The sequence below is a fragment of the Haematospirillum sp. 15-248 genome (assembly GCF_012102665.1).
In the GTDB taxonomy this organism is placed as follows: Bacteria; Pseudomonadota; Alphaproteobacteria; order Rhodospirillales; family Rhodospirillaceae; genus Haematospirillum.
This window is the reverse complement of the sequence record NZ_JAAVTF010000005.1, coordinates 57,672-115,342: the sequence shown is the minus strand read 5'-3', so window position 1 is coordinate 115,342 and position 57,671 is coordinate 57,672. Positions and strand designations below refer to the sequence as shown.

Below are 57,671 nucleotides of genomic sequence, written 5' to 3'. Positions count from 1 at the left end.
GGGCTTGGCGTTAAAACCAATGCCGTATACCGGATTGCCGAACAGGGCAGCATGACATCCACAAACAATTCGTATGACATTGCCATTCAGGGCAAGGGATACTTCCAGATCACCTTACCTGATGGCACCACGGCCTATACCCGGGACGGGGCATTCCAGCCAGACCCCAATGGTCAGCTGGTGTCACACGATGGTTACACACTCCAGCCGGGGATCGTAATTCCCCAGAATGCCACCGGCGTCACAATCAATGCTTCGGGCGAGGTGATCGTCAAGATCGATGGACAGGTTGCCCCCCAGAACGTAGGTCAGATTCAGCTGGCAACCTTCGCCAACGACGCCGGCCTTGCCGCGATCGGGAAGAATCTTCTGGTTGAAACACAGGCATCCGGGGCTGCGACTGTCGGAAACCCGGGCGCACCCGGTTTTGGCGGCCTGCTACAGGGTTTTCTTGAAACCTCGAATGTCAACGTTGTGTCAGAGATCACCGAGCTGATCTCTGCCCAGCGCGCTTATGAAATGAACTCCAAAGTCATTACCGCATCGGATGAAATGATGCGGACGATCAGCCAGCTCCGCTAAGAACCATGACTGACTGGACCTTGAAACCATGACCACCACCCTGCGTATACTTGCCGTGTTTCTGGCTGCCGGCCTTGCCGGTGAAGCCATGGCCCGGACGGGTTCAGGACCCATTCTGGTCAGCGTACCGGAAGCCTTGATGGCTGCGGCGCAAAGAAACGGGACCACCGCAGTTCCGGTATCCCTGAATCGCAACATCGTTGTCACGGGGCATTCGGTTCGTTTGGGGGACTTGTTCAGTCCCGTAACAGGAATCCTGGAAAGCGGGGATATCGAGGTCATACATGCACCCGCAGCCGGAGAGCAGCTGGTTCTGGGTGCTGATCGCCTGACCGCCATTTCTGCAGCATGGAACTTGGGATGGCTTCCCGCCAGCCCCATGGACCAAGTCACCATCACACGTGACAGCACCACCTTCGGGCAAGACGACATTATGAATGTCCTGCGTCAGGCACTGGAACAACGCGGCATCGAACCAGGGACGGACATCGAGCTGACCACCATGCCAGCGCCCGTCGATATTCTTGCCGGTGATCTCAATAACATCCACGTCGTGGATATTGCCACAGATCGGTTCGGACGTTTCAGCGCCACACTGACCCTGCCGGTTGGTGGTTCTGAACCCAAAAAACTGCGTTTGTCAGGGCGACTCCACGAGACAGTGGAACTACCGGTTCTGACCCGTCCGATGACCCGTCGTGAAATTATCCGTGCCAAAGACATCACCTGGAAGCGCGTCCGCCACAAGGAATTACGTGACTCCGCCCTTGTGGATGCAGACAGGATCATCGGTATGGAGTTACGTCGCTCCCTGCGCCCGGGCGAACCTGTCAGCGCGGGAGACGTGGAACGTCCTGTCTTGGTCGCGCGGGGCCAAATGGTCGTCATCGAGCTGCACACGGCAAACATGTCACTGACAGCACGAGGACAAGCTCTTGAGAACGGAAGCCTCGGCGATAACATCCGGGTCGAGAACCTTCAGGGCAAAAGAACTGTAGTCGGTACCGTAACGGGCCAACGCACAATCCGGGTATCCGGTCCTGTGCAATCGGCATCACTCCGTTAGACCCGGCGGCGCAAGGAGACATGGTATGAAACCATTACACAAAGCAGCCAAAGCCGGAATTCTTGCCAGCGCCCTGCTCACGGCCAGCGGATGCGACACAATGCAAAGGCTGTCCGAAATTGGAGGGGGACCAAAAGTCTCCACGATTGAAAATCCGGTCAACAAGCGGGATTACCGTCCCGTATCCATGCCTATGCCCGCAGCAAATGTGGCCACATCCAGCCCCAATAGTCTGTGGCGTCCCGGTGCCCGCGCGTTTTTCAAGGACCAGAGAGCTGGGCAGGTTGGTGACATTCTGACTGTTGTCGTCAACATAAAGGGCGAAAAAGCGTCCTTGAGCAATTCTACAAACCGTGACCGTGCAAAACCCACAGAAGAATTCGGCTTTACCAACTTGATGGGGCTAGAAAATTCCGTCAGCAAGATTCTCCCTAACACGGTCAATCCTGCAACAATGATCGGTGGGATCAACTCCAGAAGCACACATGGTGGCAGCGGTACCATCAAACGCGAGGAAACCATATCCGTCCAGCTCGCCGCCGTTGTGATCCAAGCTCTTCCCAACGGGAATCTTGTGATTGCGGGACGTCAGGAAATCAAGGTCAACGGTGAGCTGCGCGAGCTGGCGGTTACAGGCGTAATCAGGCCCGAAGACATTGGATCAGACAACAAGGTGTCGTCGGAGAAAATGGCTGAGGCCCGGATTATCTATGGCGGACGCGGCACACTGTCTGATGTCCAGAAGCCACGTTATGGGCAGGAAGTCCTTGATATTATTCTTCCTTTCTGATCCATCCGGATCAGAAGGAGAGTGAACCCGCAGACCGGCAGCGGTGACACCGGAAAATCCAGCCGGCAAAGAAACAGGAGAATATCATGAGTGCACGTACGCTTAGTGAGACCTGCGAGGGAGAAGCTCTTGCCCTGTTCCTCGTCTCTGACGCCATCAGTCTGGCAGAAGAAAAAGGCGACCAAGCCTTGATGGACGCAGCCATAGAGAAGAATCTGGATATATGGCTGACTGTCAAAGCTCATTGCATAACCGGAAGTACGATTTTCCCTCAGCACATCCGAAATAACCTGATGGCACTGGCAGACTACGTGTCGCGTGAAACGGCCTTGATCATGCAGGGAAACGGCGGTAACCGCAGCCGGTCTCTTGCTGCCATCAACCTACAGATTGCCGAGGGCCTTCTGGAGTCGGTACGCAACAGCGAGGCATCAAATGACAATGCCTTGGAAAACAGCGAAACAGAAATGCACGGCACGCTTGAAGACAGCGCCGTGCACTAATGGAAAAGGAACAACACCTAACGTGAAAGACCACCATTGATCGGATCAGAACGATAACACTGAATCAGTCCGTACGGTGTGTACGCTCCATCCTCTCGTGACGCTCTTGCGCCTCAATAGAGAGGGTGGCGATGGGTCGTGCCTCCAGCCGGCGTAAACTGATCGGCTCACCGGTTTCCTCACAATACCCATAAGTGCCGTGCTCCAACCGCTCCAGCGCGGCATCAATCTTGGAAATCAGCTTACGCGCACGGTCACGGGTACGCAGCTCCAAAGCCCTCTCCATTTCGGCCGAAGCACGATCAGCAAGGTCTGGTTCCTGCAATCCTCCTTCCTGGAGATGCTCAAGCGTCTCCTCGGACTCACGTAAAAGCTCGGAACGCCACTTCAACAGCTTCTGTCGGAAATACTCCCTCTGGAGCTCATTCATGAACGGCTCATCATCCGAAGGACGATAGTCCGGCGGCAAGATACTCACTGTTGTCATGACGTGACGGACCTCCCAAATCCGGTCGGGACTATAGGGTGCAGCGCAGGATAGCGCAAGAAAAGTTGCACTACCCTAACAAGATAAAGCGCTAATAAATAACGCAAGAAGGGTATTGACGCCGCCATTACGAAGAGGGCTCCCGGGCTTTGGCAGCATCCCTGGATCCGGAACGTGTTGCGAGTTTTGCCAGCTCCACCTCGGCCCTCAGTTCTATTTCATCGAGAATAGCGACCAAGTGGGGATCACCACCCGCATCCCGACGGGCACGGACCATACGAGCCAGATCAGCCAGCATATCCCTCGGAATGGCACCAACCAAAAGGCCGTGACGTACATCCTCCAACTTGTCCAATAAATCCTCGGCACGCTGCATCAGGCGACGGTTGGCTTTCCCCCCACCTGCATCAGGATCGACCGTCTGCACAGATAAAATACCGCTGATCGCCGCTAAAGACGCTGGCGCATCAGGCCCGGAAGAGACATCAACGGCTCCGGCTGTATCATCAAGATGACTGGCAAAGCTCCGCGACGGGCTTCTGGATTTCCCGGCACGTTTGGCTGAAGACGTGGAACCACGGCCAACACCTGAAACTTTCATTGATATCCAGCCTACCCATTTATTGCACGAAGACAGACCCCGAATACAGGGTACCCCTCTTTCCGGAGAGATTCTAAGGTGTTGCTGACAGTGATAAAAGGGGAAATCAACACGGGGAACCCGGCAATTATTGCCGGGCCGATCCAGATGAAGAGCAAGAAGAGCATGACGTCGTACAATATTATGCATCCATAACAAGAGACTGTTACACGGCATATACACACCGGCATCATGGCATAATTCTGGCATATGAGAGGAGCGCAGACTGATTGTTTTGTCCCCGAGAGACAGACATGACCCTGCCCTGGATTGGAGGACTGCTGGAAATGCCCTGTTTCCGCGCTTGTTGTGCGAAAAAGTTGCGCGCTGTCACCACGGCAATAACTGCCGCTCTGGTTTTTCTGGCTGCAACGAACACGGCATATACAGCACCATCCCGGATCAAGGACATTGCCGAGTTTGAAGGCGTACGGGAAAATATGCTGATTGGGTATGGCTTGGTTGTTGGCCTGAAAGGAACGGGCGACAAAATAGAAGATATGCCCTTCACCCGGGAAAGCCTGATCGGGATGCTGGAGCGTCTGGGTGTCAACACGCGGGATGCATCAAGCCTGAAACCCAAGAATATAGCGGCTGTCATGGTTACGGCAAGTTTGCCGCCTTTCGGCCGTCAGGGATCCCGCATTGATGTTACCGTTTCGGCTCTGGGGGATGCCAAGAGCCTTCTGGGTGGTACCCTGCTGGTAACTCCGCTGGTCGGCGCCGATGGTGAGGTGTATTCCGTTGCCCAAGGGCAAGTGCAGGTTGGCGGCTTTGAAGCCCAAGGACAAGGGGCCAGCATCAGCAAGGGGGTTCCCACATCTGGCCGTATACCCAACGGTGCCACGATTGAACGTGAAGTTCCCTTCACACTGGCCGGGATGCAAACGGTGAATATCTCTTTGCGCAACCCCGACCTGACGACCGCACGGCGGGTAGCGGCAGCAGTCAATTCCTATCTGGGAAGCCAGCAAGCTGTCCCCGATGATCCGGGAACCGTCAAGGTAACCGTCCCACCGGGACGTAATGTGGTCTCGCTCCTGACCGATATCGAGCAACTGCGCGTGGAACCAGATCAGCTGGCACGAGTCGTCATTGACGAGCAAACCGGCATTATTGTGATTGGTGAGAATGTCCGGGTTTCACGGGTGGCTGTCGCACAGGGAAGCCTGACAATCCGCGTTACCGAAACGCCCCAGGTCAGCCAGCCCAATCCTTTCTCGGCCGTTGGGCAGACCGTGGTCGTTCCACGCACAGATATCCAGGTGGATGAAGGCGCTGATCGCAAGCTGGGCATCGTGGATGCTGGAGTCAGCCTGCAGGAGGTTGTCAATGGACTCAATGCATTGGGCATTGGCCCACGGGACATGATCAGCATATTGCAGGCCATCAAGGCCGCCGGGGCCCTGCAAGCAGAGATTGAGGTGATGTAATGGTGCCTCTGGCTGATACATCGCTGGTTTACAGCAGCGCCCGTCATCAAAATGAACTGGCCGCCCTAAGCAACCACGCAGCGGGAAGAAACTTGGACAAGGTGCAGGCTGCGGCCGAAAGCTTCGAATCCTTCTTTCTCTCGCAGGCCCTGCAAGCCATGTTCGCCGGCATCAAGACCAACGAAACATTTGGCGGGGGGATTGGGGAAGACAAATGGCGCAGCCTTCTGATTGATGAATACGGAAAATCCATTGCCAAGGCCGGCGGAATCGGTCTGGCCGATCACGTTGTAAAAGCCATGTTGCAGGCACAGGAGACAACCCCATGATGACCTTTGGTTCATCCAAACGCCCCGGTCGTCTGACACGAACGGCAACACAGGACGCACCCCCCCGTGCAGGACGGCAGTCTGTTGCCAGCCTTGGTGCCCCAAGGCAAGCTAGGGCTGTTGCTGCCACCGGTAAACCGCGCAATACGCCAAGAAACACGCATCAGGAAACAGCAAGCCGGGCCACCCGTGAATCCGGACAGGACAGAACATCTCCGATCACACCCCCCGATCGTCCGGAAGATCTGTTAATGGTCGTGACCGAACTGACCCGCATCCTGGATCTGGAAAATGATGCCCTGCGCAAACATCGTTATGGGGATGTCAAGGAACACAGCGAGCGCAAGAAGGCCCTGACCCGGGCATACCTGGAACAGATTGTTGTTCTACGCCGGGAGCCGGACATCGCCAAAGGCATGCCGCAAGCACAGGTCGAAAAGCTCAAGATTGCCGGAGAACTTCTGGAGCAATCTTCACGCCTGAATGAAAGCTTGCTGCGAGCCGGTATTGTGGCAGGCAATACTTTTATGGGGGCCGTTGCCGATGCCGTTCGCGAAATCCAGGAGAAAGGTCAGGCCGCTTATGGCGAAAGTGGACGCCTGGATGGAAATCAGGTGGAAAACAAGCGCCTTGCGATCGCCCTGAACAAGGAATTCTGAAAGCATCTTTATGAAAACAAGCTGTTTTAGGACGGTAACCAAAGGATAATCCCATGTCACTGACACTTGGACTTTCTGCTGCTCTCAGCGGGCTACAGGCCTCCAAACAAGGCTTGGACCTGGTGTCAAACAATATTGCCAACCTGAACACGCCAGGCTTTTCCCGCAAGCTGTTCAACCCGACAAGCCGCGTTCTGGCGGGCTATGGGGTTGGGGTAGAGGTTGCGGAAACAACACGCCGGGTTGACGAGAAGTTAAGAGCCAATTCTTGGCAAGCTGCGGGCTTGTACCAGCAGTACGCCGCTACACAAAAGTACTTTGATCGCCTGCAGGATCTTTTTGGCAAACCCGGTGACAACACAACAATTGCCCACACCATCAACAATCTCTCGACCCAATTCGAACAGGCTGCCATCAACACGGGACAAAGCGACCGTACTATCCGTAAAATGCAGGACATTGCGTATCAAATGAATACCCTGTCCAATTCCATACAGGATCTGCGGGCCGCAGCCGACCAAGACATTTACGCCAACCTTGAGATCATGAATGCAGCCGTCAAGGATATTGCCGTCCTGAATGAACGGATCGTTCTGGCCAGGGCAACCAAGCGCGGCACCGCCGACCTGGAAGACAAGCGCGATACACTTCTGGGTAAAATCAATGAAATCATGGATGTGCAACACTTTGTCAGGGAAAACGGGGCGGTTGTCATGTACACGGCATCTGGCGTGACCTTGATTGACAGCGTTGCCAAACAAATTGTCTTTAACCCGGCAACGCAGGTTTCGCCCACCGACACATTTGCCTCGGGGCAGTTCTCAAAGATGTCCGTCGGAGTCCTGGATATCACTGGCGATATCCGTCAGGGAAAACTGAAATCCCTGATCGAGGTTCGTGACCGGGAACTTCCCGACCTGCAGGCCCAGATGGACGAGCTGGCTACAAAACTGCGGACATCTGTGAATGAAGCTCACAACCGGGGAACCAGCTTCCCGGCCGTGGCCAATGCTATGATCGGATCACGCTCGTTCATACCGGATGCGGCAATCACAAACTATAACCAGACAATCTCTCTACAAAAAAGCGACGTGACCTTGACTGTTTTCAATACAGATGGGTCACAGAAGTCAACCACAACATTGAATACAATCATGACCGATGGATCTTTTGCTGGTGGAGCTTATCCAGCCAACGGCCCGTGGACCATTGATCAAGTAGCCAGCCGTATGCAATCATGGCTGCGGCTTCCGGCTGGTCCCAACTTGGCTGATGCAACAGTCAAGGTCAACACAGGTGGAACCTTTGAGATCCAGCTGAACACCGCCCAAGCATCACTGGGTTTCCGCGACCAGGTTGACTCCAGCCTTGGGGCTGAAGCCACAGATGCCACAATCCTGTTTGATGCCAATAATGACGGAAATGCGGATGAGACCGTCAAGGGTTTTGCCAACTTCTTTGGACTGAATGACCTGTTCCACAAAGGTGTCAAGAACAGGACCTGGGACAGCACAGTTATATCGAAAGACTACTATACCGTTGGCAGTGCAACCCTGCAGTTTTCAACAGACACCGTCGGCATCAACTTTGCCACGGTTTCCGTTCTGCCGGGTGATAGCCTGAGAACACTTGCTGATCGTATCAATGGAACCCCGGCTCTTGCAGACCGCATTATTGCCAATGTCATCCCGGATGGCACCGGAGAACGGCTGCGCCTGAGCAATCTGGATGGTGGAGAACTGGTTGTAACCAGTGCCACAGGCCCCACAACAGCGTTTGGCCCGCTGCAACTGGCCCCATCCGATACCGGAAACGCACGTAGCATTGTTGTCAACCCCAGCCTGACGCTCAGCCCCAGTCGGCTGCACCGGGGCAAGGTACAGTTCAATCCCATTACGGCGCAATACTATGTATCGGTCGGGGACAACAGCAACATCAACGAAGTGGCAAAGGTCTTCACAACACCACGGAGCTATAATCTGTCTGGCGGACTGGCCACCGGAAGCCTGAAACTGACCGACTATGGTGCCGCTATCGTCTCCAACGCTGCGGGCCGAGCCGCCACAGCCAAGGAATCCGTTACTTATCAACAGGGGTTGAGCGAAGCACTGGTCATGAAAGATGCCCAGGTCAGCCAGGTAAATTTGGACGAAGAGCTGTCCCAGTTGATGATCTTTGAACAATCGTACTCCGCTGCCGCCAAGGTCATTTCAACGACCAAGCAGATGCTCGACATTCTCAATGATATAATTCGCTAAGGACAACGGCCATGACACGTGTTCCAAGCTATGTCAGCAGTCAGGTTCTGTTGAATCGCATGGTAGACCTGCAGGGCATGCTCTATGATTCAACCCTGCAAGTAAACAGCAAGAAGAAGAGCCAGACCTACGCAGGGCTTTCCATCGAAAGCTTCCGGCTGGTCAACATGGAAACCATCCGTGATCGAGCCGAACGATTCAAGGCGGGAAATGTTGTCGCTGAAGTACGGGCCAACCAGACCCAGAATTGCGCCAATGACATTGAACGCAACGCACAGAAAGTCATTGCAGATATCCGCGAAGTCGCCAAGCTGCGCACAGACAGGCCTGCATCGGAATACATAGCGTCCCTGAACCAGATGCGTAAAAATGCCGTGGGATCCTTGGCCCAGATCCGCGATACCCTGAACACAGATCTTGAGGGACGCTATCTCTTTTCGGGGGGGCGGGAACAAACACCACCGGTCAAGATGCCTGTATCCAGTCTGGAAGCATTCGAGGCTGTTTATAATGGCAACACCGTAACCTTCCCTGAAACACGCGCTGCCAACCTGTTTGACATCGATTTCCGTGCTGTGGATGTTGTATTCAACAACCCCGCTGCTATTTCCGGAACAAGCTATGGCACTATCGCAGCGGATACTGGGGCGGGTGAAACCAAACGCTTCATCACTGGTTCGATATCGGCTGCAACAGCCGGAACCATGACATTCGCGACCTCTGTTCCGGATCCCAGACCAGCACCTGCACCCGCCGAAGGTTCCATCACTTCGCCCAATGCCAATGCCTTCAGTCGACTGGAACGGGGGATGGCACTTCTGATTGACAGTGGCACGGCAGCTAATGATGGTGTTTACACCATTACAGAAATCTCGGAAGACGGGCGTTACATGAAGGTAACACCTCCATTTCCCAGCGCGGCAACAGAAAGCATTAATCTCAACGTCGGGGTTCCGAACGGGGCCGCCATACGACTGGAAAATAGCACCGGCAACAACACGATCTTCACAGTACGCTACCCGTCGAACACTGACATCACCGGCGCGGGTACCATGACCCAGATTCTGGCTGGGGAAATGATTTACACAACGCCGGTGATCCCGACCATCGGCAATCAGACAGACGTCAATATTGTCAGCACAGGCTATTATCAGGGCGACAATCTGCGCAGCGAACACAGGGTTGATGAAAACCGGATTATTACCATTGGTGTCAACGCACAGGATGCCGCATTCGAAAAACTGATCCGCGGACTGGGTATTATTGGTCAGGGTTTCCCGGTAACAGGTACGGGAGATATTGACCTGCCTGAGTTCTATCGGCGTCTGGAAACAGGAATCGCGTTGATCAACGACGCAATCCTGCACGATGAAGGCATGAATGAAAGCCGCAATGACCTGTCTGCACTCCAGCAAACGATCGGCTTCAACCGCGTCGAGCTAAAAGGTGCCGAAGACAGGGCGCGGAATTTCATTGCCTTTCTCGAAACCGGGATTGCCGATATCGAAGAAGTTGACATGGCCGAAGCCATCACCCGGCTTAATGAAACCCAAAGGGCTTTGGAAGCATCATACCAGGTAACTGGACGATTGGCGAAGTTGAGCCTGAAAGATTACATCTGAACAATGAACTCTGAAGAATAAAAGGCTACATCCAGCCTATGTACTGTCCGAACAGGGTCACGAGAACCTGCCTGCCAGAACCTCAGGTACGAATTCCTTTTGCCTTCTTCGCAGCACTGATCTTCTCGTCCATATCCTCCAGAAATTCCTTGATTTCGGCCGTAATGACCTTGCTGCGCTCTTCATAACATTTTGTGAAGAAATCAAAAAACTTCTTCCTGTTATCCGAATCCTTGACCCTCGTCCCAACAAAGGCACCATACCGAATCATGGACTCAAACGTCGCACTGGCCATACGGGCGATAGGCATAAATGTTGTACTGGATGATAAAAGCTCTCGGACCTGCTTTAAAAGCGATCGATAGCTGGGTGATTCACATCGCAAATCCTCCAAGATGCACGAAAGCGCATCATCATAAGACTCTATACCCTGAAGCCAACTGGATACAGTAATGTCACGCAAAATATCCGGAGGCTGGAAAAGTGGGAGTTGACGCTCAACCCTCTCAAGTATTTTTGACTTTGATACAGTGGATACATCCAGACGAATAGCCCCGGCAGCCAAAGGAGAAAATCCTTCTATCTTGGCTCCGTCAGAGCAATTCCACACGTCAACAGACAGCAGACGAACCGTCTCCACAAAAACACGACGGGACATATCCAGATGCCAAGCACTGCTGACAGTGCCACCGAAATTTCCAGGCACAGTCCGAACCAGCTTATTCTCCCAGTCCGTGTCAACTTCAGCTTTCCCATTGTAGTCAATATTATAGAAAACCTGCTCGGCATGATGTTTTTTAGGGTCACGTGCACCACAGTCACAGCCAAAAAAATAGAATGTACGAAATCCAAGACGGACCATGCCTGAAAAGGCCGCATTTGCTACCAAAGGAAATGCGCCAAGCAGAGGCACTTCACGACCACCAAACAGGTAAGTACTAGACAAGCCACCTCGGAAGTAGAACCAGATCGAACCAAAGAGCTCACCAATCTCCGGCGTTGCCGTTGTTGACGCCATCAACCTGATTGTACTCAAGTCATATTTTTCTGCAGCGCTGGAGAGAATCTCCGCCACCAAGTCAACATTCTCATTCTCAACATGTATATCAGGCGTTATACTGGACTTTAGAAGGATTCCCAATGCCGTACCACAACTAACAATAACAGATCGATCGATCCATTTACGAATATATGGCATGTCTTTATCAAGAGAAGGGCCAGATCCAATAATGAAAACCGGCATTCTCTGCTCAAGCATTTCTTGGGCACGAACAAGCCTGAATGGATACCGCGTGAAGTTTGAAACTGTATTCTCAACCATTTTCACTTCATCTTCATAGAATCCACTAGTTATATAGTGATACTTTATCATATCGCTGAATATATTGTACGATTCCTTCAGGGCCCAAGAATAGTAATGTACATAAATATATGATCCGTCCAAAAATGCGTTACCTCTGTTTGTAACGACATCTTCTATGGACCTGACAGCACGCTCCGGCATATCTGCTGTGATGAAATATAAAGAGGCACCCCGTTCATATATTTTCTCGATAATAGGAACCCAATCAATGACATTCATTGAGTGAATGATAAAGTCTGCAACAGGCTCTATGATAATAAATGTATTAACATCTTCAGAAGAGAGAAGTTCACTCAGGTGGTAACCAAGACCTACCCCAAAAATAAAGCTATACTCAATCTCATTAAGAGGATATGCATCACATTCAATGCTTTGATCAGATAAAAAATTAGCGCAGTCTTTAGCAAGCGGAAATCCGATCGCGGAAATATTACAGTGTTCAGGGCTACCGAAAACCAAGCGGTCCATGGTATCAGAACGACCGCGCAACTGACCAGCTGTCCAAGAAGGAGCATCACCCGGATAAAGGTTGGTCCCTCCTATGTCAATGTTGACCGCTTGGTCACCACTCCAAACAATGCGGGATGATGGCGTACCAATAGTGCGTAAATCGGCAGCCAGCTTGGGAAAACGTTCTTCAAAAATCTTATAGTTACGAGCAAGACGTTCCTCGACTTGCTGATCAACATCATTCATGTCTATTGCTGACCCCCACCACTTTTCTCAACAATCAACGGGATCCCCGAATTTAGCGAGAAGATTATCGTAAATACCTTCCAGAGAACGACAACGTGCCTTGAAATCAAAGGGTGGCGCCTGACGCATGCGGTCACGGATCGTATCACGAAAAGACACCAAGCGTCCCCTGTCAGAAGCCCAATCCGCAGCCAGCTCTGCGACATTATCCGGCGTGGATCCCACGCACTCCTCACCCAATCCGGCCATAGTCAGGAAAGAGGAGACACCCCGCATGTGCCGTCCCTCCCCGGCTAAAGCCAGAACAGGCACACCAGCCCACAACACACTGACAGCATGCACCGCCGACCGAGGAGCAGGAGGACTGAGAACAAGATCACATTCGCAAGCCAGAGCCGCTTCATCATCAACCTGGATCAGATCGATACGATGAGCAACGCCGAAAGTTCCAAACATTGTCAACAAACGACCAACTGTCTCACCAAATGAGAAATCACGGTCAATCAATATGATCTTTGATTCAGGAATTTTCAGAAGACACGCCGCCGCCAAGGCAACCGAATAATAGTTCAGCTCCCGGAAATAGATAGGGAAGCCTATCAGAAATTCGCCATCACATGCACGATCCGATAGAGGAGCATCATCCGGTGGCAAACCGGTACACAAGGCTCCCCCATGCAGAGATACAAGCTTCTGTTCATCAAGAGCAGGAGCAGCACGTATGTGGTCATCAAGAACCACAGCGTCAAAGACGTCCGATCCAGGATTCCAGGGAAGCCCTCCCCACGATACCTGAAGCGGTGCCATCCTCGGAATGAAAGCCTCAAATTGACGAGGAAGAGCAAGGCCAGACGTATCAACAAGGACGTCGATCTCTTCGCCCTGAACCAATCTGGACACTGTAAAACGATCCATGTCACTGATATTGTGCCATACAGAGAAGCAGTGCTGGAAAAGCCCGTTCCTGATTTCTGACAAAGCACCCTCACCGAAACCAATAACACGCCAGCGCACAGGATTATGAGCCGCAATAACCGCAGCCAGCCCCAAATCATCCAGTGTCACGGTTCGCCGCGACACGACGTAGCCAATGGTTATCCGGCCAGAGCCACGCGAATACAGGGAAATCGTATCATCCCGCCCAACATCAGCAAGGGCGGTTGAAACCAGACCTTGGTAACTCTTTTCCAGAACGCCAGCATCCTCCAACGGATTGGAAAGGCGATCAATGAAAGCATGCGCACGAGAGGAGAATGAGGAGTCTACCCTGACAGCCCAGTCATGCACAACACGACCGGCTTCGTAATCACCTGTACTATACAGCGCCTGAGCAAGCGTCATTGCCAATGCGCCACTATCGGGCAGAACATGCATGGCCGCTCTCAAACCGCTTTGAGCAGATAGATACTGCTCCATGGACATCATGCAAACCGCAATGGCCAAGTGCCCGTCCACACTGGTGGGATGGAACGCAACATGCCCTCGGAAACACTCCTCAGCTGCTACATAGTCTCCCGTTGCCAACAACGCAGTGCCCCGCTTCATCAGGGAGTCGTCCTCCATCATGGAGAACGCCTTCCCGGCATCAGGAATATGTGCAGACGCAAAATCACAAAACCACTCAACAGGAGAAGGATCAAGCGTGCCCGCGATCTTGAGATAATACGCTGCATCAGCCATAGATGATGCCTTGGCTGCAAGCGCAGAGAATAACTCGGCAGCTTCCTGACTGGATGGGTCTAGCTCCAGTGCTCGCTTGTTATGGCTATGCGCCTTACGCCACAAACCAAGGTTCAGACACGAGAGTGCAGCCACAACAGATGCAATCGCAAGATCCTGCGTATCTCCATCTTGATCCAGCACAGCTTCCGCACATTCCAGAACAGAACGCCAGTCCGGTTCTGCGCCAGAAAGCAAGTCGCGGAGAGAGTTGATGGACAGGGAAGCAGTCTCGCTCATTGCACACACTCACGAACAGCCGACCAGAACGGGTGCAGAATCACAATACACCACCAGAAACTGTCGTAAATCTGTAAATCGCACGGCGGACCCCAAAACCAGGAACAAACAAGCTAGGTCTGCACATTATGACCACTTGGCACAGCGGCTTCAGGCGTATCTCCCGAAGCAGAGCCGCTTTCATCCGTCGTAGATAAACCGGCGCTAATTTCCCTGTTGATGGAAATCAAGGTATCAAGAAGACGTGCATCCGGATTGGCCATGAACGCAACAGCCTGACGATCGACAAAGTTTGAGAGGGAAAGCATATTGGCGCGCAGCTCTGGCGGAACAGGACAATCCGGCTCCAAAAGATCTGACTGCAGGATAGTCCAAAGCCGCCAGTTCAGACGCAAGGCCGTACGCATCTGATCAAAGTCATCGCTGTCCTGCGCCAGCTTCATACGCACAGCTGCCTGCATCAGAGCCCAAGCCTCGGTTTTCCGGGGATCACCCGGCTGGATCACTGTGTTGTAACTCTTCAGCAAGCCTTTGTTCGACATGGCGGAGGATATCTCCCTCGTGGGTAATCAAGCGTCGGGCAACTTTCAGTGCCTTGAAGTAGTCCTCATCTCCAACAAGCGCAAAAATCTCCTCGGTGATCTCCATCGAACTGGGCACAGCATCAGTAAACGATGTCAGGAAATCCTTAAAAAGGACTAAATGACGCGAACGATCTTCTGGAAACAAATAGACACACTGCAGCGCATAATAAACACGGGTGGCTGGCGTGATTGCTTCGTCTTGGGTCAGGATATCCTGCTGTCGCAGAATGGAGACTTGGTTGTGTACCAACAAAGAGACAACACGGGCCGATGCATTTTCCAGAACAGCACCATTAATCACCAGTTTCTGGCCAGGTTTGATTTGGACCTTCAACGCCATGACAATTCGCCCCTCTCCGTCAAGCACGATGAACAACCGGCATAAAAAAAGACCGGGAAGAGAATGTCTCTTCCCGGTCACTCTAACGCAGGGATGCTTAACGGAACAGCCCCAGAACAGCCTGTTCAGACTGACCGGCGAACGACAGCGCCTGAATACCCAGCTGCTGCCGGGTCTGCAGGGCCAGAAGGTTTGCACCTTCCTCGTTCAGGTCAGCAAGCGTCAGCTTGTCCGAACCTTCCGTCAGGATGTTGGTATAATTCTTGGTGAAATCCAGGCGAACCTGGAGAATAGCAACAGAGCTACCAAAAGCAGCCGACTTTGCACGAACGTTGCTGATCGTCTTTTCAAGACGGGTTACAACCAAGTCAGCCTTCTTGTTAAATGACGCAAGATCAGCAGCTTTTGAAAGATTATATACCTGCAGACCCGCGGTAAATCCAAGCCTGACCACAACAGAAAGAGCCGAAGTGTTGGCATTGCTAATCTTAACACTGAGTGCAACACCAGCAGAATTCAAGAAGAACTTGGAAGCATTGAAATTGATGCCGTTCACATCCAGCTTGGAGTCGGACTTCTCAGAAAAGTAGACTGTCAGCTTGGACGCTGAGGAGTTCAGCAGATTTTGACCTTGATACGATGCATCATCAACCAATTTCTGGACCTGAAAAGCCAAGGAACCGAGCTGAGATGTAAACTCCGTACGCTGATCCTTTGTCGCTGAGCGGGCGCTGTTAACGATACCACGCATCTGGTTGACAAATTGCTCCAGACGGGTAGTGGTCTCAACAACGACCTTCAGGGCATTAATCCCTTGGTCAATCGAGTCCTTACGAGCTGACAAGTCGCCCGCACGGTCAGTCAGGGACTTTGCGCTGAAGAACTTCAACGCATCATCAATAACCGAGGACACCGCCTTCCCGGTGGAAAGACGATTCTGGGTCCGGTTAACAAAGGATTGGGTGGTCTGCAAAGAAAGCAGGTTCGACCTGCTTGCAGCAGAAAGTGCAATATCCGTCATAACGGTACTCTCCATTTCTAGAGAACATGTCGTCCATTCTGGACGCAGGCACCCCTATCAAGAGATGCAGAGAGAACTATACAGATATAAATATCAGAGACCCAGATATTATTTTTTAATATAGCATAGTCCTTAATAACCATACGAAGAAAGGCTGCCAATCAGCAGCCTTTTTATTGAAAAAATATTGCAACAATAATGACATTATTGAACAGACTGATAGACATCAGCCCTGACTTTTTGACGAAAGACATCTAAGGGAACCAAATTCCCGCCATATCGGGTATGCCAGAATGTCCAGCCATTACAAGCTGGAGCCCCCTGCACAGCAGCCCCGACCTGATGTATAGATCCGCGCACCTCTGCCGAAATAATGGTCCCGTCAGCCCGAACCTTGGCCGTAAACCGCCCCGATACATCCGTGAGGAGGGCGCCCGGGGCCAGCAGGCCACGTTCCACAACAGTCCCAAAGGGCACACGAGGTTCGCTGCGACGTGAAGGCGTCAACAGAAGATCTGGCTCCGAAACAGGTTCAACAGCCGCAATTCTTGCCTTTGCAGCCATACGGTACCCGGAATCGCGCTCGATACCTATAAACCGGCGCCCCAACCTTCGGGCGGCTGCACCCGTCGTACCTGTCCCGAAGAAAGGATCCAAGACAATATCACCGGGATTAGTGGTCGCCATTAGAATACGGTATAATAATGCCTCAGGCTTCTGGGTTGGATGAAGCTTGCCGCCACCATCATCCTTCAGGCGTTCGCTACCGGTGCAGAGGGGGAGCGTCCAGTCACTACGCATCTGAGTGCCATCATTCAACGATTTCATGGCATCATAATTAAACGTGTACTTTGATCCCGCACTTCGGGCACACCAGATCAAGGTCTCGTGAGCATTCGTAAAGCGCGTACCCCGAAAGTTTGGCATTGGGTTGGTCTTGTTCCAGACCACATCATTGAGAATCCAGAATCCAATGTCCTGAAGCGCTGTACCGACACGAAAGATATTGTGATAGGAGCCGATAACCCACAGCGCCCCATCGTCTTTCAGCACACGCCGCGCTGCCGCCAACCAGTCTCGGGTAAAACGGTCATACTCAGCGAAACTGTCAAATTTGTCCCAATCACTGTCAACGCCATCAACCCGGCTGTTATCAGGACGCGTCAGCTCTCCACCCAATTGAAGATTATAGGGTGGATCCGCAAAAACCAAGTCAACCGACTTTTCCGGCAAGCTGTTCATCACAGCGATACAATCACCTGAGTGGACAACATCTGTTTTCAACGGACTATGCGGCACAGGGGGGGCAGAAACCATTTTTTTGCGTGACATGCTCGGGTCCTGGACAATCGGGTCAAAAGAAGGAAAGAAGGCAGGAATCGTTTTCAGCCACGTCGAGTCGCAGGTCAAGAGTCACTGCACACCGAACCATCAGCCATCATTCTTCTGAACATTGGCTCGGACAGACCACAGACACAGCATCATGTGTTACCTGGGGTAAAGCATCCACAATCCCTTGATGGTGTTGCGGCAAAGCAACACAGAAAGAAAATCACACTATCCACAAGCTGTGGATAGTGTGATGCGACTCGTTGTATTGCCTGTGAATCATAACAATCTTGCAGGAAAGAATTCACACACTCTCAAACAGGCTGCCCTGACCGGCAAAGCTGCGCCGATGATGCGGGGTTAGCCCATGCCTGGTAATTGCTTCGCGATGAGCAGCCGTTCCATAGCCCATGTTTCTATCCCAGCCATAAGCCGGGAAATCTGCCGACAATACCTCCATCATGCGGTCACGAGTTACCTTTGCCATGATAGATGCTGCGGCAATAGACAAGCTCAAGCCGTCACCTTTCACAACACACATCACCGGACACGGAAAACTCTTCGGAGCCTGGTTTCCATCAATTAAGGCCACATCAAGGCACACGCCCAATCCATTCACAGCTCGTGCCATGGCCAGATGCGTTGCTCGCAGAATATTGATGCCGTCTATCTCTTCCACGCTGGCGATACCAACCGACACGACCACACCAGGACTGCTGGTCAGCATCGAGAACAAGGCATCCCGCCGTGAGGCCGACAGCTTCTTGCTGTCATTCAGACCATGGAGCAAAACATCCGGCAACAGGTCTGGATCAAGCAAGGCAGCCCCCGCGACAACAGGTCCTGCCAAGGGGCCACGGCCAGCCTCATCAACACCGGCAACATTTGAACCAAAGCGGGACCGTGCGTCATTTTCCAGATAAAAATCAGGCATCTCTACTCCTGGAGACAATACGGGAAACAAGAGCCCAATAACGACGGGCTTTATGGATCTCGGGCGCGCAGGCCACACGCAAAACATCGGCAGGGCCAGAGAAAGATTCCGTGCAGGTATTCAGGCGACGCACCGGTATTTGCCACAGAGGACTGATCGTCAGGGACAAAACTGTCACAGCAACCACCAACTGCCCCTCCCCGCTCTCCAGGAGCCTGCGGGAAACCCCGGCTCCCGCCAGCATAAAGGAGAACTCCCCGATCTGTGCCAGCGTTACCCCCACACAGAATGAACGGCGCCAACTGATCTTCTGCAAACGCAGGGCAAGCACGTTGATCGTCGCCTTGATCACGGTAACAGCAACCAACATCAGCAAGACGATACCGATATTGTCACGGAGGAATGTCAGATCAAGCAGCAGACCAACAGACAGGAAAAACACCATCAGCAATAAAGCCTGTATCGGGTGGGCATGATGCCTCAGGCTTTGTCCATCCGCACTGTTCCCGATGACCAGACCGGCCACAAAGGCCCCATACCCAGGTGAAAGTTCAGCAAAACCAGCCAAGGCAGCCGCCCCGAAGCAGGCTCCAAACGCGGCCAGCGGCCCAAGATCAGGGTGCCCCGAGACTGTTCCGACAAAGGGTAGACGAATGTCCCGACGCAACAAAACCCAGACCAGAGCAACCAGAATAAGGATCGACACGGCAACCCGCAGCATGACCTTGGGATCGATACCATCACCCGTCAATGCCGACAGCGTCAGCATCATTGGAACAACAGCCATATCCTGGGCGATCAGGATACCAACCGTCAGCCGTCCGGACGGACTGTCCAGCTCTCCTCTTTGCTCAAGGACCTTGATCACCACAGCTGTCGAGGACAATGCCAGACAGAAGCCCAGCAGAACGGCGGTTCCTGCACTCCAGTCAAGCAGCCGGTGAAACAGGAGCATGACCCCGACACTCCCCCCCGTCTGCAAAAGCGTGGTCAGAACCGCCACACGCCACACTTCAGCAAAGCGATGGACCGACAATTCAAGCCCGATCACAAACAGCAACATAACAATGCCCAGCTCGGCCAACAGGGCAACACCACCACGATCCGTGACCATTCCCAAGGCCGAGGGGCCAAGGATAACACCAGCAAGGATGTAACCAATAATCGCTGGCTGACGCAAACGCGTGAAAACAACACCACAAGCCATCGCAGCCAAGGCTGTTATGGCCATCCCTGTGAAATCATGATGCTCCATCGGACACTACCCTGAACGACAAGACACGACGACCCGGCCAACATGCCTGCCGTGACCGAGCCAGAAGAAAAACAATAACCGTCAGGACATAAAGGCCAAAAGCAGAACAAGGGCAAGCGCAACCATGGCAATCCAGGCCACACATCCCAACAACAACGGGGCCATCCCGAGACGATGCAACTGGCGGAAATCTGTACGCAAGCCCAGCGCGGCCATACCCGAGGTCAACAGCATGGTTGCAAGCAGGCCCGCGTGCTCTTCTACAGAACCAGGCAATACTCCAGCGCTACGCATGACAAAAAGAGCTGTAAAACCGACCACAAACCATGGAAGACCCATGGGAACATGCACGTCGTCACAGTTCTGTCGCCTCTGGAAGAAAACAACAATAAACAAGGCAGGAACAAGCAGAACAACCCGCAGAAGCTTTGCCAGCGTACCAATAACTCCGGCATCAGGACCAACCTGCCAGGAAGCGGCAACGGCCTGGGCCACTTCATGCAAGGTTGCCCCACACCACAGTCCGCCCCTGAATTCATCCAGATCAAACCAGTGTACAAGGTATGGCAGGATGAACATGCCACAGGTACCAAGCAGGGTAACCAAGGCAATGGCGCAGGCGACGTGCTCGGGAGAAGCCCGCGCCACATCACGACCCGCCGCAATCGCCGAAGCCCCGCACACGGATGTTCCCAAGGCAATCAGGGAAGTCAGGCGGGGATCAAGACCCATTCCCCGCCCCAGCCATAATGTCAGCAGCAACACAAAGAGAAGGCACACGACAACAAGGCCCATGCCTCCAAGCCCGATGGCCTGCATCTCTGCCAATGAAACAGTTGCTCCCAGGCACACAAGGCCAGAGCGCAGGAGAATGCCGGCCATGGCAATCTCACCCGGTTCACGGCAAACAGCACATGGAAGAGCAGACCGCGCGACGATACCAAGAACAATGGCCAGACTCAACGTCCCGAAGCCAAAGGCAAGGTTCAGATGGTGCAGCAAGAAAGCCACCAAGGTAACAAACGACACGGACAATACGCCGGGGACGCAAGACAGATAGAAGGTTACGCTACGCATCAGATATGTCTTCTTCTCCGTATCCCTACATAACCCTGACAATCATAGCAGGCGGAAAGACATAACCTGAACGGAAAGACAGCGACTGATCCTGAGAAGTGGCCGGGGCCGTGCGGGCATCCTGCGGAACATAAAGAGGCCAACGCCCGGAAGCCACCATGTCCAGTCCGGGATTGTCCTGCCCCAGGCGATCACGATAAATCCACAAATCTGCCAAAACACGCTCGATATAGGCACGCGTTTCACGAGACGGGATAGCCTCTATGAACAGCAAGGGATCATCGTCGTACCGGACCGTCTTTCTCCAGCGCGCCAGCGTGCCCGGTCCTGCGTTATAGGCAGCAGCAACAAAAAACATGTTTCCCTTTATGTCCGGCAAACCCAAAAGATGCTCAAGGTACGACTGCCCCAAGGACAAACTGACTTCGGGATCCATAACGGCCCGAGACCCACCCAGCCAACCATTATTCTCCATACGTGCAACCGCACGGGCCGTAGCAGGCATGATCTGCATCAACCCGACCGCACCAGCCGGAGAACGCGCTGCCGGATTAAAAGCTGACTCCTGGCGGGCAAACGCATACAGCATGGCACGGTCCAACGCCCATCCATTGCGAGGCTGCCAGGCAGGCACCGGATACCGGGCCGATTCAAAGGAGTTATCCATACTCTGGGTACGAACAGATGACAGGTGCAGGGCCAGACTGGCCATCCCTTCCCGCTCTGCGAAATGGAGGATCGCCTGCCTTTGTTCATGACTGGCTGCGGGGTACAAGCGGCGCAACTCATCTTCTGCACGATCATGCTTGCCGACCAGAACCAATGCCAAGGCACGCCGCCCAGCCGGTGAGTCAGTGATCGCTACCGCTTCCTGCTCCGTGATTGTATCCGTACGCCACGAAAAGTCCAAAGGCAGGCCAAGTGCCCGCCGTGCAATCAACCCATAAAATGTATGCGGATAGGATGCTGCGATATGAAGTGACTGGCTGACTTCCTGCGGCCGCCGATTTTTCAGGGCAGAGCGGGCGGACCAATAAGCCGCAGCAGAACGAACCCAAGGCGAGGCATTATCTGCATCACGCAATGCAGAGAACCATACAGCCGCCTCCTCGTAATCATGGCGCCGCCAGCTTGCCAAGCCACCGGCCCAGTGGGCCAGCGACAGAGCACGCGAGTCCCGGCCACGTACCTGACGGGCAAAACGCAGGGCTGTTTCATCTTTTCCCTTGATAAAAGCAGCATAGGCGAGAGAGGCCCACAGACGATCACGATCAACTGAAGACAAAGGACTTGTCCTGAGAAGATTGCTTGCTGCATCAAAGCGACCGGCAACCAGGTGCCCCCGGAAGATACGTCCTGTCTTCAGAACAGACGCTGCACGGGAGGATAAAACAGATGCCTCCCTCTCCCACCGCGGATCATCACCGGAGATACCCGCAACAAGCCCTTCCGGCGAGACGGGATGCGGCAAGGGTCCTCCACCGCGTTTGCGGGCCAGCCGATAGATGCGGCGGGCATCATGGTGATCTGCGTACAGTTCCATCCACGACCGGAGTTCCTGGAAAGACGCCTTGCCATAACGGGCGGAAAGATATCGATCCTGCAAGACATAACCAAGCAACAGCTTGCTGTCCAGAGAACGCACAACATGATCTGCGGCGACAAAAAGACCTTGATCCTGAAGGGAAAAAATACGCTGGTAGCGTTCAACATCAGGCGCCGACAACACACTGGAAATACCAACATGTCGCGCCCCGTCATCACCGGGATCGGGGGAGGAAAAAGCGCAAGCTGGAAGCCCTGAAAAGAGCAAGCACAGCAGAGACAAAACAATCCCCCCTGCACACTGGCGCAGCAGAACAGCCACACCACACCCTGCACACCAAATGGGCTGGATCATCAGATATCACTCCGCTATCGCCGCCAACCTGCTTATACGCGTGGGGTGACTTGGCAACAAGGTGAAGGAAACAGGCGACATGATCACAAGGGCGCGAGCGATCCCAGCTTCAGCTTGACTTCCAGAAGATCACGCCATGCCTGGCGCTTGTGAGCCGGGTTACGCAGCAAATACGCTGGATGAAAAGTGGCCAGTGCCGGAACCGGAGCGGAAAGCCCCGGACTTGACCAAGACCGCCAATGCCCACGCAAACGGGTGATACCTTCCGTACGCGCAAAAAGGTTCTTGGCCGCCAATCCCCCAACCAAAAGAAGGACTTTTGGCTGTACCAACTCAATATGACGAACAAGGAAGGGAAGACAGACGGCAACTTCGGCATCTGTAGGCGCACGATTCCCCGGCGGACGCCACGGCAGCAGGTTGGTGATGTAGTAAGAACGACGATCAAGGCCAATGCTGGAAAGCATGCGATCCAGAAGTTGGCCACTGACCCCGACAAACGGTTTGCCTTCCCGGTCTTCATCCCGTCCCGGTGCCTCGCCAACAACCATCAGGTCTGAATCCGGGTTGCCATCAGCAAAAACAGTCCGTGAAGCCGTCACCTTCAGAGGACATCCTTCAAAAGCCTCGACAGCGGCACGCAAAGTTTCCAGATCCAGACATTCTGCGGCAGCACGCGTTGCACCAAACCGTGCCGCTGCCGGCTCATCCTGCAAGGAGGAAGACGCAACAGAATGACTACGGGGGACAGCAGCCGGTGCTGGCAGGCTCACACCTTCTGGCAACGGGGAGACAGGCCGCACAGGAGCAGCATCAACAGCAGGACGGGACAAGGCAAAGCGATCTTGCGGCTGTTCACCAACAACCTCGTCAACGCCGGCATCAAGATACCAACGTAAAAGAGCCGGTCCCGACAGTACATCCGGGGTACACTGTGTATTCTCGATCATGGCCCAGACCATAGCACACACTTTCCCGGATCGTCACTTCTCCGTACACGACCCTCCCCCTCTTTCCATATAATCCCTTTCCTGCAAGCTCTTGCCCCCGTATGCTGGCCGCTTGATACAGCCGCGTGACAAGACAGGGGAATGACCGATGAAGCGGGAGTCCATGGAGTTTGATGTGGTTATCGTTGGCGGTGGCCCCGCCGGACTCAGCGCATCAATCCGGCTCAAGCAACTGGCTGCCGCGGAAGGGCGGGAACTGTCAGTATGCGTTATTGAAAAGGGATCAGAAATCGGAGCCCATATCCTGTCTGGTGCGGTCATTGAAACGCGTGCCCTGGACGAGTTGATTCCAAACTGGAAGGTCAAGGATTCTCCCCTCAAAACACCGGCAACAGACGACAATTTTCTGTTTCTGACAGAAACCAGGGCCTTCCGCCTGCCCACACCACCGCAGATGCATAATCATGGCAACTACATCGTTTCCTTGGGCAACCTTTGCCGGTGGCTGGCAGAACAAGCCGAAGAAGCCGGTGTAGAAATCTATCCGGGATTCGCGGGAGCAGAGATCCTGTACGATGAAACCGGCGCGGTGCGCGGTGTGGCAACAGGGGACATGGGGCGAGACCGTAATGGGGAGCCAACGGACCAATTCCAACCCGGCATGGAGCTTGTTGCCCGCCAAACCCTGTTTGCAGAAGGCGTACGCGGTTCACTGGCCAAGGAGTTGATGGAACGCTTTGATCTACGCAAGGACTGTGATCCGCAAACGTACGGGATCGGGATCAAGGAAATCTGGGAGGTAGACCCATCCGTACACCGTCCGGGACGGATTGTGCATACCATTGGCTGGCCAATGCGGGCCGATACCTATGGCGGATCATTCCTCTATCATATGGAAAACAATCAGATCGCCATCGGCTTTGTCGTCGCCCTCGACTACTCCAACCCATATCTGTCTCCTTTTGATGAATTCCAGCGTTTCAAGACCCATCCATCCGTCAGACCACTTCTGGAAAAAGGACGAAGGGTTGCCTATGGCGCCAGAGCAATCAATGAGGGAGGCTTCCAGTCGATCCCGAAACTGACATTTCCCGGCGGGGCCCTGATCGGCTGCTCGGCAGGCTTCCTGAACGTCCCGAAAATCAAGGGAACTCATACCGCCATGAAATCCGGCATGGTTGCCGCAGAAGCTGTCTTTGAAGCCCTGTCAAACGGTGCATCATGCCGGGATGAAGTCAGCGCTTACGGGCATATGATGAAAGCCTCGTGGGTGTGGCCGGAATTACACAAAGCCCGCAATATCCGCCCCTCTTTCCACAAGGGTCTCTGGGGCGGCCTGATCTATTCGGCACTGGCAACCTATGTATTCAGGGGCAAGGAACCCTGGACGTTCCACAACCACGCCGACCATGCCTGCCTGAAGCCGGCCTGTGCCGTCCCCGTGATCCAGTACCCCAAACCAGATGGCGTCATTACATTTGACCGGCTTTCCTCGGTCTTTCTGTCCTCAACCAACCACGCAGAGAACCAGCCCTGCCACCTGACCCTGAAGGATCCAACACTGCCTGTTTCTGTAAATCTGAAGATCTACGCAGGGCCTGAAGCACGATTCTGTCCCGCCGGAGTCTATGAGTTTGTTTCTGACCCAACAACCGGGAAAGACCGTCTTCAGATCAACGCTCAAAACTGTGTACACTGTAAAACATGTGATATCAAAGATCCCTCCGGGAACATCAACTGGGTTGTTCCGCAAGGGGGAGACGGGCCCAACTACCCGAATATGTAAAAACAGGGTACAGGTACAAACAGGCTGAATCGATTGGATATGCTTTCATACAAGATTTGTGGCAGATGGCCTCGTCGGCGCAGCCTGTCCCGTGCCCTGCCCCGGGCGGCCACTCTCTGGGTATCCGGAGCAGCCCTGTTGCTTGCATCGTGTGGTCCGGTCTCGGAATACGGCAGTGTCAGTCTTGCATCCGAGCTTCAGGATCACCCCCCGCCCTTGTCGTCTGCTTTCGGGCAATATCTGGCCGGACGTCAGGCGCAGGTGGAACACGACAGCACCGCGGCAGCCACTTACTATCAGGGTGCCCTTCTGCGTGACTCTGCCAATATCGAGCTGGCACGCCGCACGTGGTATTACATGCTGGTCTCAGGCCAAAGCAAGAATGCCATTGCCTTGGCCGCAGCAACATTGCCACATGACAAAGGGAACACGCTTGCCCCGCTTGTGGTCGCAACGGGGGCCGCCCATGAAGGGCGCTGGCATGATGCGCTGGAGATTCTCGCGCCCCTGAAGACACAAGGCCTGAACAGCTTTGTGGTTCCGCTTATGCGGGCGTGGATCCTTGCCGGGTCGGGGCAACACGACCAAGCACTGGAAACACTCAGGCCCATGCGTCAACAGCAACAGCTTGTACCGCTGCACGATTTTCACGCTGGCTTGATCCTGGATACGGCAGGCCGGGATGCCGAAGCTGGCTACTGGTACGAGAAAGTTCTGGATGGGTCATCGCTTTCCCTGCGGGCTGCCCAGATTATAGCCGCCTATCTGCACCGGAATAGTAAGACAGAAGCCGCGCTGGAGCTTTTTGAACGCTATAGACGGGAACACATGTCTTCCGTTCTTGTCGACGCCGCATTGATGGAATTCCGTTCAAGTAATGGACAGGACAGACCTGTTCGCTCTGCATCGGATGGGTTGTCCGAAGCCCTGTATGGTACCGCCTCTTCCATTGTGCAGGAGAAAGCGTGGGATGCCGTTCTGGTCTTCTCTCGCATGGCCTTGATCGCAAGACCCGACTTCAGCTACGCACAGCTGATGATCGGAGATGTTCTGTATGAACAGCGGCGTTGGAAAGAAGCGGCCCACATCCTTGGCAGCATTACAAAAGATACCCCCCTGTTCTGGCCGGCCCGCCTGAAAATGGCCGAAGCGTTTGAGCAAGATGGCCTTCCGGATAAAGCCCGTAACGTCTTGAATACTCTCTCGGATATGCACCCGGAAACACCGGAACCCTTGATGCTTCTGGGCGATCTGGAGCGACGACAAAATCGCTGGTCAGCAGCCATATCGGCATATCGCTCTGGCCTGGAGCGGCTGAAAGGAACAACCATACCGACGTGGCCGGCCCATTACAGCCTGGGCATGGCCTTGGAGCGCAACGGGCAGTGGAGTGAGGCGGAGAAACACCTGCTTCTGGCCTTGGAGCAACAGCCAGACCACCCGATGATTCTGAACTATCTTGGGTATTCATGGATCGACCGTGGCCTGAATCTGGAACGTGGCAAAGCCATGATTGAACAGGCCGTTGCCCAGCGCCCTGATGATGGCTTCATAGTCGACAGTCTGGGGTGGGCCCTGTACCTTCTGGGTGACTATCAGGGCGCAATCACCTATCTGGAACAAGCCGTCGAGCTGGAACCAGCTGATCCAACCATCAATGATCATCTGGGCGATGCATACTGGAAAGCAGGGCGCACGCGGGAAGCCATTTTTCAGTGGAAACGGGCCTTGAGCCTGAAGCCAGAAGACAGCATAGCCCGAAGTATCACGCAGAAACTGGACGAACACGCCAAGGGCCGTGAAGGCACATCGCCGCAGTAAGATCTTCGTACCACCCGAAGAATGAAAAGAGACGGCACCGCCAAGGACAGGACATGACCACTTCTGAAAAGACAGTGTGCGTTGCAGCCCCAGCCAAGGTCAACTTGACCTTGCACCTTACGGCACGTCGTGACGATGGCTATCACATGCTGGAAAGCCTTGTGGTGTTTGCAGGCATTCTGGACCACATCACACTGGAACCGGCAGAAACATTTTCATTGGTTATTGAGGGGCCCCAGGCCCACAATCTGGACACCTTGGATCCAGCAGACAACATCACCCTGCGAGCCGCACGGAGCCTAGCTGCTCTTGCAGGACGTAAGGATGGCGTGCGGGTGGTTCTGGAAAAAAACATCCCTGTTTCTGCGGGAATAGGTGGAGGCAGCGCTGATGCCGCAGCAGTCCTGCACGGCCTGATACGCTTGTGGTCTTTTTACCCCACAAAAGCAGCCCTGCATGAATTGGCTCTTGGCTTGGGTGCCGATGTTCCGGTGTGCCTGCAGGGACGTTCAACAATCATGGAGGGGATTGGCGACATCCTGCATGAAGCCCCTCCCCTGCCTGGATTCTGGCTGGTGCTTGCAAACCCGGGCGTAGAAGTCTCCACACCTCGGGTCTTCCGGGCCCATGCCGGTGACTTTCTCCCCCCGGTCCGGCTGACCGATACACCCCGCTCCGCCGAGGATCTGGCCATACAACTGCGTAAAGGACGCAATGACCTGACCGCCGCAGCCATAAGCCTGGAACCGGTTATCGGGGAATGCCTGGCTCTTCTGACAGCCTTGCCGTCGTGCCTGCTTGCCAGAATGTCCGGTAGCGGAGCAACGTGCTGGGCACTCTTCTCTACAGAGTACGAAGCCCGGACAGCGGCCAAAGCCTTACGGACAACCAAGCCTGCGTGGTGGGTTGCAGCAGCCCCGGTTCTACATACCGTGGACCCGTTCGGGCTGGCGGACTCACCGGTCTCGCTCACCGGGATCTAGTCCTTCGTCATCACATCAACCGTGGTGGTTGCCAAGGATAGGCGCAACAACTGCTTGTCAAGAGGATAGCCCGGCATACCCTGCCAGGCATCGACTGGACCACTCTTTCTGTACCCGGCTGCCAAGTAAAATGGCAGCGCTGTCCTGGTGCTTGTCAGCGCGACGGTGGAATGCCCTCGCCCCGATATCCATGCCTCAAGATGCGATAAGACAGACCGGCTGATCCCTCGAAACCGATGAAGAGGATCTACGTAGTCCAGAAGAATCTCACCATCTACACTGGCAGCACCAACGCCCACAACACAGTTGGCATCTTCTGCAACAACGAACCTGAGGCTCTCGGAATCAATCCAGAGAGCAACCGTATCGGAGGTCTTGTTGGCAAGCCAGAGCGCTATCCGCTCGGGTATTCGTCCGTGATCCTCTTGGCACAACTCCACAATAGAGCGCCGCAGCACATCTGTTGCCGCGCATACATCACCGGGCTTCCCTGTTCGTATATGCACAATACCCCCCGAGACATCAAGAGAGCAGATAATAAACCCCAAAATAGCCCTTGCGCACCAGATGTATGTTGTGGACCAAAGTGTTGGCGTGTGCACAAAAGACTGTTGCACAGGTCAGAAGAATACCTTATGGTGCCGCCCTCTCGCACAGGGTAGTCTTTACCTTGTCTGTTGGGGTGTAGCCAAGTGGTAAGGCAGCGGTTTTTGGTACCGCCATTCCCAGGTTCGAATCCTGGCACCCCAGCCACCATCTCGTCAGGCATAGCATGCACTTGAGACGCCCGGTTCAGACACTGGCGCTTCCCCATGTTGCGCTGGCAACCCGCCTGAAGTTCCCCCCCATAATTTTGCTGACATCATCCCGATTGTACCCGTGCGCAAGCAAAGAACGGGCAAGACGTGACAGATTCTCCGGGGCATAGACCTTGACCGGATAACCAAGCGTGTATCCACGCGCAACAGGCCACCAGTATCCCCGGTCAACACCGTCGGGAAAGTCCGTCATTCCGGGCAGTTCGTGCATGACATCCAGGCCAATCCCGACGTGATTTATACCCGCAACAGCAACGACATGATCGATATGACGGATCATATCCTCGTCCTGCACATCCGTCTGGATACCAAAAAAACGATTCAATCCGGACAGTCCGACCACACCCCCGGTCTGCGCACAGGCACGAATCAGATCATCATCAATACAGCGCTCATGCCCGCACAATGCACGGGGATTGGTATGGCTGAAAACAACGGGACGCTGCGCAACCTCCATAACATCAAGGGAAGAACGGCGCCCCATATGCGAACAATCCATGATCATCCCGTTGTCATGCACAGCCCTCACCATACGGCGCCCCAGTGCAGTCAGAGGCATGTCATCGTCATGACAGCCCCCGGAAACACTGTTGTTACGGTTATAGGCAAAGTGAATCTGGCGTACACCCAAAGCTGAAAAGACCTCCAGCATCTCGGGCATATCCTGAAGCATTAACGAACCTTCAAGATCAAAGGCTATGGCAAGGGCCCCCTTGGACCGTGCAACATCAATGTCCGCCACTGTACGAACAAGAGACCAGCGGTCAGGAGATTCCGCAATTTTGGCACGGAAGGCGGCCAAGACGCGCATAATCTGGGAGATCTGGTTCATATCCATGCCAACATTGACAGAGACAAACCCGGTCCCACCGCGAACATGGCTGTCCAAAAGAGACAAAGGTGCCCGCACATCAAGGGGCAAACAGACATGCGAATCCCAGATCAGGTCAGGCAGCCAAGAGTCCATCATGCAAAGCATCCTTTATAGGCAGAACAAGGTGTAATAAGGGCCACGTCCACGTTTCAAGTTGAGGCAGATCAATTCATCATATTGACAGATAGCATATGAAAATCAGATCAAGTTGCAGCAGCCCGCACTCCTGCGGCCCACTGCCAGAAGCCGATACCCGAACAACAGAACCATGGCAGATATGACTCTTCAGGATCTATACCCCGGACAAGCCGCACGTGTCATCGGATTACAGGGAGGGAATGCCGGATACCGGCAGCGCCTGTTGGCCATGGGCCTGACACCGGGGACCCGCTTTACAATCACACGTGTTGCCCCATTGGGAGACCCGCTGGAGCTGCATGTCCGGGGTTGCAGTCTGACCATACGCCGTTCTGAAGCCAGTATTGTCGCCGTGGAGGTCCTGTTACCATGACCCTGCACATTGCACTGGCCGGCAACCCAAATTCCGGAAAAACAACGCTTTTCAATGCGTTGACAGGGTTGCGGCAACACGTTGGCAACTGGCCCGGCGTGACCATCGAGAAAAAAACCGGCACCATAAAATTACCGAACGGACGCTGCGTCACACTTGTCGACCTGCCAGGAACCTACATGCTGGGCGGACCGAATACCAGCAGCGAGGATGAGCGGATTGCCCGTGATGCCCTGTTGCTTGACAAACCTGCCCTGATTATCAATGTGCTGGATGCCTCGGCGCTGGAGCGGAACCTCTACCTGACCACACAGATTCTGGAAATGGGTGTCCCCCTGATTCTGGCCATCAACATGATGGATGTGGCAGAAAGCAAGGGAATCACCATTGACCATGAGCAGCTGTCCGCAAGCTTGGGATGCCCGGTTATCCCTTTGATTGCCTCTCGCTCCCGTGGACTGGAGCAACTCAGGACAACGCTGGAGAAGGCAATAAAGGCCCCAAGCGGAACAGAACGACGCCCGGACCATCACGCAAGCATTATTGAAGCCTCTCGGGCGCTCGTTCCCTTCGTCAACGACAAGGCCAGAATGGAAGGTATTGACCCCACATGGGCAGCCCTGCGCCTGATTGAAGGTGACAGCCTGGCCGAAACCCTGACGGATGCTGCGGGGATTAACGCTGCAGAAACAGCCCGTAACGACATCAGCACAAACAGTGGTGAAGACGCGGATATCCTGATTGCCGAAGGACGTTACACCTTTATTGGCGCGATTCTGGCTGATTGCTGCAAAAAGACCCCCACGAAAACGGCAGGCACGACAGGGAGGCTTGATTCCCTGGTTCTGAACAAATTTGCGGGAATCCCCATCTTTCTGGCCGTTATGTACCTGATGTTCCTGCTGACCATCACGCTGGGCGGGGCCTTCATCGACGCCTTTGACTTGGCAGCAGGTGCTTTGCTGGTTGATGCTCCGGCCCGCCTTCTGGAAGCGACCGCTGCCCCCGCATGGCTTGCTGCCGTTGTAAGAGCTGTCGGCCAAGGCATACAAACCGTTTGCACCTTTATTCCCATTATCGGCTTTCTGTTTCTCTTCCTGTCTGCCTTGGAAGATTCGGGCTACATGGCTCGCGCGGCATTCGTTGCCGATCGGGCCATACGCAGCCTCGGCCTACCCGGAAAGGCCTTTGTACCCCTGATCGTCGGGTTTGGCTGCAATGTCCCGGCAATCATGGCAACCCGAACCCTGGAACATCGGCGTGAAAGAATCCTGACATCCATGATGGCACCTTTCATGTCATGCGGGGCCAGATTGCCCGTTTTTGCGCTTTTTGCCGCCGCTTTCTTCCCCGAAAACGGCCAGAATGTGGTGTTCGGTCTTTATATTCTGGGTCTGATGGCCGCTGTAGGCACTGGGCTTGTCCTCAAACACACATTTCTGGGGGGAGGATCGCTTCCCTTCATCATGGAATTACCCCCGTGGCATGTTCCTTCGGGACGAACAATCCTGCTGCAAACACGACAACGCCTTGCTGGTTTTGTCTTCCGGGCCGGCCAGGTGATTGTTCCGGTCGTGACCGTTCTTTCCCTCCTGGCATCAACAGGCACGGATGGAACATTTGATATTACAGACAAGCAGAATTCTGTCCTGGCATCAGCAAGCCGCGCCCTGATCCCTGCGCTCGAGCCTCTTGGTATTGATGATGACAACTGGCCCGCTGCAGTCGGGCTGGTAACCGGCCTATTTGCAAAGGAAGCCATTATCGCCACACTGGACAGCCTGTATGTCTCTAACCACGATGATCAAAGCACGGCGGACTCAACAGCTCCACTCCTTACAGCGCTGGCTGATGCCTTCGCTACCATCCCCACAAACATAATGGCCCTGACCGGACTTGGAGCGGCTGAAAACAATGCGGATCACCAAGAAACACCCCTGACACAAGAACTGGCACGAAGGTTCAGCAGCCCACCAGCAGCCTTGGCCTATATGGTACTGGTGCTGCTCTACAGCCCATGCGTAGCGACCCTCGGTGCTATCCGGCAGGAAATCGGCACACGCTGGATGCTGTTCTCTGCCATCTGGACAACGGCACTGGCTTGGCTATCAGCTGTCGCGATCTACCAAGGCGGAACTTGGGCCACAAAACCGGGACACCCCGTAATCGCCACAAGTATAAGCCTGATGCTGGCCCTAGGAGCTCTGGCTGGCATCACCCTGAACAGACGCCGGAAACAGAGAACAGCATGAACAGCTTGTTTGCCATACGGCACTGCCTGCAAGCCTATGGCCCCTTGTCTGCAGCCGATATTGCTGCGCATGTCAACAGTACCGAGGAAGCCGTAGAACCCCTGATCGAACGATGGATCGCGAAGGGACAGATTCGCCGTGTAACCGCTCCCCCACCCTGCGGTACACACCGTGGGGGATGTGCCACATGTTCTTCTGTATCTGTTGATCGATATGAATGGATACAACACAGAGCTGCCTTGCACCCATAAAAGACCGTGAAGTACCTGCCCAATGGCTTACGCAGAGAGGCAACTTGCCTCTTACGCTCTTCATCAATGTCAGCATGGGCAGCGAACTTTGCATGATAACGCAAAACCCCCCGCCGAAGCGAGGGGCTCTGCCAGATAGCAGGGTCGGATGTACACAATACACCCAACTGACACTACAAGGGATCAGAAGTTGACACGACCTGTCAGCATGCCGTTGTGACCGACATAGCCAGACCGCATTTCTGCGTCATAGTCCGCACGAACTTCCCACACACCATCAGCCGTGGTGTAGCCCAAGCCGGCACCAATGGTACCACCGAACCGGGACCGCTTCAGGCCAGAGGTGTTGAACAGGGTTGTATCGCCGGAATACTTACCGGTGCTGGTGGCATCATCACCGATGAAGTCATACAGCGCCGCAGCCCGCAGTTCCGGACGAACGACAGAACCGCGCAGGGTTTTGTGTTCATAGGCCAGCGAACCACCCAGGCTTCCTTCCAAGATGCTGGTTGCCGAAGGATCAACAGTCATGTTGAACGCACCGGCACCGGTTTCCGTGTACTTTGAAGGATCGGTATAGGTGTAGGACAGACCTGCTTTCGGGGTCAGGGTGACGGCACCACGGTGCAGCGGGGATCCGGCGGCGACAGAGGCAGAGTACTGGTTGGCGTCATACTTGCCTTTGGCGGTCCGGTCCAGACCACCGATGGTAATCTGGCGGGAGGTCTTCACGCTGTTCTGGGCATAAGCCAGCTGACCTTCAACGAAGAAACCCTCTGGCTCATACGAACCGTACAGGGCAACCTGGTAGGATGTCACATCGGTCTTTGTCTGGCTGGCACCCTTGCCCTTCATGTCGGACTTGGATGTGCTGAGGGCCAGACCAACGCGCACGTCGTCGGCAACCATGTTGTCCATACCAATGGTCATCCCATAGCTGTTGGTGCTGTTTCCAGCCACACCACCACGGGATTTCTGGGTTGCGGTGCTGCCTGCGGCCTTGACCCAGGCGCCATTGCGCAGGGTGCTGTCACCGGCGGCGGTACCGCTTTGTTGCAGACCGGCCACATCAGTACCGGTACGGGCCGATGCCAAGCGGGATGTAACGGCATCAGCCGCAGCGCGGGATGCGGTGTTGATAGCCTGGTTGGCCTGAGACACCGTGGATACAGCCGACTGACGAGCTGCATTTCCGGCATCGCTGCCCTTTTCCAGAGCCATATTCAGGGCTACACGGGCCTCGGCATCATCACCCAAAGAACGAACCACAGCCTTAATGGCCTTGGCTTCATCGACGCTGACCGACAATCTACGGGCAATCTCACTGTCGCTGCGCGGAGCAACCACTGTATCAACCAGCTTCCCGTCGGCTGAAAGGGTGTTGGTCACCCGGGCCAGAATGGTGCCATAGTCATGATTAAAAACAGATTTTGCAAGGCGGAGATCGTCACCTGCAAGACCAGACAAACCATTCGTCAAACTCAACGACTTGAACTTGCCTTCCAGGATCGTATTTTCTACTCCAAATTGATAGAATGAAGCCTTCTTATTTGCACTATCAAAGGTAAAGCCAGACGTCGAGTTAGCCTCCAACACTGCCTTTCCTTCTTTGTTGGCAGCATCGATACCCTTCTGGGAGACAACGATTTGTGCACGCCAGTAATTATAGCTGACACCACTTTCGTCGATGAACGTTTCCTTGGTGGCTTCGTCCTGCGTCGGGGCGTTCAGCGCACCATGGACTTTGACTGGCCCATCAAGCAGCAGCGCGGTATTGGCTTCCAGATGCAAGTTCTTTGCATGCACCTCGCCGGTACCAAGACGAAGGTTACCGTGCTTCAAGTGAACGTCTTTCAAAGACTTGCCAGCTGCACCAATTGATCCAATGCTGGACCCTTCGGTAGCGTACAGGTGCAGAACGCCCTTCCCGTCACCCGTAGCTTCCACTTTGCCAATGTTGAAGCCTGTAGCCTTGTCGCCACTGCGACCGATTCTGCTGGTGCCCTCTCCATCAAGCATCAAGGTTTCTGTGCCAACGTAACCCAGATTGATCGCATTGCCGCTGTATGTCACAGAACTGCCTGAACCGCTGGAGGTACGTTCAATTCCAGCATTCAGGGTCAGCTTTTTGGCATAAACATCGCCACCGGTTGCAACGGCCTTGTTTTCTGTTGCGTTGATGGTGACATCAGCAAAACGACCGCCGGGGGTACCAATATTGCCAACGGTGCCGCCCTTTTGGGTTACCTTGCCACCAGCCACGGTATCCACGGCAGCGCGCAGTTCCAGCTTGCCCTGGCCGTTCTTGGTGGTGGTCACATTGCCAAGGTCAAAGCCTTTGTTCCCGGCACCAACGATGCTTGTGCCCTTGCCTTCAACGACCAAGGTACCTGCCTTGGCATAACCAACCGTCGCGGTCTTGCCATCGGCTGCATTCATACGCAGCGCGTTGGCATAGACATCTTGTGCCGTCGCATTATTGCCAGTGGCTTCAATCGTTACACTGTTCAGCTTCTTGTCGGCAGCACCAATGTTACCAACTACAGACTCGACAACAGCACCTTCTGTGCCGAGGACCAGGTTCCCCTCGCCATCTGTCTTGGTTGTGACCTTGCCAAGGCTACCGGGCATACCGGCATTGCCAAAGTCAAAGCCATTTGTGATCTTCAGGGTGCCCTTACCCTCCAAGGTAAGGTCGTTGCGGGAACCACCACTCACTTTTATAGCGAGGGACTTCAGCGTAACGGTTCTGTCATCTCCAGTCTTGATACTCAGCTTGTAGGTATTGACAGCCTCGGATACGGATGCATCAACAGCCTCGGCCGTAATCTCGACCTCACGCAGGGCCCTACCCGCACCGACAAGACCCGCAATACTGGATGCACCTTCTTTAGCAACGAACTTCAGGACACCAACCTTATCGGTGCTGGTCAGGACGCCCGTTACCTTGGAACCATCGGAAAGATCCAAGGTGATTTCTTTAGCCAAGACATCCGCACCAAGGGTGATGGTGCCGGTATGATGGTCTGGAGTGACCTTATACGTTCTTGTCGCTGAGGCGTGCTTCTGAATAGTTACGTCGTCAGATGCAACTTGACCAGCACCAGAATCAGGCGCTGTGGATTGCACTACGGTATCTGAAGAAGACGACAGGTCAATAGTTCTATCCGCCGCCCCTACCACGCCGGGAATTGCCATAACAACTGCGGCCAGCGCCGTTGTTGCCAAAAGATGCTTACGTTTTTGTAACACGATCGGTTCTCTTCCTGTGTTGTGTTGATGCCAACCACACGCACCGGACATGGACACCTGCGGTTATGGGGTTCCCTGCCTGCGCGCCGGACTCTCTTGATAATACGTTCCGGCCATGGGTCAACATGCAAAACACACCCATCATGTTGATTTTATTTAGTTTTTTAACTCCATAATTGCTATCTGAACAAACTACACTTTTTCGTTGCCACCCCTGTTACATAGATGCCACAGCACGACAAATGCCATGATTGCTGCTTGCAGAAAATTATATTCATGGTTGAAACGTAAAAGCACGTTTGCCATGACGCCTTTCCCCGGGTGGTGTACACAGGCCACGCTAATCTTGATCACGGAGCCCAATCCCATGACATCCGCCGCAAAAACGCCTGTATCCCGGTGCGTACGTGCCATGGACATACATCGCTGGCTGGCCGTTCTGGTCATGGTGGGGCTGGCCGGGTGTGGGGGCGGGCCTTTGGGGGATCGTCTCGATTCGGCGCTGGCTACAGGCCGGGCACAGGGTATGCAGCCGCAATGGCTGGACAGTGGGCCGTTCACTCTGCTGGCCCAGATACGGATACAGGCACCGGATCAACCATTGCGGCTTTATATAGAAGGGGATGGCTTTGCCTGGATCACCCGCACCCGGCCTTCGCCCGATCCCACGCCGCACCGCCCGGTGGCGTTATGGCTGGCGGCCCGTGATCCAGCGCCCAACGTGGCGTGGCTGGCGCGTCCGTGCCAATACAGCATGCTGGCCCGGCCGGAAACAGCATGCGACCGGTCGTACTGGACACATGCCCGCATGGCTCCTACCGTCATAGAGGCTGTGGATGCTGCCGTAACCGCCCTGCGCGAACAGGCCGGGGCCACAGCGGTGGAGCTGGTCGGCTATTCCGGCGGGGGGAGTATTGCCGCCGTGCTGACCGCACGCCGGAGTGATGTGGTGGCTTTACGTACTGTAGCCGGCAACCTGGATTCCGGGGCCTTTGTCCGGCATCACCGGGTTTCCCCCATGACCGGGTCTGTCGATGCTGTCACAGAGGCCGCGCGCGCGCGCGCTGTGCCACAGATCCACTTTGTCGGGGATCACGACCGCATTGTCCCCCCTTTCCTGGCCGATACCTTTATCCGCCGAGCAGGGCCAGCGGCTGTCAAGATCGTGGTTCCAGGCATGGATCATGCCCACGGGTGGGATACCGCATGGCCCACACTCCTGCAGCATCCTCTGCCGGATGTAGCCAAGACATCACCGTGATATCCTAGTACCGTGAAAAAGACACATTTACATTGCCGCAAACAAAAACCGGACATACCCTGTGCACGATCGTTCCGGACCTGTTGTGAAGGGTCCGGCGACGAAGGGGCAACAATAAAACAAAAAATACAGGGGACGTACCATGTCAGATACAAAACAGGCCGGGTTCGCCACCCGGGCCATTCATGCAGGCTATGATCCACACAGCCATCAGGGCTCCTTGGTGCCGCCGGTTTACATGACATCAACCTTTGCATTTCCCAATGCCCAGACCGGAGGAAAACGCTTTGCCGGCCATGACGCCGGGTTTGTCTACACCCGTCTGGGGAACCCGACACTGGCGCTGCTGGAAACACGACTGGCTGCACTGGAAGGAACCGAAGCTGCGCTTGTCACCGGATCCGGCATGGGGGCCATTGCAGCCACCCTGTGGGCCCTGCTGTCCCCCGGGCAGGAGATTATCGTTGACCAAACCCTGTACGGCTGCACGTTTGCCCTGTTGCACCATGGCCTGGCCCGGTTCGGGGTCAAGGTTACCCATGTGGACCTGACCAATCCGAAGGCACTGCCCGCCGCTATCGGGCCAGATACCGCCGTTGTATATTTCGAAACTCCGGCCAACCCCAATATGCGCCTGATCGATATTGCCGCCGTATCGGCTATAGCCCACCAAACCGGGGCCGTGACAATTGTCGACAATACCTACGGTGCCAGCGTTATCCAGCGCCCGGCCGAGATGGGAGCCGATCTGGTCGTGCATTCCGCCACCAAGTACTTGGGTGGGCACGGTGACCTGACCGCCGGAGCCGTTCTGGGGACAAGTGACATGGTTGCGACTATTCGCGCAACAGGATTGAAGGACATGACCGGGGCTGTGCTGTCTCCGTTCGATGCCAGCCAGATCCTGCGCGGGCTGAAAACGCTGGAGCTACGGATGGCCCGGCACTGTTCTACAGCCGCCGCTATCGCACGCTTGCTGGAAAAACATCCGGCTGTTCGCACCGTCATGTATCCGGGGCTGGACAGCAACCCTTCGCACGATCTGGCACAGCGGCAGATGACCGGGGGTTTTGGCGGCATGGTTGCCTTCGAGCTGCATGAGGGAATGCCCGCCGGGCTGGCTTTTATCGATGCCCTGCGCCTTGTGACCTGCGCTGTCAGCCTTGGCGATCCAGAAACGCTGGTGCAACACCCGGCCAGCATGACCCATTCCACCTATACGCCGGAAGAGCGGGCAGAACACGGGATCTCCGATGGACTGATACGAATCTCAGCCGGGCTGGAGACACCGGTCGATATTCTGGGTGACATCCGCCAAGCACTGGACCATACGCGCACATTCAGCAACAGGAAACCCGTCGGAAACTGTACTTCCCGGCGGGCGCTATGAACACATTGTGCATCGGGTAACCGGAAGGCTAACCCCCGTTCCGGATTTCCTCGACAAAGCGGGTGACTTCGGTCCTTAACACTGCGGATTGCTGCGCCAGCTCCTTGGCTGCAGACAGAACTTGGCTGGCGGAATTACCAACCTCGCCGGATGCTTCGTTCATGCTGCGGACGTTCTTGGTCACCTCGCCCGTACCGTTGGAAGCTTCTTCCACGTTACGAGCAATCTCACGCGTGGCCGCATCCTGTTCTTCCATGGCCGAGGCAATAGCCGCAGAAATCTGGTTCAGGCGCCCGATGGTCTCGATCACCATGGCAATTGCCGCCACCGCATCATGGGTCGCATTCTGTACAGCCCCGATCTGCTCGGAAATCTGGCCGGTGGCGCGGGCTGTCTGGTTAGCCAGGCTCTTGACCTCGTTCGCGACTACGGCGAAGCCTTTGCCGGCCTCCCCGGCACGGGCCGCTTCAATCGTGGCGTTCAATGCCAGAAGGTTGGTTTGACTGGCAATGTCATTGATCAAATTGACTACTTCGCCAATCTGTTGGGTAGACTGGGCCAGCCCCTTGATAATCTCGCCGCTACGACCTGTCTGGTCAACGGCATCGGCCGTAATCTGGCTGGAGTCGGAAACTTGGCGCACAATCTCCTGGATCGAGGCTGCCAGCTCTTCTGATGCCGAAGCCACCGTCTGCACGTTGGATGAAGCCTGCGTTGCCGCCTCGGCCACCACCTTACCTTGGGATGCGGACATCGAAGCCAAGGACGTCATGGATTCCGCACTGGCCTGAAGCTCTGTAGCCGCAGAAGACAGTGTTTCGACAATAGATTGCACGGACGACTCGAAACGATCGGCCAGAGCGTTCATTGCCGCTTTCTTTTCCTGCTCGGCGCGGCGCTTCTGATTGGCCTGCTCGGCCTCCATCTGGCGGATACGGATGCCGTTCTGACGGAAGACATCAACACTGCGGGCCATAACCCCAATTTCATCCTTGCGATCCAGCCCCTGTATTTCAGTGTCAAAATTACCGTCCGCAATGGTTTCCATGACCGAAGCCAAGCCATTCATCGGTCCAGATATTGTCGTCTTGACCAGAACAACAGCGATCAGAACAACGGCAACCAGGCCACCGACAATCAAGACAATCGTGCCAACAATAGCCGCATCAGCGCTATCACCCAGATTATCCGACTTTTTCTGCAGCTCGACATCAACGTTATCAACCAAGGAAGCCACCGTCGTACGCACCGTACGACCCTGTGGGGTTGCCTTGTCGACAAGAACAATCAACCCCTCATCAAACTTGCGTGCAACGATCAGGTCGCGGGCCTCAACAAGGGCACCTTCGTAAACCGCAAACTCCTCGACGATAGCAGTGATACGGGGGGCATAAACGGGCAAAAGCTTTGCGGCCTCTGCCGTCCGTTCCCGGAACAGCTTGAAGTCGTTGTTGATCTCGTCTGATATGCCCTTGAGGACCGCATCCTCCCTTTCCTGCGTCAGGCGATAGGCCAAACGCCCGGCATTCAGCAGGTTTTGGTTGGCCCGCGCCAGAAGCACCTGCACCTTGGTGTCATGGACAAGCAGATCAGAGTAGGAATTATCAATCTCCGCCATGCGGACGACAGCCAAACCACCGGCAGCAACCGTGGCCAAGGCCATAAGAGCGACCACCGCCAGAACTTTGAATGTCATGCCAACGTCAGCGAATCGCATGTCCATCTCTCCTGCCGGGAACCAGGACCAACCATGCCCCACCGGGACTGCGTGGATGCACCGGCGTTGATCTTGGCGGTCGGCCTGGAAGGCAACAAGAAAAACCTGCTTTGCCTTTACATGGAGACACAACTTGACCGTAACAAAACAAACACAATCCCCGGGTGCTTTTAGCCCATAGGCATATTGTCAACTCACCATCCGGGCATGAACCTGCCCCAAAACCCGACGAAAGGTAGAAATACTATGATTGGGCAAGGGAACAAAAAGCTTGCAGGCTTTGCGGCAATTACGCTTGATATGGACCATCGCTTCATGGCTGACGCAGGTCACGGGGCAGAAGACCATGTCCACACATGACACAGCGCCAGCCAGCTGTGGGCAGCCATCATCCAGCCCTCCATCGTGATGGATAAACTCCCCGTTACAGGACCGGACCACATCTTCCAGATGACGGGCAACATGACTTATTCCACCAACATACAAAATCTTCTGCTTTTTCAGGTCAATATCATCCCCGACCCTGTTCCCATCAAAAGCCCCGCGTGAATCTGATCCTTCCTGGCGAAGCCGATTCTCCAGCTCAACAACACGAGCCTCCAAGGCCCGATTCCTCTCCCTCTCACCCGACTCCCGTTCCGATAACAGGTCCAGACGACGCAGAAGTCCTTCAACCTGACGGGCCAAAACATCTCTCTCGGCGCGAGCCGTACGGGCGGCCTCTTCAGATGTACGCAGAACTTCCCCACTTTCCAGATCAGCCAACCGCGACGCCAAATCTTCGACCCGGCGCTGCTGAATACTGGCGATGGCTATGTTCCGTCGCGCCTCATCACGTTCATCGCGCATCTGGGCCATCAAAGCACGCAACCGACCAATTTCTGCCGTGTGCTCAGCCAAAGATGCCTCCAGACGTACTATCTTCTGCATATCGGCCCGCTGCACAGCCCCGGACAAGTGGGACAGCATATGCACCTCACCATAGGCGCGTTCACGCAGATCGCTGCAATCCAGCGGATGAGTCATCAAGGCCCAATAAGCCCCGGGGATATCGCCACTGTCCAATGCCTCGTTCCACAGGGTAGCCAACTCCCCTTCATCACGCGTTCTCATAAAGCGTGATACTGTCGCCTGATAGCGCTTGTCCAAAATCCGCATAACCTGCTTGCCCAGTATCTTGTTCTGGGCTGCTAAATGGACAATGACACCGTGCAGGCGGTAATCGCTGATATCAGGAGCCAAGTGTACAGAAAGCTTTGCCGCAAGCTTCCTGAGATCTGAAAGCGTCAGACATGTCCCGACGATACTGCAATGCCAACGCGGCGCAATTTCGTCCAGGCGAAGACGACGGGAAGAAAGGGGGTATGACTGGGTCAAAAAGTCCTTGGGCAGGCTCATGGGGGACATGCAGATCTCTCCTCGACGGGGTGAGGGATTCTATTTGATATTAATTTTCATTATCAATAAAGGGACCGACCGGGAACTGGCAAGATTTTTTATTGTTTCAGTGCCCGGAAGACCGCTGATGAAAAATGACTGAATAGTCCTCTATGGCACATTGACCCCTGAAACGGGACTCCTATACTGAATACTCGTGGGTGTGCCTGTGGATATGTCCGGCAGGACAAGCGCAATGCCTCCCGCTCTGGCCAACCTGTTGACGAAACAGTACTGTTTGTTGCTCCGGACTTAGCGTGGGTTTTATGCCGTCCAAGCTATCGTTCGGAGGGTTACGGGAAGACAGATCATCCTTGGGTAGACCGTCAAGGAAAGCTCGCAGGTCTGGCGGAGTCGGCGGAAAGCACGCTCTTCTTTTCCGGTTTTCACAAGTTTTTTTTGCCCTGCCCTTGTTTCGCCTTGGTACATGTTTACGAATTGGTGGTTTTTTATCGTGTTGTCACTTGTGCACTGCAATCCGGATGGACCAAGTGCCTTGGCCGCACTCTCCACACAGCTCCCGGGAGGTGAGACCATGCCATCGTTGATTTCTGATACTGCCCGCCGCGCTTTTCTGCGTTCTGTGCGCAGCAATGTCCTTGCCAAGCGCCGTACCATGGCATGGGAAGATCCGGACCTGGAAACTCTTCTGGACGATCCTCTGATCATGGCGGTCATGAACCGCGATGGTGTGCGCCCGGATGATGTAAGGGCTGCTTTTGAGGCCGCACGAGCCAACCTTTCCCATTAAAGGGTACAAAGTACTGCAAAAGAGCCGGAACAGGGACGTTCCGGCTCTTTTATTGTTTGTCAGCATGCGACACTAAGAGGGTCACTACTTCTCGACAAACGCCTTTTCAATAACATACTGACGGGGGTCATTGGATGCTCCCTCGTGAAAGCCACGGCCTTCCAACAACTTGGTCGTATCCGTCAGCATGGCAGGACTCCCGCACAGCATGAACCGGTCATCTTCAACATTAGGTTCTGGCAACCCAAGATCACTGAACATCTTTCCACTCTCTATCAGGGTCGTAATGCGTCCCTGAACGGGGTGCTGTTCGCGAGTTACAGTCGTATAGTAAAGAAGCTTGTCCCGCACCAAATCCCCAAGGAATTCATGCTTCGGAAGTTCGCGGGTAATGTAGTCGGCATAGGCAAGCTCTGCCACTTCCCGGCACCCATGAACAAGGATAATTTTCTCATAACGCTCATAGGCATCAGGGTCACGAATAACACTCATAAACGGCGCAAGCCCGGTACCAGTCGACAAAAGATACAGGTGACGACCGGGCAAGAGACTGTCTTGCACCAAGGTCCCGACCGGTTTGGTACCGACCAGAACCATATCACCAACCCTTATGTGCTGAAGACGGGAGGTCAAAGGTCCGTCAGGAACCTTGATCGACAGAAACTCGAGCTCATCCTCATAATTGGCGCTGACCATGGAATAGGCCCGCAAGAGAGGCTTTCCCTCTACCTGGAGCCCGATCATCGTAAACTGACCATTGATATACCGGAACCCCGGATCGCGTGTTGTCCGGAAACTGAACAGACGATCGGTCCAGTGGTGAACGTAGGTTACTGTCTCCCGCCGAATATTACTCATGATTCTCCACATAATAGCCAGAACCCGGGGCTGCGCCCTTCCCGGGATGTGTGTGCAGGAATGGGGTTTCCGTCAGCGCGACACCCTGCAGAATGATCGTATGGTTAACATGGGGTTACCCCCGAGGCAAATTGATTGGAAGAACCATGTCGTGGCGCATACATACAATGCTGGGCCGCGACAGAAACAGTCGCGGCCCAGCACAGGACAACAAAGGAGAAAAATATCAGGCGGCGTCTTCAACCCAACGCACAGCCCCGCCCGGTGTCATCGTCACCTCGGCCGCGACCTGCAAGGCTAACCCACCACAGGACGTTTCCCGATACTTGGGGTCCATATCCTTACCGGTTTCGTACATCGCGGCAATAACCTTATCCAGGGAAACCTTGGGCGTGCTGATCCGGTGCATAGCCATACGCGCCGCATTGATCGCCTTGACCGCTGCGATGGCATTACGCTCGATGCAAGGAATCTGCACCTGCCCACCAACCGGGTCACAGGTAAGGCCCAGATTATGCTCCATCGCAATCTCGGCTGCCATACAGACCTGCTGCGGGCTTCCGCCCAGAAGTTCGGTCAATCCGGCAGCAGCCATGGAGCACGCTACCCCAACCTCTCCCTGACACCCGACTTCAGCACCAGATATGGAAGCGTTCAGCTTGAACAAGCAACCTATGGCGCCGGACGACAGGAAGAACCGCAGCGTTGTATCTTCGTCCAAGGGCTGAATGAAGTGATCGTAATACGCCAGAACCGCCGGAACAACACCACAGGCACCATTGGTGGGGGATGTGACAACTTGCCCGCCCGCTGCATTCTCTTCCGACATGGCCATGGCGTACATGTTGACCCAATCCATAACGTTCATGGGGTCATTGGCCATTTTCAGGGACGTTGTCAGCATTCTGTGGAGAGCTGAAGCGCGCCGGGGAATTTTCATCGGACCAGGAAGATTACCCTCCACACGCATACCGCGCTCCATGGACCCCTGCATCACCTGCCACACACGGCGGAAATGGGAACGCAGCTCGTCGGTATCATGGAACGCTCTCTCGTTCTCCATAACCAGGGCCGATATGGACAAACCCGTTTCCTCACACATGCGCAGCAAGTCTTCGGCGGACAGGAAATGATGGGGAACCGGTGTTTCGCTACAGGACCTTTGATTGAACTGCTCTTCCTCGACAATAAATCCACCGCCGATGGAATAGTACGTCTTGGAGAGAATCAGTCCATCGTCGCCATAAGCGTGGATTTGCATACCATTTTCATGCAGGGGCAAATTCGCACGATGAAAGTCCATGCTGAACGTTACGCGCTGCTTGGTTCGCCCCAGGTTCAACGTCCCCGTTGCCTCAACATCCGCGACAACAGACGGTATCTGGTCAGGATTGACTGTATCAGGCTGATTCCCGCACAGCCCCATGATAATGGCATGATCTGTACAGTGCCCCTTGCCGGTCAGGGCCAGAGATCCATAACAATCAACATGGATCCTGCGCGTCTGGACAAACTTCCCCGTCTCTTTCAAAGCCCCCAGGAATTGATGGCCGGCGCGCATAGGGCCCACTGTATGCGAACTGGATGGGCCGACGCCTATCTTGTAGATGTCAGACATACTGAACATGGTAAAATCTCCCGGATAACTTTCGCCTGACAGGGCCCGGCCGCTCTCTCCGGCCGGACCCGCTTTTCGGTCAGGACAGCAGATCGAAGAAGATTGCAGTCATGGCAATCAACCCAATCAAAACAACAAAGATGTTGCTGAACGCGCCAGAGTACCTCTTCATCGAAGGAACCTTGGCGATGGCATACATTGGCATCAGGAACAACAACGCCGCAATAACCGGACCACCCAAACTTTCGATAGTGCCGATAATGCTGGGATTAAAGGTTGCAGCCATCCAGCAGCTCAGGATCATGAATACAGCGGCAACACGATCAAGAACAGAACCGGACATAACTTTCCCGCGCTGGCGCAGTTCCTGCTGGATCAGGCCATTAAAGCCTTCCTTGGCGCCCATATAGTGACCCAAGAATGACTTGCTGATAGCAATGATCGCAATCAAAGGCGCAGCCCAGGCGATAGCAGGCGTCGAGAAATGGTTGGCAAGGTAGGAAAGAATGGAAATGTTCTGCTCTTTCGCGGCCATCAAGTCGGCCGGCGACAAGCTCATCACGCAGCTGAACACAAAGAACATGACAGACACGACCATCATGGCATGGGCACGGAACAGAACCCGGCTGGAAGCTGGTTCCGCGTGCTCACCATGCAAACGCTGCTGGTCAACCGCAAAGGAAGAAATAATCGGCGAGTGGTTGAAAGAAAACACCATCACCGGAATTGCCAGCCATACGGTCTTCCAGAATGTCACGCCAGAAACGGCGTCGGAAAAGCTTCCCGCACTGTCAAAGGCAGCAGAGCTCCACTCAGGGATCAGGTAAATAGCCAGAATCATCAACGCTGCAACGAACGGATACACCAGAAGGCTCATGGCCTTGACGATCATTTCCGCACCCAGACGAACAATAGCCATCAAGGACAGAATCAAGATCAGGGACAGAACAGCGCGGTGCGGAACCCAATCAGCCAAACCAAGCTGGTTGATCATGAAGGATTCAACCGTGTTGGTAACAGCAACGCTGTACAGCATCAAAATGGGGTAAATGGTCAGGAAGTACAGCAGGGTAATAATCTTCCCAGCTGCACTGCCAAAATGTTCCTCGACGACTTCCGTAATGTCAGAACCCGGCTTCCGGCTGGACATGACAAAACGGTTAAGCCCCCGGTGGGAGAAGTACGTCAACGGGAAGGCAATGATGGCCATCAGCAAAAGAGGCCACAGCCCACCAATACCCGCATTGATAGGCAAAAACAGGGTTCCAGCACCAATTGCCGTCCCGTAAAGGCCCAGCATCCACGTGGTGTCGTGGCGGCTCCAAGCAGCCGGACCGACTGCGGCCGCCGACGGATTTGGCACTGATGATGATACAACTTGAGACATGCTACACACGACCTCTGCTGGTATGGGCTCGGTTTTTCAATCAGCCTCCCTATTAGAACGCGGGTCGTTTCGCACCGCACCAACGGGAAACCATCCGAGATTTCGACTCAACGGTTTGCGAACTTTATTTTCTTTTTCTCATTCCAAGGGCCACGCTAAAACGAAGCCCGAGTGTTTGCCTTGACATACATCAAACGCTTACGAAGTAATATTGCGGACCAGATCGACTGTCCATCACTTTCGCATACAGAAGCAACCTTCTCTGGAATACTCTATGGGCGACAAGGGCACCCCCTAAACCAGATTCTGTGACCGTAAATACGAAAACAGTGCTATGAAAATAAAATACAAAAAAGAAAAAACACGCACATGGGGTGAACTTGAGCCAGTGCCAGCCTCAAGATACACAAGTCCTGTATTTCACATGTGATATCAGGGTTTAGCTCTGCCCGATATGGTTAAAACGACCCCTTGACGGACGGCCATAGCTAAATAAAAAGGGAAATTTCATACCTTTTGCGGCATTCGCTTTGACTAACGCGAATGCCGCAGCACGTAGATTAAGAATATGTTCGAAAAATTGACGCCCTTACACATGGTACGTAAGAACCAAATGCCAGTACCTATGCGACGAGAAAGTTCACAACGCACATAAGACGAGTGCCATCAGAAAGGGGCTTGATACAAACAATACATCTATGGAGTGCGAATCCATACTCAAGACAATGAAGACTTGGGATCAACACCCGGGTTACAATAGGCACTACCATTGCAGTGCAGAACACATACTACCAAAAGCACCGAATTACCCACCTGTGCCACCAACAGTCAGGCGCTCTACTTTCAAGGTTGGTTGCCCAACGCCACAGGGAACCCCCTGGCCATCCTTGCCACATGTGCCAATTCCCGCATCAAGCTCCACATCATTGCCGATCATGGAGACACGCGTAAGAACATCGGGCCCATTGCCAATCAAGGTTGCTCCCTTGACCGGAGCCGTCAGCTTGCCGTCTTCAATTTTCCAGGCCTCTGTACAGGCAAAGACAAACTTTCCAGACGTAATATCGACTTGGCCACCGCCAAAATTAACGGCAAAGAGGCCCTTTTTCACACTTCGGATAATTTCCTCCGGCTCGTACGAGCCACCCAGCATGAAGGTGTTGGTCATACGCGGCAGGGGCTTGTGGGCATACGACTGCCGACGCCCGTTTCCGGATGAACGAACCCCCATCAGGCGGGCGTTCATCCGGTCAAACAAATAACCTTTCAGAATGCCATCTTCGATCAAAACATTACGGGCTGAAGGCGTACCTTCGTCATCAATCGTGATCGACCCGCGCCGGTCCGGCAAAGTTCCATCATCAACCACAGTCACACCAGGAGCTGCCACACGCTGCCCCATCAGCCCGGAAAAGGCCGACGTCTTCTTGCGATTGAAGTCTCCTTCCAGGCCATGCCCGACAGCTTCATGCAAAAGAACACCCGGCCACCCACATCCCAGAACAACCGGCATTTCACCGGCAGGGGCATCAACGCTTTCAAGATTGACCAATGCCTGATTCAGGGCACGCTCTGCCGCAGTCTTCCAAGTTTCCTCTTCCAGCAGCCAGTCGTACTTGATACGCCCACCCTGCCCCCATGAGCCCGTTTCACAACGGCCATCTTTCTCGACCATAACGGTGATGCTCAGGCGCACCATCGGACGAATATCAGCGGCCTCACCGTCTGGACGCATGATATGAACAGCCTGCCAGGACGCACCCAAGGAAGCCATAACCTGGCGAACACGCGGATCACGCCCCCTGAGATAGGCATCAATCTCTCCCAGCACCCCAACCTTGACTGAAAAAGGAACCGGCGAAAGGGGGTTCTGATCTGTATAAAGAGATTGGTTTGTCCCCACAGGTGGCGCAGCAAAGGTCCCGGAATAACCACCACGTACAGCCGAAACAGTGGCCGCTGCGCGACGCAAGGAGGCTTCATCCAAGGTCGATGCATGAGCGTACCCTGCTGTCTCCCCCACGATGGCCCGCAGACCAAACCCCTGTGCTGTATCAAAGGAAGCGGAACGAATACGCCCATCATCCAGCGAAACGGATTCAGACTGCCTGTATTCCAGATAAAGCTCTCCGTCATCAGCCCCGGACAATGCCTCAGAAACGATACTGCGCGTTGCATCTTGGTCGAGCCCGGCACGAGAGAAGAACAGATCTTCGGTAAGGGCACGATCAACCATGGCGAAAACTCCGGTCCAAACGTCAAGAACGCCCACACTATGTGCGTTTCCCAGCAAAATCACCAGCCCGGAAAATAACAAAAAAGCGCTTCTGGATAAACTCAGGCTCCCTGAACAAGCCTATCAGGGGGAAGCCATACGCGAACCTCGGTCCCTTTACCCGGCGCACTGACCAAGGATAATGTCCCCCCATGCGCCTCCACCAAGGAACGGGACAAGGGCAGCCCCAAACCCGTTCCCTGATGTCGGCGCGACAAACTGCTGTCAATCTGACCAAACGGGGCCATGGCAACGGCAATATCCTCGATCCGCATACCAATGCCGTTATCAGAAACCGTTATCGTCATACCATCCGCAGAAGGGTACAAGGCAGTAACGGTCACAACACCGCCTGAAGGAGTAAACTTGATCGCGTTGGACAACAGGTTCAGCAGGACCTGACGCAGGCGTCGCGCATCTCCCCTGATGGACAGGAGATCTGAGGGGATATCTGTGCGCATTGTCAGCCCTGCGGCAGACAGCTGGCCCTGAAGAAGACGGATTGTTCCATCAATCAGGTCAACCGGTTTTATCACATCGTCATCAAGCGTCAGATGCCCGGCCTCAACCTTGGCTGTATCAAGTATATCATTGATAATAGAGAGAAGATGCTGCCCTGACTCCTTGATACTGGCCGAATAGTCCTTGTACTGGGGTGCGGTATGGGTACCAAAAATCTCACTGGCCATAACATCGGAGAAGCCGATAATCGCATTCAGCGGCGTCCTCAACTCGTGACTCATATTTGCCAGGAAAAGAGACTTTGACCGGCTGGCAGCATCCGCCTGCTCCAAGGCTGCCCTGAGGTGCGTTTCTGTCTCAACGTGGGTAATCCGGGCCCCGATCCACAGGGCCAACAAGCGCGCAAACTCAAGGTCGGCGGGCTGCAGGCAATGTCCTGTCTTTCCCGGACCACGAAAGAACAAGATACCCCACGTGCGTCTGCAAGCCACAACACGCACAGCCAGACAGGCTTGACCTGTCTCCTCCTGTGTACAGCTTGGCACAAGAATTTCCTGCCCTTCCAGAACATCAGACAACGACATTCCGGCGCAGGATACAACCTGTCCCACCTTCAGATCATCATGCCTCCCAACCACGTAGTCCGAAATCAGGACATCGCCCTGACAACGCGCAAGACAGGCACCAGTCATGTCAAAGCGCTTGCACCCAAGCTGCAAGAGGGCTGGAACCTTCTCGGCCATTCCTTGGTCCGGATCACTGCTGATCTTGTGTAGCTCACGCAAATCAGCCTCTGACGACAACAAGGCCAACTCGGCCGCTTTTCGTTCCGAGATATCGGTAAACGTCATGACCGTCAGCCCCTCAGGCGTCCTGGTTTCTGTCATCAGGACCCACAAAGAATCCCGGAAGCAACGTTCACGTGGACGGGAGCGTTGGCCGGAAGCATCTCCGGGATCACGGTCATGACCGTCTGATGCAGAAGCAACCGAGACAGGCTGCTCAAGAGCATCAAGCAAGGCTACGACTTCGGCATAATGAATGCCGGGTACAACACGTTTGGTCAGTGACGGGAAAAGCAACCGGAATGCTTGATTACAAATCAGAAGACAGTCTTGGCTGTCCCAAAGAAGGAAACCTTCGGATACCCGGTCCAAGGCTTCGGCCAAACGGCTTTCAACCGTCCTTTTATGCTCGAGGGTTCGGGCGGTAAATTCTTCTTCCATCCGATCGCGCGCATTGCGAAGATCACGTTCCAGGCGCTTCATGGCCGTAATGTCCGTAATGGAAATGAAGAAACCCCGCACGGCAGCCCGTTCAAAAACAGGCTGTAATTCGACCCTGACGCAGCGCACTCCGTCAGGGAATGACCAGACCCCCTCGGAAACCGCAGACAACCCATCCAGAGCGGCCACAACAAGATCAGAAACCTGGGCGTAGTTCTCACCCAGATGAAATTCAAAATTCTCCCCGGCCAGAAGGTTGGTACCAACCGGAACGGAGGATGTCCCAAAAGTGCCAAACCAGCGGCAATATTCGGCTGTTGCAAAAACATAATGCTGGCGATGGTCAACCCGGGCAATCATTGCCGGCAAAGGACCCGTAATATCCTGCAGGGAGCAAGACAACGCGCTTATACTTTCCTCCATATGGCGACGCAGCGCCCCTTCCCTCACCAGAAGCTGGCGATCGTGTCCCCGGGCCCGCCAGAACACGACACAGATTGCCAGAACAATCAGGAAGACAACACCAAACCCTGCCCCAACGCACCAACGATACACCCGCAAAAAGATCTGTTGTTCATTCAGGGCTGAGCTGGCATCCAGACGCAACAGAACCCCGCCAACAAGACTACCGTCACGACGCTCCAAAGGAAGTGCGGCAATAATTTCCACAGACGTACCATGATCCTGCAACCAAACGGACTTGTATCCACGCAAGGCCGAAGACAGCCACAAGGGATCAGAGGAAAGATCAGGCAAGGCAGGAGCTGCATCCGGGATAACCGCAGACCCATCTGGATAAACCACCACAACGGCTGTCACGGGAAGATGATGAATCTCCCTCATGACAAGACTGTACACAACCAAGGCAAGATCATGCGAAAGTTCTGCGGGAGCCTGTGTCTGTGAGGACCATCCCTCCAGAGCTGAACTCAGGGCCGGCAAAGACCCCCAGACTTCCTGTAGGGACAACTCCAACGCCAGTTCACGCACCCTGCGTTCTGAAAGCGAAAGAGATACGAGAGCAGCTAATACGACAAGACACAGGGAAAAAAGCGTTGCGAGCCGCAAACCCCATGCCTTGCCCTGCTGCCCGTCAACACTCATTATCACCCACGCACAAGCCGAAAAATAAGGGTTACACACAGGCCTACCAAGACAACAGCCATCGCCTGATGCACGATACCAAGGCTGACAGGAACAGCCAGAAGCAAGGTTGTAATACCAAAACCAAGCTGTACACAAACAGCAAGAGCCAAGGCGAGAGCAAGATAACGGACAGGCTTGGTCAATGATGTGGCCCAAAGTTTCCATGCAACGACGCAGGTCACCACAACCGTACAAAGCGCCAAAGCCCGATGTATAAACTGTACCGTTGCAACATTCGCCACCAGATTATACCACCAAGGATCCTGCACCCACGCCCCCGGTGGAACAATATGCCCATCCATCAGGGGAAAGGTGTTGTAGGTCAGCCCTGCATCAAGGCCCGCAACAAAAGCTCCCCATGTCATGGTCAGCATAATCATGCCAAGGCACAGCAAGGAACCGCGTACGGCACCCTCTGGTGCCGGAGAGAAGACGGTGGGAACGGTACGGTCCAAGGCCATCCACAACAGGGCTGCAAACAGGACAACAGCCAGCATCAAGTGCGCAGCAAGGCGATAGTGGCTGACATCCGGACGGTCAACGAGGCCCGAGGCAACCATGAACCAGCCCAGTGCTCCCTGCAGACCACCAAGAACAAAAAGCCCGAGGATACGGCGCAACACACGACGATCCACGAGACCACACGCTACAAACACAAGCAGCGGGACCATCACCACAACACCTACCAGCCGCCCCACAAGGCGGTGAACATATTCCAGCCAGAAAATACCCTTGAACCCGGCCAGATCCATACCCACATTACGCTGCGTGTACTCGGGAGATGCCTTGTACAGCAGGAACATCTCCTGCCATGCGACCTCATTCATAGGGGGCAGGACGTCAAGAGGCCTCCACTCCACCATAGAGAGTCCGGACTGCGTCAGCCGGGTTGCCCCCCCCAAAAGCACCATGCAAAAAACCAGGGCGCAGAGAGACCACAACCAAACCTGGACTGACCGATCCCCGATATTCCCCGCCACTTTCACAGTGGCTGCATGATTCCCCACCATCAATTCCCCCAAACCCCACATGTCAGACAATGATCAGCCCTGCACTTGATGGCAACGGGCAATCCCCTCATAGGCCGTTGCAAGTAGACGAACAATAGTGTCCACATTATCCAGGCGTGCCGTGTTCAGAACCAGATCAAACGCCGCCGGATCATCTGAACGGGCTCCAAACATATCTTTCAGAAAACACAAACGCGCTGTATCCGCCTGCAGAACCTGTTGGTCGGCAATGGCCTCCGACACGGCATTACGCTCGGCGATCCTCTTGATCCGCACAGCCCGCGGGGCAACAAGCTTCAGACGAAGGGCACAGGAATCCTCCAGAACAAGGTGTGCACCACGTCCGAGAATAACGCCACCAACCCTGGATAACCCCAGAAAGATATTCACCAAGTGGGTCCGCCAGGCATCCTTGGAAAGATCTTTCCCCTTCAAAAGCCCCACCAGCCATAAATCGCTGGCACGCCCCACGCTTTCATCCAGCATTTTCGCCGTCTCCTGGTCAACATCAAGGCGGCTGGCAATCTTGCCAATCAAGGCGCGATCATACAGGGGAACCTGCAAATGAGCAGACAGAGCCTCTGCGACCTGGCGCCCCAATGCCCCATGTTCCCTGGAAATCGTAACCACCGGGCGCACCGGACGCCCGGCAGCCGAGTCTGCCTTGATACGGCTCGCAGACATCAGGGCCTGCATGGCAGCATGCACATCGGTCATCACAAACCCCACACCCTGTCATCCCCGTCAGGAGCAAAGACGGGACGAAAACACCCCTGCTGAAGCAAGGGCAACCCCAAGGCACGGAGTATACCTGACACACGGGGAATGCGCCAAGAGAAGCCAAGCAAAAAACCGGGGCCTTCACAGCCCCGGTTCAAGCAAACGTACGTAGCCGGATAACAGGATATTCAGCCAAACAGCTTGTCGATATCGCCCTGAGAAATCGCTCTCTCGGCCATCTGTGGTCCGTTAAGCAGGCGACGCTCGTCATCACCGGCCGGCGTATCAGGCATTTCAGCCAGAAGCTCTTCAAAGGTTTCCTGACCCCAGATATTAATCATCTTGTCGATACGCTCTTCAACAAACTTCAGCGTGCTGACGACCTTGTTGATGCGCTGACCGGTGATATCCTGGAAGTTGGCATGTTCGAAAATTGACACAACATGTTCGCTGATATCTTCGGCGAGATGGGCAAAGTAAGCATCATCGGCCTTGGAACGCAGGTTCTGAGCGGCGTTGTCGATCTTTTCGGCCGCTTCCAGAATACCATCCGTCGCCCGCTCGGTTGCACCGACAACGGCATCCAGTTCACCGGCGACAATATCAAGCCGATCAGAATCCCCGTCACTGGTCCGCAACTGCGCAATTTCGCGTTTCGTCTCCTGAATGGAGTTGGCCAAAGCCCGCAACTCCATCTTCAGAATGCGCACCTCGGTACGCTGACGCTCAAACTCCTGCACCAAGGGATCCTCGGGATCGGGCTCCCCGTCGGCGGCCTTTTGCTCGTCTTCCGGCGGAATAACATATGTTCTGAGGAGATGACTGAGGTGACTGACCTCATTCTTCAGGGCGGAAACCTCTTCACGCATTTCGGGATCAGAGGCAGCAACAACAGCGCCACCAGCAGGGGAGGCGTCACCGCCATAGCGGTTACGCAGCTGAACCTCTGCGGTGAACATCTTGCGCGGGGAACGCCCTTTGTCCATTCCTGCCCTCATCCAGTACTGAATTCGGTCAAGTCACTCTGCCCATACCGATAAGGAAACCACCAAAAGGCCCCACTCGCCATGGACCAGAATAACCGGCACACCCCGACGACAGGACATACTTCCCGACCGCTTTGTGCATACCGAGGGATACCGCACTTTTCCAAACCCCGGCAAGGCTGCAGACCCGGATGTGTCCATCCGGACCACGTAACCTGCCTGCAAATAATTCTGCTGACAAAAAGCACGTGGCAACACAAAGCCAAAGCTTGCTTTTTCTCATGTCATTTAGGGCTGGAAAACAGGGCAGCCAACATGCCAGCATGGTTCCGGTTTCACCTGTACAGCAACAGAAGCAAGAGAATCCGACACCCATGACCCTAGGTTTTATTGCAATCCTCGTTGTTTGCCAGTTTGCGGGGGAAGCCTTGGCCCGCATAGCCCGCATTCCCGTGCCAGGCCCTGTCCTTGGTATGGTTCTGTTGTTTTCCGGGCTTCTGGTGCGTGGCTTTCTCCTGCGCAGGGGGGGACTGGCCGATCCTCCACCGGAGGGCTTACAGTCCACGGCCAATGCACTTTTGCGACATCTTGGCCTGTTATTTATCCCCGCAGGGGTAGGAGTCGTAACCTTGGCACCACTGCTGGCCCTGGAATGGAGGGGAATCACACTGGCGGTCGTGGGATCAACGTTTCTTGGCCTGATTGTTACGGGCCATGTCATGCAGGCAATGACACCCCGTACACGCTTCTCTGCAGAACCCCATGGCGGACCGGAGTCCGGTCATGATGTACAGGAACAGCCTCCCTCATGATGTCCACGCATATCACCAACGTCTGGAATGACCTCAGCACAAGCCCCCTGACAGGACTGGCCATCACGCTGTTAGCTTATGTTGCCGGCTTGTGGATCTTCGAGAAAAGTGGACGGCGGGCCATTCTAAATCCCGTTCTGACGGCCATGCTGCTGCTGGTCGGAGTCCTCAAGATCAGCAATATCAGCTACGCCGATTATTTCAGTGGAGCACAACTCATCCATTTCCTGCTGGGGCCAGCTACCGTGGCACTGGCTGTCCCGCTTTACAACCAGCTGGGACGCGTGCGCCGCTCCCTGCGGGCCCTTGTCGTAGCCATAGGCACAGGCTCAGTCTGTACGGCCGGCAGCGCCATTGCTCTGGCATGGGCAGCCGGTGTCAGCCCCGTCTCACTCGCATCCATAGCACCAAAGTCCGTTACCAGCCCCATAGCCATGGGAATCGCCGAGCAGATCGGTGGTTTGCCTTCCCTGGCGGCGGTTGTTGTTATCCTGACCGGCATCCTGGGGGCCGTGGTTGGCCCCGGGATCCTGCGCCTGACCGGGGTTCGTGACCGTCGGGCCTGCGGTGTAGCCATGGGCACGGTGTGCCACGGCGTCGGAACAGCACGCGCCCTTCAGCACAGCGAAGTCAGCGGCGCATTCTCCAGCCTGTCCATGGGTCTCAACGGCTTGGCCACAGCCATTATCCTGCCGATTTTATGGGTTCTTTTTACCGGGTAACAGAACCATCAGGGAATGGGAGGCTGTTGGGTAAGCACCAGCTTCGAGACCGGGTATCCCAGACGTTCTGCCTTGGCCTTGAGGGTCTCGTACTGGGATTTACTCATCGTCGGGGTGCGCGACAGTATCCAGAGATAGCGCCGGTCAGGAGAACCAACGACGGACCACCGATAGCCTGCGTCAAGGGCAAGGACCCAGTACGCTCCTTCGGTAAACGGAAAGAAGCTGACAAACAGACGGGATCCATCGGGCTGCAAGGGGTCGAGACGCGCGGTTCCCTTTGCTTCCCGCTCCCGTCCACGGAAAGACTCGTGCAGGCAGCGGTTTGTCACCTCTATGGTTCCATCAAAAGTCTTCTCGTACTTGGCTGTGGTTGCCACACACCCCTCTTGGAACGGAGCAGGCAACGAGGCAATTTCGTACCAGGTTCCCATATAGCGATCCATGTCAACCGGGCCAGCCGTTGGCGGAGCGTTCACGGGAGGGACTTTCGGGCCACACCCGACAAGCAGGCCAGAAACCACGACAGCTACAAATCCGTACCGCTTCATCGCAACACCCTCCACCCGGTTCAGCAGGATCACGGTAGAGAAGACGCTCACCGGAAATCAATGGCTTTATCAGGAAGAGACCAAAAAAGGGCCGGGTTCAAACCAAACCCGGCCCTGATTTATCTCAATCCGTATTCCCTGGCGTCAGGCACCGGATTCAACCGGTCGCGCCGCAGCCTGAATAGCCGTCAGGGCAATTGTATAAACAATATCGTCCACCAGAGCACCACGGGACAAATCATTGACCGGCTTGCGCAGGCCCTGAAGCATCGGACCGACACTGACCACACCGGCAGAACGCTGGACAGCCTTGTATGTTGTGTTGCCGGTATTCAGATCCGGAAAGACAAAAACCGTCGCGCGCCCGGCCACCGGACTGTCCGGGGCCTTGCTCCGGGCCACACTCTCAACACTGGCCGCGTCGTACTGCATCGGACCATCTATGGTCAGGTCCGGACGACGGGAGCGGGCCAGCTCGGTCGCTTGCCGCACCTTCTCGACATCATCGCCACTACCCGATGTTCCCGTTGAATAGGAAATCATCGCCACACGGGGATCGATGCCAAAAGCCCGCGCGGAATCCGCCGACTGAATGGCAATATCGGCCAGCTGCCCGGCATCGGGGTCTGGATTGATGGCACAGTCGCCATAAACCAGAACCTGGTCCGGCATCAGCATGAAAAAGATGCTGGAGACAATACTGGCACCCGGTGCTGTCCGAATTAACTGAAGTGCCGGGCGCACCGTGTTGGCTGTTGTATGAACGGCACCGGATACAAGGCCATCAACCTCGTCCAGGGCAAGCATAACAGTTCCCAACACAACAGTATCTTCCAACTGTTGCGCTGCCTGGGGTGCGGTCAATCCCTTGCCCTTGCGCAGCTCGACCAGCGGGTCCACATAACGGTCACAGACAGATTCCGGATCAACAATTTCCAGTCCCTCGGGCAGTTCCAGACCACGCGCAGCCGCCACTTCGCGGATACGACCCGGATTACCCAACAGAACACAGCGGGC

48 protein-coding genes and 1 tRNA gene (2 of these 49 cut by a window edge) are annotated in these 57,671 nt (G+C 54.7%); 21 read left to right on the top strand and 28 right to left on the bottom strand.

What is annotated here, in order from left to right:
• The 4 genes from flgG to HEQ72_RS06480 form a co-directional block, all read left to right on the top strand.
• A protein-coding gene (gene flgG, locus HEQ72_RS06495) for a flagellar basal-body rod protein FlgG (RefSeq protein ID WP_066131799.1) crosses the window boundary here: on the top strand, positions 1 to 582 show its 3' portion. The gene continues 204 nt to the left of window position 1, outside the view; only the last 582 of its 786 coding nucleotides appear in the window; its start codon lies beyond the left edge, outside the window; it ends in the stop codon at positions 580 to 582.
• A 28-nt stretch (positions 583 to 610) separates the two neighbouring features.
• On the top strand, positions 611 to 1,648 hold the full coding sequence (gene flgA, locus HEQ72_RS06490; protein WP_168022911.1) for a flagellar basal body P-ring formation chaperone FlgA: 1,038 nt from the start codon (positions 611 to 613) through the stop codon (positions 1,646 to 1,648).
• Positions 1,649 to 1,673: 25 nt separating this feature from the next.
• The gene (flgH, locus tag HEQ72_RS06485; protein ID WP_168021088.1) at positions 1,674 to 2,438 is read left to right on the top strand and encodes a flagellar basal body L-ring protein FlgH; all 765 of its coding nucleotides are present in this window, start codon (positions 1,674 to 1,676) and stop codon (positions 2,436 to 2,438) included.
• A gap of 86 nt (positions 2,439 to 2,524) precedes the next feature.
• Positions 2,525 to 2,941 (top strand): flagellar biosynthesis regulator FlaF, encoded by a 417-nt coding sequence (locus tag HEQ72_RS06480; protein ID WP_168021087.1) that lies wholly within the window; start codon positions 2,525 to 2,527, stop codon positions 2,939 to 2,941.
• Positions 2,942 to 3,005: 64 nt separating this feature from the next.
• Here HEQ72_RS06480 and dksA read toward each other — a convergent pair whose 3' ends face one another.
• Both dksA and HEQ72_RS06470 read right to left on the bottom strand, forming a co-directional pair.
• A complete protein-coding gene (gene dksA, locus HEQ72_RS06475; RefSeq protein ID WP_066131813.1) occupies positions 3,006 to 3,428 on the bottom strand; it encodes an RNA polymerase-binding protein DksA in 423 nt (140 codons plus the stop codon).
• A 127-nt stretch (positions 3,429 to 3,555) separates the two neighbouring features.
• Entirely contained in the window at positions 3,556 to 4,029 is a 474-nt protein-coding gene (locus HEQ72_RS06470; protein WP_168022910.1) for a flagellar assembly protein FliX, read from the bottom strand.
• Positions 4,030 to 4,355: 326 nt separating this feature from the next.
• On the opposite strand from HEQ72_RS06470, the gene HEQ72_RS06465 reads away from it, so the two are divergent.
• Genes HEQ72_RS06465 through HEQ72_RS06445 form a run of 5 tightly spaced genes read left to right on the top strand, consistent with a single transcriptional unit; the run spans position 4,356 to position 10,369 of the window.
• Positions 4,356 to 5,501, top strand: a complete 1,146-nt coding sequence (locus HEQ72_RS06465; protein ID WP_168021129.1) for a flagellar basal body P-ring protein FlgI — start codon at positions 4,356 to 4,358, stop codon at positions 5,499 to 5,501.
• Positions 5,501 to 5,830 (top strand): rod-binding protein, encoded by a 330-nt coding sequence (locus HEQ72_RS06460; protein ID WP_168021085.1) that lies wholly within the window; start codon positions 5,501 to 5,503, stop codon positions 5,828 to 5,830. The genes HEQ72_RS06465 and HEQ72_RS06460 overlap by 1 nt, the downstream gene beginning before the upstream one ends.
• Positions 5,827 to 6,489 carry a hypothetical protein gene (locus HEQ72_RS06455; protein WP_168022909.1) on the top strand — a complete coding sequence of 221 codons (663 nt, stop codon included), beginning with the start codon at positions 5,827 to 5,829 and terminating at the stop codon, positions 6,487 to 6,489. Before HEQ72_RS06460 ends, HEQ72_RS06455 begins: the two co-directional genes overlap by 4 nt.
• A 53-nt stretch (positions 6,490 to 6,542) precedes the next feature.
• Positions 6,543 to 8,747, top strand: coding sequence for a flagellar hook-associated protein FlgK (flgK, locus tag HEQ72_RS06450; protein ID WP_168022908.1), 2,205 nt, complete (start codon positions 6,543 to 6,545; stop codon positions 8,745 to 8,747).
• 11 nt (positions 8,748 to 8,758) lie between these two features.
• The gene (locus HEQ72_RS06445; RefSeq protein WP_168021082.1) at positions 8,759 to 10,369 is read left to right on the top strand and encodes a flagellin; all 1,611 of its coding nucleotides are present in this window, start codon (positions 8,759 to 8,761) and stop codon (positions 10,367 to 10,369) included.
• An 82-nt stretch (positions 10,370 to 10,451) separates the two neighbouring features.
• On the opposite strand, the gene HEQ72_RS06440 is transcribed toward HEQ72_RS06445, so the two are convergent.
• The 11 genes from HEQ72_RS06440 to HEQ72_RS06390 all read right to left on the bottom strand — a co-directional run bounded on the left by HEQ72_RS06440 (position 10,452) and on the right by HEQ72_RS06390 (position 23,789).
• Positions 10,452 to 12,428: a motility associated factor glycosyltransferase family protein gene (locus HEQ72_RS06440; protein WP_168022907.1), complete on the bottom strand. Its 1,977-nt coding sequence runs from the start codon at positions 12,426 to 12,428 to the stop codon at positions 10,452 to 10,454.
• A gap of 27 nt (positions 12,429 to 12,455) precedes the next feature.
• Positions 12,456 to 14,387 (bottom strand): hypothetical protein, encoded by a 1,932-nt coding sequence (locus HEQ72_RS06435; protein WP_168022906.1) that lies wholly within the window; start codon positions 14,385 to 14,387, stop codon positions 12,456 to 12,458.
• Between the two features lie 113 nt (positions 14,388 to 14,500).
• Positions 14,501 to 14,893 (bottom strand): flagellar biosynthesis regulator FlaF, encoded by a 393-nt coding sequence (locus HEQ72_RS06430; protein WP_168022905.1) that lies wholly within the window; start codon positions 14,891 to 14,893, stop codon positions 14,501 to 14,503.
• The gene (locus tag HEQ72_RS06425; RefSeq protein WP_168021077.1) at positions 14,877 to 15,311 is read right to left on the bottom strand and encodes a flagellar biosynthesis repressor FlbT; all 435 of its coding nucleotides are present in this window, start codon (positions 15,309 to 15,311) and stop codon (positions 14,877 to 14,879) included. The genes HEQ72_RS06430 and HEQ72_RS06425 overlap by 17 nt, the downstream gene beginning before the upstream one ends.
• A 97-nt stretch (positions 15,312 to 15,408) precedes the next feature.
• The gene (locus tag HEQ72_RS11470; protein ID WP_168022904.1) at positions 15,409 to 16,332 is read right to left on the bottom strand and encodes a flagellin; all 924 of its coding nucleotides are present in this window, start codon (positions 16,330 to 16,332) and stop codon (positions 15,409 to 15,411) included.
• Between the two features lie 204 nt (positions 16,333 to 16,536).
• Positions 16,537 to 17,649 (bottom strand): site-specific DNA-methyltransferase, encoded by a 1,113-nt coding sequence (locus HEQ72_RS06415; RefSeq protein WP_168021127.1) that lies wholly within the window; start codon positions 17,647 to 17,649, stop codon positions 16,537 to 16,539.
• A 316-nt stretch (positions 17,650 to 17,965) separates the two neighbouring features.
• On the bottom strand, positions 17,966 to 18,595 hold the full coding sequence (locus tag HEQ72_RS06410) for a ribonuclease HII (protein ID WP_168022903.1): 630 nt from the start codon (positions 18,593 to 18,595) through the stop codon (positions 17,966 to 17,968).
• A complete protein-coding gene (locus tag HEQ72_RS06405) occupies positions 18,588 to 19,850 on the bottom strand; it encodes a cation:proton antiporter (RefSeq protein ID WP_168021074.1) in 1,263 nt (420 codons plus the stop codon). The genes HEQ72_RS06410 and HEQ72_RS06405 overlap by 8 nt, the downstream gene beginning before the upstream one ends.
• Before the next feature lie 81 nt (positions 19,851 to 19,931).
• Complete coding sequence (locus HEQ72_RS06400) at positions 19,932 to 20,927, bottom strand: YeiH family protein (protein WP_245183237.1); 996 nt, start codon at positions 20,925 to 20,927, stop codon at positions 19,932 to 19,934.
• Between the two features lie 25 nt (positions 20,928 to 20,952).
• On the bottom strand, positions 20,953 to 22,827 hold the full coding sequence (locus tag HEQ72_RS06395; protein WP_168022902.1) for a lytic transglycosylase domain-containing protein: 1,875 nt from the start codon (positions 22,825 to 22,827) through the stop codon (positions 20,953 to 20,955).
• An 83-nt stretch (positions 22,828 to 22,910) separates the two neighbouring features.
• Positions 22,911 to 23,789, bottom strand: a complete 879-nt coding sequence (locus tag HEQ72_RS06390; RefSeq protein ID WP_245184214.1) for a uracil-DNA glycosylase — start codon at positions 23,787 to 23,789, stop codon at positions 22,911 to 22,913.
• A gap of 136 nt (positions 23,790 to 23,925) precedes the next feature.
• Here HEQ72_RS06390 and HEQ72_RS06385 point away from each other — a divergent pair, with 136 nt between their 5' ends.
• The 3 genes from HEQ72_RS06385 to HEQ72_RS06375 are packed head-to-tail and all read left to right on the top strand — an operon-like array spanning position 23,926 to position 28,367.
• Positions 23,926 to 25,563, top strand: coding sequence for an electron transfer flavoprotein-ubiquinone oxidoreductase (locus HEQ72_RS06385; RefSeq protein WP_168022901.1), 1,638 nt, complete (start codon positions 23,926 to 23,928; stop codon positions 25,561 to 25,563).
• Between the two features lie 39 nt (positions 25,564 to 25,602).
• Positions 25,603 to 27,384, top strand: a complete 1,782-nt coding sequence (locus HEQ72_RS06380) for a tetratricopeptide repeat protein (RefSeq protein WP_168022900.1) — start codon at positions 25,603 to 25,605, stop codon at positions 27,382 to 27,384.
• 53 nt (positions 27,385 to 27,437) lie between these two features.
• Complete coding sequence (locus HEQ72_RS06375) at positions 27,438 to 28,367, top strand: 4-(cytidine 5'-diphospho)-2-C-methyl-D-erythritol kinase (RefSeq protein ID WP_168022899.1); 930 nt, start codon at positions 27,438 to 27,440, stop codon at positions 28,365 to 28,367.
• Here HEQ72_RS06375 and HEQ72_RS06370 read toward each other — a convergent pair.
• Positions 28,364 to 28,915 carry a GNAT family N-acetyltransferase gene (locus HEQ72_RS06370; RefSeq protein WP_209316203.1) on the bottom strand — a complete coding sequence of 184 codons (552 nt, stop codon included), beginning with the start codon at positions 28,913 to 28,915 and terminating at the stop codon, positions 28,364 to 28,366. The genes HEQ72_RS06375 and HEQ72_RS06370 overlap by 4 nt on opposite strands.
• Positions 28,916 to 29,045: 130 nt before the next feature.
• Between HEQ72_RS06370 and HEQ72_RS06365 the strand changes: the two genes are divergently transcribed.
• A tRNA-Gln gene (locus HEQ72_RS06365) sits at positions 29,046 to 29,120 on the top strand.
• 39 nt (positions 29,121 to 29,159) lie between these two features.
• Here the strand turns inward: HEQ72_RS06365 and HEQ72_RS06360 are convergent.
• Complete coding sequence (locus HEQ72_RS06360) at positions 29,160 to 30,155, bottom strand: dipeptidase (protein ID WP_245183238.1); 996 nt, start codon at positions 30,153 to 30,155, stop codon at positions 29,160 to 29,162.
• A gap of 172 nt (positions 30,156 to 30,327) precedes the next feature.
• Here HEQ72_RS06360 and HEQ72_RS06355 point away from each other — a divergent pair, with 172 nt between their 5' ends.
• The 3 genes from HEQ72_RS06355 to HEQ72_RS06345 are packed head-to-tail and all read left to right on the top strand — an operon-like array spanning position 30,328 to position 33,073.
• On the top strand, positions 30,328 to 30,570 hold the full coding sequence (locus HEQ72_RS06355; RefSeq protein ID WP_209315715.1) for a FeoA family protein: 243 nt from the start codon (positions 30,328 to 30,330) through the stop codon (positions 30,568 to 30,570).
• Complete coding sequence (feoB, locus tag HEQ72_RS06350; RefSeq protein WP_168022897.1) at positions 30,567 to 32,822, top strand: Fe(2+) transporter permease subunit FeoB; 2,256 nt, start codon at positions 30,567 to 30,569, stop codon at positions 32,820 to 32,822. Before HEQ72_RS06355 ends, feoB begins: the two co-directional genes overlap by 4 nt.
• Entirely contained in the window at positions 32,819 to 33,073 is a 255-nt protein-coding gene (locus HEQ72_RS06345) for a FeoC-like transcriptional regulator (RefSeq protein WP_168021065.1), read from the top strand. The genes feoB and HEQ72_RS06345 overlap by 4 nt, the downstream gene beginning before the upstream one ends.
• Before the next feature lie 183 nt (positions 33,074 to 33,256).
• On the opposite strand, the gene HEQ72_RS11725 is transcribed toward HEQ72_RS06345, so the two are convergent.
• Entirely contained in the window at positions 33,257 to 36,325 is a 3,069-nt protein-coding gene (locus tag HEQ72_RS11725; RefSeq protein WP_168022896.1) for an autotransporter domain-containing protein, read from the bottom strand.
• 367 nt (positions 36,326 to 36,692) lie between these two features.
• On the opposite strand from HEQ72_RS11725, the gene HEQ72_RS06335 reads away from it, so the two are divergent.
• Both HEQ72_RS06335 and megL read left to right on the top strand, forming a co-directional pair.
• Entirely contained in the window at positions 36,693 to 37,586 is an 894-nt protein-coding gene (locus tag HEQ72_RS06335; RefSeq protein WP_168022895.1) for an alpha/beta hydrolase, read from the top strand.
• 142 nt (positions 37,587 to 37,728) lie between these two features.
• The gene (gene megL, locus HEQ72_RS06330; protein WP_168022894.1) at positions 37,729 to 38,976 is read left to right on the top strand and encodes a methionine gamma-lyase; all 1,248 of its coding nucleotides are present in this window, start codon (positions 37,729 to 37,731) and stop codon (positions 38,974 to 38,976) included.
• A gap of 28 nt (positions 38,977 to 39,004) precedes the next feature.
• On the opposite strand, the gene HEQ72_RS06325 is transcribed toward megL, so the two are convergent.
• Together HEQ72_RS06325 and HEQ72_RS06320 are read right to left on the bottom strand one after the other, a co-directional pair.
• Positions 39,005 to 40,693 carry a methyl-accepting chemotaxis protein gene (locus HEQ72_RS06325; protein WP_168022893.1) on the bottom strand — a complete coding sequence of 563 codons (1,689 nt, stop codon included), beginning with the start codon at positions 40,691 to 40,693 and terminating at the stop codon, positions 39,005 to 39,007.
• Positions 40,694 to 40,882: 189 nt separating this feature from the next.
• Entirely contained in the window at positions 40,883 to 42,100 is a 1,218-nt protein-coding gene (locus HEQ72_RS06320; RefSeq protein ID WP_168022892.1) for a DUF2325 domain-containing protein, read from the bottom strand.
• Positions 42,101 to 42,665: 565 nt separating this feature from the next.
• Between HEQ72_RS06320 and HEQ72_RS06315 the strand changes: the two genes are divergently transcribed.
• On the top strand, positions 42,666 to 42,881 hold the full coding sequence (locus HEQ72_RS06315) for a hypothetical protein (protein ID WP_168021059.1): 216 nt from the start codon (positions 42,666 to 42,668) through the stop codon (positions 42,879 to 42,881).
• Positions 42,882 to 42,965: 84 nt separating this feature from the next.
• Here HEQ72_RS06315 and HEQ72_RS06310 read toward each other — a convergent pair whose 3' ends face one another.
• The 8 genes from HEQ72_RS06310 to HEQ72_RS06275 all read right to left on the bottom strand — a co-directional run bounded on the left by HEQ72_RS06310 (position 42,966) and on the right by HEQ72_RS06275 (position 54,569).
• The gene (locus tag HEQ72_RS06310) at positions 42,966 to 43,739 is read right to left on the bottom strand and encodes a ferredoxin--NADP reductase (RefSeq protein WP_168022891.1); all 774 of its coding nucleotides are present in this window, start codon (positions 43,737 to 43,739) and stop codon (positions 42,966 to 42,968) included.
• 226 nt (positions 43,740 to 43,965) lie between these two features.
• Positions 43,966 to 45,366 carry an L-serine ammonia-lyase gene (locus HEQ72_RS06305; RefSeq protein ID WP_168021057.1) on the bottom strand — a complete coding sequence of 467 codons (1,401 nt, stop codon included), beginning with the start codon at positions 45,364 to 45,366 and terminating at the stop codon, positions 43,966 to 43,968.
• A 70-nt stretch (positions 45,367 to 45,436) separates the two neighbouring features.
• Positions 45,437 to 46,744 carry a serine/threonine transporter gene (locus HEQ72_RS06300; protein ID WP_168021056.1) on the bottom strand — a complete coding sequence of 436 codons (1,308 nt, stop codon included), beginning with the start codon at positions 46,742 to 46,744 and terminating at the stop codon, positions 45,437 to 45,439.
• A gap of 805 nt (positions 46,745 to 47,549) precedes the next feature.
• Positions 47,550 to 48,980, bottom strand: coding sequence for a metalloprotease TldD (gene tldD, locus HEQ72_RS06295; RefSeq protein ID WP_168019839.1), 1,431 nt, complete (start codon positions 48,978 to 48,980; stop codon positions 47,550 to 47,552).
• A 101-nt stretch (positions 48,981 to 49,081) separates the two neighbouring features.
• Complete coding sequence (locus HEQ72_RS06290; RefSeq protein WP_168022890.1) at positions 49,082 to 51,811, bottom strand: ATP-binding protein; 2,730 nt, start codon at positions 51,809 to 51,811, stop codon at positions 49,082 to 49,084.
• A gap of 2 nt (positions 51,812 to 51,813) precedes the next feature.
• Positions 51,814 to 52,863: a COX15/CtaA family protein gene (locus tag HEQ72_RS06285; RefSeq protein WP_168022921.1), complete on the bottom strand. Its 1,050-nt coding sequence runs from the start codon at positions 52,861 to 52,863 to the stop codon at positions 51,814 to 51,816.
• A 33-nt stretch (positions 52,864 to 52,896) separates the two neighbouring features.
• Positions 52,897 to 53,592 carry an AAA family ATPase gene (locus tag HEQ72_RS06280; protein ID WP_168022889.1) on the bottom strand — a complete coding sequence of 232 codons (696 nt, stop codon included), beginning with the start codon at positions 53,590 to 53,592 and terminating at the stop codon, positions 52,897 to 52,899.
• Between the two features lie 179 nt (positions 53,593 to 53,771).
• On the bottom strand, positions 53,772 to 54,569 hold the full coding sequence (locus tag HEQ72_RS06275) for a protein phosphatase CheZ (protein ID WP_168019848.1): 798 nt from the start codon (positions 54,567 to 54,569) through the stop codon (positions 53,772 to 53,774).
• Between the two features lie 374 nt (positions 54,570 to 54,943).
• Here HEQ72_RS06275 and HEQ72_RS06270 point away from each other — a divergent pair, with 374 nt between their 5' ends.
• Together HEQ72_RS06270 and HEQ72_RS06265 are read left to right on the top strand one after the other, a co-directional pair.
• Positions 54,944 to 55,381, top strand: a complete 438-nt coding sequence (locus HEQ72_RS06270) for a CidA/LrgA family protein (RefSeq protein WP_168022888.1) — start codon at positions 54,944 to 54,946, stop codon at positions 55,379 to 55,381.
• Positions 55,378 to 56,103, top strand: a complete 726-nt coding sequence (locus tag HEQ72_RS06265; RefSeq protein WP_322099484.1) for an LrgB family protein — start codon at positions 55,378 to 55,380, stop codon at positions 56,101 to 56,103. Before HEQ72_RS06270 ends, HEQ72_RS06265 begins: the two co-directional genes overlap by 4 nt.
• 8 nt (positions 56,104 to 56,111) lie before the next feature.
• On the opposite strand, the gene HEQ72_RS06260 is transcribed toward HEQ72_RS06265, so the two are convergent.
• Both HEQ72_RS06260 and pta read right to left on the bottom strand, forming a co-directional pair.
• Complete coding sequence (locus HEQ72_RS06260; protein ID WP_168022887.1) at positions 56,112 to 56,705, bottom strand: lipocalin family protein; 594 nt, start codon at positions 56,703 to 56,705, stop codon at positions 56,112 to 56,114.
• Positions 56,706 to 56,798: 93 nt separating this feature from the next.
• Positions 56,799 to 57,671: the end of a phosphate acetyltransferase gene (pta, locus tag HEQ72_RS06255; protein ID WP_168019852.1), read on the bottom strand. Its footprint extends 1,233 nt past the window's final position; 873 of the gene's 2,106 nt are visible here — the last part of the coding sequence; its start codon lies off the right edge, out of view — the gene reads right to left on this strand; its stop codon occupies positions 56,799 to 56,801.

Coding starts and splice junctions, on each gene's coding strand:
- feoB (WP_168022897.1), top strand. CDS start 30,567: ATGACCCTGCACATTGCACTGGCCGGCAACCCAAATTCCGGAAAAACA.
- HEQ72_RS06385 (WP_168022901.1), top strand. CDS start 23,926: ATGAAGCGGGAGTCCATGGAGTTTGATGTGGTTATCGTTGGCGGTGGC.
- HEQ72_RS06440 (WP_168022907.1), bottom strand. CDS start 12,428: ATGAATGATGTTGATCAGCAAGTCGAGGAACGTCTTGCTCGTAACTAT.
- HEQ72_RS06285 (WP_168022921.1), bottom strand. CDS start 52,863: ATGGTGGGGAATCATGCAGCCACTGTGAAAGTGGCGGGGAATATCGGG.
- HEQ72_RS06265 (WP_322099484.1), top strand. CDS start 55,378: ATGATGTCCACGCATATCACCAACGTCTGGAATGACCTCAGCACAAGC.
- flgH (WP_168021088.1), top strand. CDS start 1,674: ATGAAACCATTACACAAAGCAGCCAAAGCCGGAATTCTTGCCAGCGCC.
- HEQ72_RS06380 (WP_168022900.1), top strand. CDS start 25,603: ATGCTTTCATACAAGATTTGTGGCAGATGGCCTCGTCGGCGCAGCCTG.
- HEQ72_RS06480 (WP_168021087.1), top strand. CDS start 2,525: ATGAGTGCACGTACGCTTAGTGAGACCTGCGAGGGAGAAGCTCTTGCC.
- HEQ72_RS06305 (WP_168021057.1), bottom strand. CDS start 45,366: ATGTTCAGTATGTCTGACATCTACAAGATAGGCGTCGGCCCATCCAGT.
- HEQ72_RS06405 (WP_168021074.1), bottom strand. CDS start 19,850: ATGGAGCATCATGATTTCACAGGGATGGCCATAACAGCCTTGGCTGCG.
- HEQ72_RS06425 (WP_168021077.1), bottom strand. CDS start 15,311: ATGGCGTTGAAGGTCCAAATCAAACCTGGCCAGAAACTGGTGATTAAT.
- HEQ72_RS06310 (WP_168022891.1), bottom strand. CDS start 43,739: ATGAGTAATATTCGGCGGGAGACAGTAACCTACGTTCACCACTGGACC.
- tldD (WP_168019839.1), bottom strand. CDS start 48,980: ATGGTTGATCGTGCCCTTACCGAAGATCTGTTCTTCTCTCGTGCCGGG.
- HEQ72_RS06345 (WP_168021065.1), top strand. CDS start 32,819: ATGAACAGCTTGTTTGCCATACGGCACTGCCTGCAAGCCTATGGCCCC.
- HEQ72_RS06315 (WP_168021059.1), top strand. CDS start 42,666: ATGCCATCGTTGATTTCTGATACTGCCCGCCGCGCTTTTCTGCGTTCT.
- HEQ72_RS06335 (WP_168022895.1), top strand. CDS start 36,693: ATGACATCCGCCGCAAAAACGCCTGTATCCCGGTGCGTACGTGCCATG.
- flgK (WP_168022908.1), top strand. CDS start 6,543: ATGTCACTGACACTTGGACTTTCTGCTGCTCTCAGCGGGCTACAGGCC.
- HEQ72_RS06290 (WP_168022890.1), bottom strand. CDS start 51,811: ATGAGTGTTGACGGGCAGCAGGGCAAGGCATGGGGTTTGCGGCTCGCA.
- HEQ72_RS06445 (WP_168021082.1), top strand. CDS start 8,759: ATGACACGTGTTCCAAGCTATGTCAGCAGTCAGGTTCTGTTGAATCGC.
- HEQ72_RS06300 (WP_168021056.1), bottom strand. CDS start 46,744: ATGTCTCAAGTTGTATCATCATCAGTGCCAAATCCGTCGGCGGCCGCA.
- megL (WP_168022894.1), top strand. CDS start 37,729: ATGTCAGATACAAAACAGGCCGGGTTCGCCACCCGGGCCATTCATGCA.
- HEQ72_RS06360 (WP_245183238.1), bottom strand. CDS start 30,155: ATGATGGACTCTTGGCTGCCTGACCTGATCTGGGATTCGCATGTCTGT.
- HEQ72_RS06400 (WP_245183237.1), bottom strand. CDS start 20,927: ATGCGTAGCGTAACCTTCTATCTGTCTTGCGTCCCCGGCGTATTGTCC.
- HEQ72_RS06410 (WP_168022903.1), bottom strand. CDS start 18,595: ATGCCTGATTTTTATCTGGAAAATGACGCACGGTCCCGCTTTGGTTCA.
- HEQ72_RS06355 (WP_209315715.1), top strand. CDS start 30,328: ATGGCAGATATGACTCTTCAGGATCTATACCCCGGACAAGCCGCACGT.
- HEQ72_RS11470 (WP_168022904.1), bottom strand. CDS start 16,332: ATGACGGATATTGCACTTTCTGCTGCAAGCAGGTCGAACCTGCTTTCT.
- dksA (WP_066131813.1), bottom strand. CDS start 3,428: ATGACAACAGTGAGTATCTTGCCGCCGGACTATCGTCCTTCGGATGAT.
- HEQ72_RS06270 (WP_168022888.1), top strand. CDS start 54,944: ATGACCCTAGGTTTTATTGCAATCCTCGTTGTTTGCCAGTTTGCGGGG.
- HEQ72_RS06320 (WP_168022892.1), bottom strand. CDS start 42,100: ATGTCCCCCATGAGCCTGCCCAAGGACTTTTTGACCCAGTCATACCCC.
- HEQ72_RS06460 (WP_168021085.1), top strand. CDS start 5,501: ATGGTGCCTCTGGCTGATACATCGCTGGTTTACAGCAGCGCCCGTCAT.
- HEQ72_RS06465 (WP_168021129.1), top strand. CDS start 4,356: ATGCCCTGTTTCCGCGCTTGTTGTGCGAAAAAGTTGCGCGCTGTCACC.
- HEQ72_RS06395 (WP_168022902.1), bottom strand. CDS start 22,827: ATGATCCAGCCCATTTGGTGTGCAGGGTGTGGTGTGGCTGTTCTGCTG.
- HEQ72_RS06390 (WP_245184214.1), bottom strand. CDS start 23,789: ATGGTCTGGGCCATGATCGAGAATACACAGTGTACCCCGGATGTACTG.
- HEQ72_RS06435 (WP_168022906.1), bottom strand. CDS start 14,387: ATGAGCGAGACTGCTTCCCTGTCCATCAACTCTCTCCGCGACTTGCTT.
- HEQ72_RS06275 (WP_168019848.1), bottom strand. CDS start 54,569: ATGGACAAAGGGCGTTCCCCGCGCAAGATGTTCACCGCAGAGGTTCAG.
- HEQ72_RS06455 (WP_168022909.1), top strand. CDS start 5,827: ATGATGACCTTTGGTTCATCCAAACGCCCCGGTCGTCTGACACGAACG.
- HEQ72_RS06415 (WP_168021127.1), bottom strand. CDS start 17,649: ATGGTTTCTGCCCCCCCTGTGCCGCATAGTCCGTTGAAAACAGATGTT.
- HEQ72_RS06375 (WP_168022899.1), top strand. CDS start 27,438: ATGACCACTTCTGAAAAGACAGTGTGCGTTGCAGCCCCAGCCAAGGTC.
- HEQ72_RS06470 (WP_168022910.1), bottom strand. CDS start 4,029: ATGAAAGTTTCAGGTGTTGGCCGTGGTTCCACGTCTTCAGCCAAACGT.
- HEQ72_RS06325 (WP_168022893.1), bottom strand. CDS start 40,693: ATGCGATTCGCTGACGTTGGCATGACATTCAAAGTTCTGGCGGTGGTC.
- flgA (WP_168022911.1), top strand. CDS start 611: ATGACCACCACCCTGCGTATACTTGCCGTGTTTCTGGCTGCCGGCCTT.